Source organism: Paenibacillus amylolyticus (genome assembly GCF_036894225.1).
GTDB classification, from domain to species: Bacteria; Bacillota; Bacilli; order Paenibacillales; family Paenibacillaceae; genus Paenibacillus; species Paenibacillus amylolyticus.
Window position 1 is genome coordinate 57672 of record NZ_CP145893.1, and the last position, 57671, is coordinate 115342.

Here is a 57671-nt window from a genome sequence, read left to right on the forward strand (position 1 = left end):
CGTGTTGTCTGAGGATACTTCTCTGTTTGCTGCAGAATCTAAAAATGACCAAATAATAAAGAAAATATCTATAGGGAACAATCATCTTCTTATGCTAGATGAGGAAGGTTCGATTTGGTCAGCTGGTAGTGGCATGTTTGGCGAGTTCTCTCCAATGATGAATAAAGTAGTAGAGAATAATCCATTAGCAACAAATATAATGGCGATTTCTGCAGGAGAAGTCCATAGTCTAGCGTTAACATCAGAAGGATCAATTTTAGAGTGGGGTTACGATTCTAGACCAACTCAAATAATATCCAATTTGAAGAAAGTAGTGGATATAGCAGCAGGATATGAGATGAATTTAGCATTGGCTGAAAATGGAGATCTTTGGAGTTGGGGGACCTTTAGTAATATAGAACCTCTTGGCCAACTGGCATCTGTAAAACTTGCTGACGTGGTTGACATAGCAGTAAACACAGATGCTGCTTATGCTGTAAGGAAAGATGGAACTTTGTGGGCATGGGGCGATGATAACAGTTCTTATCAACTGGGTTCAAGAGATATAGATCCTTATACAAGTAATATCCCTCGTAAAATTAGTATCCCGAAAGGAATTACTAAAGTCTTTGCAGGTAAGGGCTACGCTATGGCTATAGATATCGATCAAAATGTATGGGCATGGGGAAGGAATGATTTCGGGCAACTGGGCGATGGTACGCTCATTGACCAGTACATTCCTCAAAAAGTAAAAAGTCTAAATTCGATAACACAACTTGCACTCGGAGATACTTACGTTCTCGCTTTAGAAGATAGTGGTACTGTATTATCTTGGGGAGATAATACGTATGGCACTTTAGGCGATGGTACGACTACTGATCAGTTAAAGCCCACAATACTTTCAGGGCTGTCCAATATTAAATATATTGAAGCAGGAAATAGTACTAGCATGGCAGTTAGTAACTCAAATCAAGCTTATATTTGGGGTAATAACCTACTGGAACGGTTTCCTAAAGCTCTGGAAAAACCGAAACTTATAGAGGTTACTGTACTTAAAGGGAAAGAGGAATCAATAGAAGCACCTACTGGATTGAATTTAAAAGCTTTATCCAGCTCCTCTGTAAGACTTATGTGGAATAAACCTAAAACACCTAGTACTGGTTTAGGTGGATTCATTGTTTATCAGAACGGGTTGAAAATAGCTGAGACTAACGATGAGACCTTTATTATTAAAGGGTTAAATCCTAATGAAGAATATAAATTTATAGTTAAAGCTACTAACAGTAACAAGAAGAAATTTTCGAAAAATAGTGAAACTGTGACTAAGAAGCCTGTAAAAAAAGAAAAGTCTAGTTATGTTTATAATTCTTCCGGCCAATTAAAAAGTATCATGTATGAATCAGGGAAGATAGTAAACTATGAATATGATAAAAACGGAAATCTTAAGAAAACAACGGTTGTGAATCCTTAACCCTATTAGACTTCTTAAATAACTTATTACTTCATAAATTAAGACTATTATTTTACCTGCACCCTTGCGAATAAAGTGTTATTCGTAAGGGTGCTTTTTATTAATCTGCTAATTCAAATTTCGTGAGTCTTCTATTCATAGTTCTTTGTATAGGTAACAGCGAGATAAGTGAAGCTAGTTTTTGGTAGCGCAAAAGATTGCTTATTATACATATATAAACTTTAACAAAAGTACACTGGTAATAAATCGACAAAAATATCTATAATTCGACAAAAAAAGCCTATTTCTTAAAATTGCCAAATAAACGATAATAGGAAAGCTGTTTTTGAAAACCGACAAAACTAAATGTTAAAGAGAGGGTGGAAAGTACAGAATGATCAAGATTTAGTTGATATACAAGATGGATTTCCAATTATCGCACAGGCAAAAATGTACACGAAGGGGAAACATGCATATGAAGTTACGGGGAATATCGATTATTGTGCTAATTCTAATACTTAGTATTGGGATTTTCACAAATGAAAAAGTGGATGCAGCTGAGAAAAAGAAGCTAAACGAAATAAATAAAGTCTCAGTTGGGACCCAACATCTCTTTTTACTAGGTAGAGATGGTTCAATATGGTCAGCCGGTATGAACCTTCCTGGTTTGCTGGGGCGTTCGGGAAATGCATTTGATGGCATCGGAGTGATCTCATCTGCCTCGAACGTTGTTGATATTTCTGCCGGAGGTTTTCGAAGTTTAGCTTTGACCTCTGATGGAACGTTACTTTCTTGGCCAGGAACTACAGATGTTGAGATCCCAGATCTGATTACCTCAGTGAAAAACATAAAGGCAATAGCAACAGGTTCAAACTTTAGTGTATTACTCACTAACGATGGTGGGGTTTGGACATGGGGCTCAAATTCTTCAGGCGAACTGGGGTTGGGTGATACTCAATCACGTACCGTACCAACTCAGATACCAAATTTTAAAAGTGTTGTTGAAATAGCCGCAAGCTATTCGACAACGTACGCTTTGAAGAGTGACGGCTCGGTATGGGGTTGGGGCACAAATGCCACTGATCAACTTGGAAATGAGACAATGGATTATTCCCTCAATCCGATAGAGATTAAATTTGCTACCAAAGTAAAGCATATCTATCAAAAGGCAGGGTATGGGGCAGCAATTGATATAAATGGCGATGTGTGGTCATGGGGTACTAATTCTTTTGGGCAACTGGGAGATGGAACACAAACAAAAAAAATAACACCGTCCAAGATTGAAGGATTACAGGGAATAAAGGAACTAGCTTTAGGTACCAGTCATGTACTTGCTTTGAAGGAAGATGGCACTGTAATCTCGTGGGGGGCTAATACCAGAGGTAAATTAGGTGATGGGACAACGACTAATAGCCTGGTGCCGGTTAATGTGAAGGGTTTAACGAACATTGTCTCCATCTCTGCTGGCGCAAATACCAGCGCAGCCATCAGTAATTCCTCTAAAATTTACTTGTGGGGAATGGATGTAACGAGCAATGGAACAACGACATCTATGCCCAGACGCATATTGGTCGATGATTATTCATTGGAAGTCCCCAAGGGATTGAAATTAAAACTCACCAATCCCTCTTCTGTGCATTTAAAATGGGCATCCCTCACTGCAGATGATGATAGCCTAGATGGTTTTAATATTTATCACAATGGTGTCTTAATTGGGAACACGCATGAGAGAGAATATGTCATAAATAACCTCAATCCAGATCAAGAGCATCGTTTTTATATTACGACTAGAGGATTGTTAGGTAATGAGTCTGAACAAAGTAGCGTTGTAGTTAAGAAGAAGAAACAAAAATACAGTTTTACTTACAATTCGGCAGGTCAATTGATAAGCATTATATATGATTCCGGGAAGAAGATAGTTTATGAGTACGACAAAAATGGAAATTTAAAAAAATTAAATATCATTAATCCACTCACTCCCTAACAGATTAACGTTCAACTGATTGACAGAGTCTGTTCTTCTCACTAGTAACTGTTGAAGATACTCTTACAAATTCCATAATGACGTTTGACAATTAGTCATCTCAGAGAGTAGCTATTAACTCTCAAATGGACAGAAGGATGCATGAGTACGCCTAACTATTCATTCCAAGCTTGCTACTTTTATGTTTACACGTTCAACCAACATATAGCTATTATTTAATTTGAAACGGAGAGAAACAACTTTTGAATTATTTTATGAAGAAAACAATATCCATCATTTTAATCGTAGCCGTGCTGTCAGGATTGATGGGAAACGCCTTACCTACGAAATCATATGCTCAAGATGAAGCTCCTTCACCCGAAACGATCCAAATCCTCATTGATGAATTCGGTACCACGGATTCATTCATCCAGCGTTATTTGGATCAAGGATACAATTTGAATGAAATAATAGCTGCATTTTACAAAGCCAGAGAAAGCGCAATGTCCTTCGATGAGGCGCTTCGGGCAATTCACCCTGAGGAGGTCAACGAATCAGCTACCGTAACCAGTGATGTATATGCTGACCCTACTATTGAAAATGAGGCTTCAATTATCAGTGTCGAAGCTGAACAATCTGGAATTATGAAGCGTTATGAAACTTATGCGGTGACTGAGGAGGTCTACTCTAATTTACCGACAGATCCAATCACGGAGACCGATGACGAGGAAGAGTCGAACGTGAAAAAGGAAGAGCCCTCGGAACAAACACCTGATGAGTCCGTGCCTGTCCAGGAAGAGAAAGAACTTGAAGACGAACAAGTTGATGCAAATGACAAAGACAACCAAGAGTTAGAAACAACTCCTGATTCGGTTTCTACGGAAAACAAAGAGGAGGCAACAACGGAAGAAAGCGATTCAAAAGAATTGAAATCCATTCAGCCGCTTGCTGCCTCAACAAGTGTCCCTGACCCAGGGAAGCATGTGTCAGAGAAAGCACCCGTATTTGATCGAAAATCGTTTAATGAAGCGCCATATAGTGTGGGTGAAAATGGCGAAACCATCTCTACACTCAGTGGGGGACTTATTCTCGAACATGCCGATGCCACTTTACCTGGACGAGGAGGCATGTCGTTTACCCTCGAACGGCAGTATAACTCAACCTCAGCACAATTCTATGATATGGACGTAGGCTATAATACGTACGAATATCCAATATATCAATACTTTGTAACGTATAATGCAGTGAAGAAAAAGAAAATTCCTAAATATCACGTTAAGTATACGGAAAATATGTCGATTCAGTGGGATAACAATGGGGATGGAGTAGTCGATTCCGAAACGGCAATCATTGAAACGAAAACGATGAAGAAGGGAACCTACACAACTGAATCCGAAGCCAAAGAAGTGGCTAGTCATCGAATCGTGTACTTTACCGAGCCTGAACCACTTTTTGTACAGAAGACTCAATACAACAATCAAGATAACTTTCCTACCACTATGGCCTATAACGAGGGTGGATTCATTGGAACATTAAACAAATCTGGAAGCGCAAAAGTTATCTCTGGACAATACACACCAGCTCAGACAATCACAGCACCGCAACAGACATGTATCAATGAAATTTCGGGAAAATATGACTCTAAAGGAAATTGGGTACAAACTGGAGCTGGGAGTCCATGTCCAGATACCAAAACAGCGACGGTACAGGGTAAAACCATAACATTGACCCGTACTTCCGTGACAAATACAAAGGCCTGTCTTTCACCCAATAAAGCGGGGGCTAATTATCCGTGTACCAAGTCTTGGACAGCCTATTACAATGGATCTGTGACAATTCCGGCTTCGGATACACGTAGTTATTCGCAATCTTATGCAGGCACAGTAGAAAAACCTGGATCCTACTCCTCACGGAAATATGATTCCTGGGTAAGTCTGGGGAACGGTGCGAAACAACGTAAAGTATACAACGTGAGTGAAAAACCTTGGGTGGAAACTGAAATCACGGAGGGAAGCGCAGTCGCAACCACGCTAGCTACAGATGCCACTGAATTATGGTCTGAAGCTAATACTTGGAAAGAAACATTTAATGCAAATCCCGGATATCCTATACCCTATCCGTTTGACGATGGTTATAACTACTATATCGCTGCACAACCTGCTGGGGAAACTCGCGCATATCAAGTAGGAAGCAACATGGATGTAACCTACTTTAACAAAACGGTGCCTGCAGCAGCGGACAAGCGTACGCCGCTAGGAAAAGGTTGGTCTTGGAAACTACCATATATTGAAAAGGATAACGAGAAATCATTTGTGGTAATGGCCGATGGTGGCCGATATGAAATTGTTGGCAGCAAGCTTAAGGGTGCGGATTGGGAAGGTACCAGCGTAACCCAGGACACGTCGGTAACTGTCAATGGAGAAACATCGCAACAAGTTATCATTTCGGCCGATGGACTCTCAAAACAATACTTCACCGCCGACGGACGCTTACTTCAACTTTCCGATTCCCGGCAGAACGACATTCAATTCATTTATGAACAAAATGCAACCTATCAGAGTAAATTACTAACTCAGGTCAAGGATGCCATTGGAAATACGATCCGGATTGATTACTCACCTTCGGCCGTGACGATTCGGCAAGGAGATCGTACCGTTACGTATCAAAAGAAAACCCAGAATGGGATTGAATTACTGGATTCAGTCATCGACCCGCTAGGTCGAAAAACGACCTATTCCTATAAACTAGCAGATGCGAAGTTTAACTTGCTTGGCTTTAGCCCAGAACGCGCGGTATCCAATCCATACGCTTTGCTGACCTCCGTTCAGCATCAAACTGGAGCAAAGACCTTCTATGAATACGAGAACTCTGCAGTGAAACGCTATATCGGAGCTGACTCACTGAACGAAGCATACCGCGTACTAACACGTAAGGATCAGTTAACCTATGAAAATGGCACAACTGAAGATTACAACCGCCAAACAGTAAGCTATACTTCAGACCTGGGAGCAAGTTATGGGCAGAAGGCTACATTTGGGGCTACCATCCGTGATGGACTGAGAGAGACGAAATATAATTTCCGTAAAGAGGTCATTAACGCAGATACGCCAACTTCTTTCTATCTCGACCAGATGGTCGTTAGCGCCGAAGGGCAGAACCTTACAACAGCTTATACGTATGGAAAAGTATTGAAAGGCCGGAGCATTCCAGCAACCGAACCGACTACAGTGGCTGTAACGGATAATCAGACAAAGGACACCTTGACTACAACCATACAGTATGACGATTATGGCAACGTAACTTCTCAAACAGATGCTAGTGGAAAAACCGTTACCAGCACATATGATGAAACTCGGCACTGGCTAACCAGCATAACCGAAGCAGTAGATGCCGCCAATAAACAGGTTGCTGTTCTCACACGCAACACAAATGGAGATATCACTCAAATTGTCATCCGTAAAAATAGTGCCAGTGGTGACCTTATCAGTCAGGCTGATTACACGTATGACACATTTAGCAACCTGCTTACACAGCGATTGAAGAACGGCGCTCAGGAACAAGTAACGACATTGGAGTTTAACGCACTCTATCAACAAGCTTTTCCGATGAAAACGAGTACATCAGTAACAGATGTTGACGGAAAAAAAAGCACCGTGGTGACTTCTAGAACCTACCAACCTTCTAATGGGACCTTAATGAGTTCAACGGATGCATCCCAGCGGACGACATCATACGGATATGATGCGCTTGGACGAACTATTCGGGTTACTCAGACGGATGGCAGTGTCCTGAGTGCTTCTTATGATGATGTGGGAAACCGAATTACAGTAACCGATGAAAACGGACAGAAACGGATAACAAAGTGGAATTCGCTCGGCCAGGAAATTGAATCCGGTTATTACCAGGGTGGAATCTATGTGGTCGTTTCACGTACGGGATATGATCCGTACGGACGTGCTATTTGGAGTGAAAATGGTCTGGGCAATCGGACACATTTGGAATATGATGCATGGAATCGAGTTGTATCAACAACAGGCGCGGATGGTTCAATAACAACAGTGAAATTCAATGATTCAGCCCGAACAGCGACAACGACTGACGCTGAAGGATATACACAAGTTCAAACCTCCGATCGGTGGAGACAAATAATTCAAGTCGCAGAGAAGGCACAACAAGAAAATGAACTTCGAGTGCTTAAAAAGATGACGCATGATCCGATAAACGGTAATTTGCTGGAAGAAACGGATGGCAAAGGCCAGGTTACGGAGTACAGTTATGACGTCCAGGGACAGTTAACTGTGGTTAAAAGTGCGAACGGTGAACAAACACGCTACGCTTATGACATGCTGGGCAATCTCGTGCAAACGACTGATGCAGCTGGGAATGTAAAACAAAGTCGTTATGATGAGCTGGGGCGTCGAATTCAAACAACCGACAAGCAGGGGAATACCACAAAAAGTTATTATAATCCAGACGGTTCCTTAAGCAAATTCATTGATCGAAACGGCAATGCTTTTCTTTTCAATTATGATGTACGGGGCAATTTGCTTGCTAAGAGTAGCCCTGAAGAAACGATCCAATTCACTTTCGATCGAGTGGGTAATCGTACCAGCATGATCGATCAAACGGGAACTACGTCATATGAATATGACACTGCAACAGAACAGTTAAAGCAAATGACCTATCCAGATGGTAAGCAAACGACGTTTGAATATGATAGCTTTGGTAACCGCACATCCATGACCGGTCCGTTTGGAACGAAAGTGTACTATGGATATGATACGATGAACCGTCTTGTTTCAGTAGGTACGTCACAGGATACTCCGGATAAGCAGTACAGTTACTACATGAACGGTTTAAGCCGCGAAGCTAGCGCAAAGAACGGGGTTCAGGATCTTAAAACGTATCAGGGCTTGGATCTGATTGGCTCGAATCAGGTAAAGGATCAAGTTCTACTGAACAGCTATTCCTATGAATACGATAACAATAAAAATATTGTGAATCGGATACATGGTGATTCAATCGATACATTCTCATATGACAAGCTCGACAGAATTTTGACATCTAATGTAAATCAAGAAGAGTATACCTATGATCAACAGGGGAATCGTTTAACATTATCTAGTGATGCGGAAATCGATGTTAAAGACAGTACCTATACGTATGATATGAGAGACCGCCTGATTTCCGTGAATAAGAAGGGTACTCAGGTAAACTACAAGTACAATGGTGACAACTTGCTGGTGGAACGTACGGAGAATGGTATCATCACTCGTTATTATTATGATGATAACGCACAGATCATTGCCGAAGCTGAAGTTCAAGACGGTACGTCAACGCTAAAAGCGAACTATATCAGGGGAGCTCAGTTGGAAGCTATCCAGTATCCAGATGGTAGCAAAGCCTATGTACAGTCTAATGCACATGGGGATACCACCGGACTACGAGATGAGCAAGGGGAAATTTTGAACCAATATGAGTATGATATTTGGGGTAACATCCTGACCAAGGAAGAAACGGTTCACAATCCATTCCGATATGCTGGTGAGTTGTGGGATGATACAACAGAACTTCAATATTTGCGAGCACGCTGGTACGATCCGGCAATGGGACGATTCATTAACGAAGATTCTTTCGAGGGTGAATTAAGTGACCCGCTGAGTCAAAACTTATATGCTTACGTGAGCAACAATCCCTTAAAATATGTTGATCCGAGTGGGCATATAAAAAATTCAACGTACTACGAGATTGATCTTATGTTAAGAGACTCTATGTCGTTTAAAAGTAAGTCAGATGCTTACTGGAGTAATCGTAGTCAACTTGGGGTAATCTTCCAAAAGGTTTATGGCGATCGTGATAATATGACGTTCAAATTTCGATATGGAGTTTTAACTCAAACCAGTCCTTACTCTCAATTTAATACAAAAGGAGGAGCAGATTGGGCACGAAAAGCCCTATTGGCAGATCTGGATGCTTTTACTGATCGTACTTGGACTACGGCGAAGTCTGTTGAAGCTATACTTGATAGCGCCGTTGGCCTAACAGGAGCGGCAATAACTAAAGGGAAAGGCTCATCTATTACGTCGAAAGGGTGTAATTGTTTCACAGCTGGTACTAAGGTACAGACTGACAAAGGTGAGAAAAATATTGAAGACATTGAGGTCGGAGATAAGGTTCTTTCTAAAAATGAGAATAATCCTACTGGAAATACAGCATACAAGGAAGTAACAGGCTTATTCCGTAACCAGCGTGATGATATTATTAAACTGTATGTTGGTGAACAGGTTATTGAAACGACAGACAATCATCCGTTCTGGGTTGAAGGTAAAGGGTGGCTGTTCGCTGACGAACTGTTATCGGGTGATAAACTTCAAAAGGCTGATGGAAGCAATCTAAAAATTGATAGGGTTGAGTATACTAAACTTGATGAACCAGTTACGGTTTACAACTTTACTGTTGCTGATTATCACACATATTATGTAACGGATTTGGGTATATGGGTGCATAATACAGGTTGTGAGTTTGTGGATGTTAGTAAATACAAGAAATGGACAAGTGTAGGGAATCAAAAGAAATGGTTAAAAGGGAATAATTTCAAAGAAGGTACTCAATATACAACCGATATAATGAAGACTGATGTGACAAGCAACGGTAAAAAAATTGGAGAGATTCATTACTTCCAAAGGGATGTTATTAATCCAGACAAATATGTTCCAACACATTTTCAATTTATTGACCCTAAGACTGGAAAAACTAAATCGGATCATTTTTATTTCGAATGAATAGGATGATGAACTTGGAAATAAATCTTAAACAGACGTATGGTATGATTAAGCATAAATTGTCGTCAGAGGAAATTGCAGACTTACTGAGTTTTTTTGTTATAGGAGATTCGATGATATTATTTTCCTTTTACGAAAGGAATATAAATCTATTTGATTTGAGCACACAGAAGTTTATTTTAGAGAGAAGTATTTTTGTGAATTCGGAATGGGTATTACCCTGGGGGGAATCTATACCTCATTGGGATGGACCAAATCAGACACCACCGGCAATCATATGGTTCTCCGCATCAACAAAAGAGGATATGATTAAAGCGATTGAAATTGATAATTTATTTAGATGTGTTGTTATTAAGCGAAGCGAAAGTTTCGGAGAATATTCAAACGTACTATTTCATCAGGAATATTATTCGTCCATTGATGAAGAAGAAGACTACGATTATTATTTAGGTTTCACAAATAAGGATTTATTTTTTGAGGATACTCTGGATAAGATTAAGAAGGTATTTAAGGCATCATTAATAGAATAACAAATTTAAAGGCCTTGGAGATATTATGTCTTCAAGGTCTTTAGTATTGTGTTCATTGTATAAATGAACACAAAGGAGGATTTATTGTCTAAAGTCCGGTTATCTGAAATACTAGTGTCCTTCTCGCAAATCGTAAGAAAAGAATATGCTGTGAATGTGAATGTAAAATTACTAAATGTCTAAACAATTCTAACGTTCTTTTTTATGAGATAATTACTTCTCTTGAGGATGGGAATACGACTGACTTTTTTGTAAATGGGCATTTAAAGACAAACTATATAATGCTTGGGATAATAATATGGAGTGGCCAGATAGAAGAGATAACCAGGATATTGTTTTTGGTTTTGGAGATAATTTCGAAATTCCAAACACAGCATTTTATATTACAAAAAATGATGATTAGATTGAGAGTGCTAACCATATAAACCGAAAATATTTTGGTATGATTCTTGACTGAAGATAAAAGAGTTGTACGTAGTATAAACCAAAAGAGCAGATGTTAAGCCGTTGGTGGCTTAGATGTACCAGGATAATTAATGGTCAACGAATACAACAATTATCTTCTTATTTTTTTCATAACTACAGAAGATGATGAAAACCTCCTGAATTAGATGGAGATGATTCTTATCAGATGTTTTATACTTAGATGAAGAGATACGAGTAGTGTTTGGAACTCTTTATCAAATTGTGCTGTTTAGCCATGGAAGATTCTTCTGATTTTCATGACAAATGCTTTTGCTTATAAGAGAAAAGTAGGTTTGCATTATCTATTTGTTACAACATATAAAGGCTGGTAAACTTAATAACACCGAGTATGTAGAAAGGCTTTTGGATCTGGCCTATAGAATTGGTTCAGATTGTTGAATAGGATAAAGTGTTATGTGGCGGGTGCGAACCTCAAGCTCACATGATTTCCCTGGGAGATTCGCACCTCGAGTTTGTCGAAAGTATCTTTTTCGTGACCTTTTGGCAACGATAATTTAGAATGGATGCTGATTTTCTTAATTGAATGTTGATCTTATTGAGAAAGAAAGCGGAAATACGTAGTAATGGTCTAGAAATGAAGTCTTGATACGTCTTTTTTCGCTGTCGTACTCTGTATGGAGTGCGTGGATTGAAATTTGAAGATTCCGATGAGTTAGACAGTATGTAACCCGTCGTACTCTGTATGGAGTGCGTGGATTGAAATATAGACAACCCCGTTATATGGGGGAATTACCATCGTCGCACTCCGTATGGAGTATAACAATAAGAAAGATGGCACCTCCATAAGTGCCTCAGAAAACACTTTAAAGAAAAGAACTGATTATGAGTCTGCCCAGGTTGAACGCGATAAAGAAAATGGGGAAATAACAGTAACTGTCACAAGACTATCCTACATACCTATTGCAGTTTAGAAAGCGTATGTCAAAATGGCCTTAACTCTAATGGATAAAGAAGATTTTAAACATTTTTCTAAAACAGTAGATTGGATAAAACAAAGTGATCACACAATAAATACGTGGTTCACAAGTCTATGCGTCTTAACTAAAACCGTACCTGGGCTACATGTGTTTCCTTACTCCCAAATAGACATATTGTTTAGACTTCCAGATGCGCCTACTGATATGCCCTATGCTTTATTAATTCTTTGCACAGGGAACCAAGTGATCCAGCTTATAGTTCCTCACAGTGATATGGAAGAAGGATTTAAAAGATATGTAACAGAAGTTAAACGACAGTTCCTTATACCTCATCCAAAACTGTTAGATAAAATAAAAGCTTATTAATTGGTCTGGTCATGAAATTGTTCGTGATGAAACGTTTCAGCAAACTATAGCGTCCGACCAAATTAAAGATGAAGTGTTAATAGAGGGATTTAATGAAGTAACAGGAGAATGGGATGTTGTATTTAAATATGATCCATGAATTCAATAGAGTTTATATGTTGTATACCATTCTGAAGTCTACAGTGTTTGGAGGAACCTCATGTTTTATTTCGGATGGATGGCTATTGGCTTTATGGCCATAGCAGGACTCGCAACGGCAATACACTGGTACAATCGTGGTTGGTATGAAAGCAATTTGTTGAACATCCGTAAAACGTCCTATGCCATTATGGCACTTATTTATTTTGGGATGATTTTAGCCGGTCACATTCTATTAAATGATTGGGTGCAAGCCGTACAATTCGCCAGTATAGCTATCTTTATTGACCTGGCTATTTTAGAAACGCCAAGTATTCAAAAGATCGGAAATACTGAATTCAAAAAAAATGATCAAATTATCGAAAACACAATACGGGATAATGAACGGATCATTCTCTCTAGTTTTCAGAAAACAGCTCAGTTTACTGCAGTTGTTCAATACTCACAACATCATCTAACCGAGCTCACAGATGAGCAGAAGGATCAGTTGCCAGAGTGGGATGTGTACTCGTCTATGTTAAAAGAGTATCTTCGATATTACACGGATACCTTCGGCTTACAGATCTCTACTACATCGATTCAATTCGACAGCGACATAGAAATACGCATGACTAAAATAAGGAGTTCTCTCTCTCAGATTGAAAGAAGCAACAGTATCCTGATCCCTGAAGAGAACAAAGATGAGATGAGTAAAGAATTAGCAGAAGCAGCAGTTTACGTAGTAGAGGAAGGAAATACGATTTGTGTACCTTTCTTCGGATCTACCAATAGTTTCATTATCACTATTCAAGCAGAGGAATCTGGAGCCATATTGAATGGGATTGATGCTAATAATATTGTTAATCTAGTCCAGATATTTGATTGGTTCATAGATGGGTAGTGTGGTATATTAAGTATATGAGGTGATATTTATGACACTTTTTAAACAGTCTAAAAAAGTTGATGTAACCCCGGATAAGGTTGTTGTTCGTCGGCCTAAGACCACGATTGAGAAGAATATGGGCCTAGAAAAAATCTTGAAAGCAAACGATAACGTGCTGAATATCCTTAAAAATAGATAATTACTATTTATGTGCTCCAAGATGCTCTATGAAATTTCATAGAGCATTTTTTTTATTTCTTCTTCTGATAGTTTAAAAGTCTACAATAATGCCAACCCTTGTTAACAAAACGATAGGGGAGCTGGCTTATTGTGAGAAAAAAAACACTTATAAAACCTGCAGGTAATCATAAACCTAACACCACAGTGCCCAACTGGGGAATTAAAAAAATATTAGACCAAAATAAAAAAGTATTGGATCTTCTCAAGAAACGAAAATGAGAAACTTGTAGGACGGGGGGATAGTTCATCCTTGATCCATTGGTAGTAATGAATTGCGAAAGGCCATGAAGTCAGCTGAAGGAGGTGCGAACCCGAAGCTCACATGAATTCCCAGGGAGATTCGCACCTCGAAATTTGTCGAAACCTTCAGTTTTATGACCTTTTGGCAACAAGGATATTGAGTTTATGTGCTGTTGTGGGATATAGTGGAGCTAATATGTGGAATAAGTACGTGTATTTCCGCTGTCGCACTCCGTATGGAGTGCGTGGATTGAAATATTTATCCGAGTTTTCATGAACAGAAAGCAAGAGGTCGCACTCCGTATGGAGTGCGTGGATTGAAATCCTTCTCCTTCCTGACCCACCGGATCATACTCGTCGTCGCACTCCGTATGGAGTGCGTGGATTGAAATTGTAAGATGGCTCAAGACAATGGCTTTGAGCTTTTGTCGCACTCCGTATGGAGTGCGTGGATTGAAATCTCTTGTAGTACGCGCTCTCTCGTCCGGTCGTCGTCGCACTCCGTATGGAGTGCGTGGATTGAAATACCGTAGCGACCGAGAATGCAACGGGGATGGGCGTCGCACTCCGTATGCGTGGATTGAAATAGACCATACCCTAAATCACAACAAGTAAAGAGTGTCGCACTCCGTATGGAGTGTGTGGATTGAAATAGCCTTGGGCTTCCTTATGCTCTCGCGGCAAGTCCGTCGCACTCCGATGGAGTGCGTGAATTGAAACTAGTCTTCAATGTTCGCATATGTAATGGGCACCTTGTCGCACTCTATATGAGTGCGTGGATTGAAATTAAGTCCAGTATAGCCAATAGAGCTGCCTTACAAAGTTGCAATCTATATGGAGCATGAATTGAAATTCTTCGCTTTATGCCGTTCTTTCCGATAGTAGCGTGTCGCACTCGGTATGAAGTGCGTGGATCGAAATTCGTCCTGGTTATATCGAGTATTGAGTTACGATATCGCACTCTGTATGGAGTGCAAGGATCAAAACTGTACATTGATAGTATCTCTAGTAAAATTTTTGACGCACTCCATATGTAGCGCCTCGGGTTAATTCAGTAGTAGATATGGAACTTTCACATTGATAAATCAAATGATAGAGCGTTGTTACTGATGCTTGGAAGTGATATTATCGAAGTAAGAGAAGTCTATATTTCATGGTTTTCTGTTTAATTCTTTGAAGAGAACTTCTAAAAAAAGGAGGTAACACTCCATGACAGAATTCATAAAACCACAGAAGGTTGAATTACATTCACAGCGTGAGATACTTACCTCAAACCGAAAAAAAAGAGAAAATATGGTCAAAATATTTCAATATATAAGAAGAACGAACAAAATGATTGATGACTTCACGTTAGTGAGTACACATTTTAGAAAAGGTAACTCTAAAGAAACTCGGTGATTATACCGAGTTTTTTGATTTCAAATTTTTTGGGTTTAAAAGAAAAATAGAAAAGAAATGATGTTACTTGAAACTCGATATGTGGAGGCTAGTATCTAATGAAAACAAATAAAATTTTTACCTGAAGAAATTTTAGAAAGAGCCTCATAATGATCAAGAGCAAATCTTTAGAGAGAACTAAGCAAAAAGAGAAAAAATGTTAAAGCAATTTGATCATAGGAAAAAATTAATATTAAAGATAAGTATAGCTGCCTACTGAATGATGATTGCCAAGCTGTTACTAATGGTGGTGATTCAGTGTCTTTCACTCAAATACTCCTCATATTTAGAAACCGAGATAAACGCATGTAGTATGCCTTACGAGGTTCTTTTTTCTAAGCATACAGGTAATGTTATCATGGTTATAGAACAGATGAAGCGGTGAGAGCCTTAATACCAGCGGCTAGATCTTAAAGCAGCGCAATATTGTACTGTAACTTGTAGTTGAGAACAAAAAAACTTGTATCCGTTTTCCGAAATAGAAAAGAACATGTGCGTATATCCGTTTAGATAAATATCTAAGTATAGGTAGGGAATCTCTTTTGAGCGACCAACAGGCTAAAGCATGGATTATGAACAAGAGAGCAGATCCAACGCTCGGAAGGAAGCCCACTGGAACAGTAATCCCTTCTCAAATGGATAAAACGAGCTCGTTAATAACCACTTAGGGAGAATTGAATGTGCTTTTGTATCAAGGTGTGAAAACATATGCGAGGTCGTACTCTGTGCTGATTTGACATTGTTATGGACAAGAACTTAATCCCATTATCGTACCGGATAACAATATGCTTCTATTAATGATAGGCGATTAACTAATCGTTATTTGGCTAATTCATTAAGCTACACAAGCTAATCGCTTGTCATTGAACTCAAGCACTGACCCATAGGGAACTGATCCATACTGGGAAATCACTGAGAATTATTTTGGAGAACAAGGATAAAAAATGGAGTATGAGGCAGCGGAACAGTTGGAATAGAGTCCTAAGCTCTCAAAGTACACGAAAAATGGTATGCATTCATCTGTCCGTTTTTTATCGTAAGTATCAATTGGAATTAAAATCTATAATTAACATTAAGTTTACACAATAAATACAATTATGCATATTTAATGTTATAAAATAGAAAATATAGTCATTTAGAGAGTGTTTATCAACTAAACACTTGAAAGTCGAAGGGAGATTCTATCTGTGAAAAAATTAATTACAGCTGCATTATCCATCGCACTGTGCCTTGAAGTTGTTGTTCCTACGGTGATGCTTGCAGCTCCAAATGCATTAGAAGCTAGCGTTAGTCAACTTTCACAAGAAAAACAAGACTTTATTTTCTTAGAAGGAAAGCCGGGAGACGCATATCTTGTATATACGTACGAAAGTAATGGAGATACGTATAAAGTTGAAGAAAGAGCTAATAAGGATTTTACTGAGGTTAATAGTACAATATATGTGAAGAACGCTGAAGGGGAATTTGTTGAGCATGCAATTCAAACTGCTATTATCGATACCCAAAATTCTCTTTTCCAAGTTACTACTAATGAGAATGGAGTAATTGAAACAGAAACACAAAATTTTGGTGTCGATACAACTGACCTCTCAACTATCCCAAATATTCCTGTGCGTCCTGATAGAGGTGATTTGATTACCCCTTTTGATAGCTATATGGGAGGTGCAGTATCTGCGTGGTACTATGGTTCCTGGACGAATGGTAGCAGCAAAATAGAAAGATATACTGTCACTGCCGTGACGGCATTACTTATTGGGCTAGCAACCGCTGCAAACCCTTCCGCTGCAGTGGCGACATCAGTTATAGGTACTATGGCTCTTACCATTGTTCAAGATCAATATCCACTTGTATATTATAAACGGCGGTATGCAGAAAAAAAATCCTTGGTCGCTACAACTGTCATTGTCGGATCTAAATGGGATACTATTTTTTATAGTGATTCATCCCGTACGAATGAATTAAATCGTACAACCGCAACAAAATTTTTGAACGGGTATGTGGCGGATTAAAATGAATTTAAAAATTTTCCTTCAAAACTTCTTAGGATTCTTCATACTCTGCAGCTTAGTATTTATTGGATTCAATATGTTAATACGACATAAATCGTGGGATGAAATCGATCATATGTTAAACTTATTCAGCGCAATTATCATTAGCTTAGTAGTAGGTCTTTCAAAGGCAAGGAAGTAATTTTCTCTACGTAATCTCTCTAAATGACTATAAAACTCGTGACTTCACTCATTTATTATGCGCCTTCGGCGCTTTTTTATTTTATATGTGGGCTGTATGTATGGATACTTCAGTACTCGTATGCCACCTCTACTAGTGATATGTTAAAATGGAAGGACATGCAATACCAAAGAAATTCCACAATGAACATATCCTCACTCTAAGTGGCTTATTTTATAAACCAAGGATAAACAAATTATTTAATCGCTTGCAGACATAACTTGAAGTCATTAGATGGTTCCGTAAACAGCGAATAGATTAATGAACACTTTTGATAAAAATACTGCTGCATTTATGTCCTTTAAAGAATACAAAATGATAATCAATCGATATGTGTGGAATAAGGAAATAAATGGTAATTGGAGTAGGCCTTCCTTTATCTATTGGGGCTTCCCGGGATTTCAAGTGGCTAAAAACAACTTCCGTAATTAGCTGCTCCTATTCAGCCATTATTATTTGCCAGATATATACGCGGGGGACATCGATGAGTATGTGGAAGTAGGTGCAATGATTGCTTATTTTGATTAAGTACGATGTAAACACGATAGATAGTGAGGGCAGAAGACGGCTATCTAAAGTGGCAAAGAAGTGTGTAGATCACGGACAACGTGTACAGAATTCCGTATTTGAATGTATATGGACGTTACCCAGTTTAGACGATTAAGATTTGAACTGGAAGAATTGATTGATAAGGATTCAGATAGTCTTCGATTCTATAACTTAGGTGATAAGTACAAAAGTAAAGTCCAACGGGTTGGAGCCAAAGATTCTTATGATATCGATGATCTATTAATACTCTAGCAGGTGCGAATGCCAAGCTCACATGGTTTCCCTGGGGGATTCGCACCACGAAATATGTCGAAAAGGTCTTTTTTGTGACCTTTTGGCAATGATTTTATGTCATAAGAGTTTTAAAGTAGTAGAAATATCGAAAATACGTTAATAGCTATCCTTGAAAACTAGTTTTTACGTCACTTTTCGCTGTCGCACTCTGTATGGAGTGCGTGGATTGAAATGAATTTGTTTGATGGTGAAGATTTAACAGAATTTAGTCGCACTCTGTATGGAGTGCGTGGATTGAAATCTCCAACTTGTTTTTCTTTAGGAGCGGCGCGAGTACGTCGCACTCTGTATGGAGTGCGTGGATAGAAATATCCGCAATTCGGTAACATATGCGCCCTTTTTAGTCGCACTCTGTATGGAGTGCGTGGATTGAAATACATCCCACGTCTTGCCCTGTGGGTTGCGTATGAAGTCGCACTCTGTATGGAGTGCGTGGATTGAAATTCTTAGCGCGCAGTTCCCGCAGGTCTGGGTTTTTGGTCGCACTCTGTATGGAGTGCGTGGATTGAAATAATCTGATTGGGTTGTGCAGTTTGATTACTCTACGTCGCACTCTGTATGGAGTGCGTGGATTGAAATTCTCGTAAAGACCGCAAGCCGGAGACCGTACCAGAGTCGCACTCTGTATGGAGTGCGTGGATTGAAATTCCGAAGTGACGGGCAATGAATGCTGAAGCTATGGGTCGCACTCTGTATGGAGTGCTTGGATTGAAATTATACATGGCAAATGCCCCCAACATCGCTCCAGCGTCGCACTCTGTATGGAGTGCGTGGATTGAAATCCTTACGCCTTTGCTCAAGCAGCACTCTTCGAGGTGTCGCACTCTGTATGGAGTGCGTGGATTGAAATCTTTAGCATATTGTAGACCTTCCGGGCAAGCCTGTCGCACTCTGTATGGAGTGCGTGGATTGAAATTTCCTGCGAGAGTCGGTCACCCGTCTCACCTACTCGTCGCACTCTGTATGGAGTGCGTGGATTGAAATCAGTACATGACGCCGCCACTCAAGACGCTAAACGGGTCGCACTCCGTATGGATTACGTGGGTTGAAATCGTGATGGTGCTAAATTGTCGCGTCTACGAATAGTCGCATTCTGTATGGGGTGCGTGGATTGAAATCTCGCTGTAGTACTCACGAGTCTTCTGAGCACCGTCGCACTCCGTATGGAGTGTGTGGATTGAAATATTGTCCATAATGACCAGTATAATAGGAAATAACTCACATTGAAGAAGTACATTGGAACGGTGAATACCTACTTGTGAGTGAGAAAGTTATAGGACACATGAACATGTAAAACAGCTCTGGGCTTACATGCTGACGCTGAAATCACTAAGCATTAGAAATGCAATTTCAAATAACTTTACTTGGAATGTATATTACCTGATATGAAAAGTAATACTTGAATATTAAAGTAATACATTATAACATAGGTAATAAAGTAGGAGGTAGTAGTGTATGAGTGTGTATGAATCAGGTAAGGTAACTTCAAAAGGACAGGTTACAATTCCAGTTGAGGTAAGGAAACAACTGGGTATAGCTACAGGCGACAAAATCATTGTGATTATCCAAAATGGGGAAGCAAAATTAGAAGTTAGGAAACAGAAAAAGTTAACTGATCTTGTAGGGATCTTAAAGACGGGTCAAGAACATGATCTTCAGGAAGCTAGGAAGTCAGTGATAGACATGGTGGGAGTCAGTTACAAAAAAGGGGAATAGCAATGGATTTTTTGGCTGATACAAACATATTAGTAAGATTGTTCACTCAAGACGATAAGGAGCAGATTGAAAAAGTTTCTGAAATGCTAGATAGCGGAGATATTCAGATGATGGTTTCATCACCAGTAATTATCGAAACATGTTGGGTACTGAAATCACATTACAAGCATCCTAATGTTGATGTAGGAAATGCCCTGCTTAATCTATCGCAAATTGATAACATTATCTTTGAGGAAGTTTACATGAAAGATGCGTTAAGGCTGTTTGTGGAAAAGGGTAACGTTGACATTGTGGACTGTTATCTTAGCGCAAAGTCAAAAACAATTAACATGCCAGTCGTAACATGGGACGGTGATTTTAAGAAGCTTGGGTGCGAGTATTACAAGCCAGATCAATTTTAAATGTTTGGGGTTATATGCGGGGACCTAAGGTAAGTGGAACCAGCAGAAGCATTAATATTACAGGTAAAGAATGATGGTACAAGTATTCTAAGTTGCACTTTATGGAGGGCGTGGATTGGAACTGTTTAGCAAGTTTCCAATACCAGAATGCGTTTTGGTCGAAATCTGTAAGGAGTGCTACCAAATAATTTCAGCAGCAATAAAAAACGTTATTTACAACTACCACTCGCCAAAAGTTTGGTGCCTGAAGTACATGGAATCGTTTGATCAACTGCTTCCCGAATTATTTCTAACCTAACGATGTCTATGTTTTACTGTGTCACTATCTATAAAGCTTTATAAGGGACGATAAGAAGAAAGCGAACGAATTGTTTGCAATCTCGTCTGATTCACCCTCTACAGTTACTCCTTTTCCCTAATTATTCCCATGGCTGCAAGAGCAATTGTCTTCTTCCTGCTATAAAAATTATACTTTCTCTATTCACATTCTGTATAGCGATATTCTCCGTTTGCTTACTGATTGATTGCATTAGTAGAGTGATGCTCTCTATATACATATGCCTGCATGACTGCTGCCTTTCGCCGAATGAAACCGATCTGTCGGTATAACCGAAAAGTCTCAATATATTCCTCCAAAGCGTGTAGAGCATGCTCCATTGTTTGAATTACCTTACCCATGTGAGTCCCCGATATTGATCTTCGATAAGCTATGACTTGCCACGCGGAACAAAATTACTAGGCTCTACTTGGAATGCCGTAACCCGTCTGGACCGATCCTTGTTTCACTAATTCCTTAGCTGCAGCAAATACCATAATGATCTGATGGATGCGGCAGCCGGTCCGGATCAACGGTGCAAGCTTCTGATCGATCAGTTGAATTACCTTCTGTGAGATGGCCATTTCATCAGCTCCTTTATTTTCAGCTGTCGGCGATAAGACAGTCGACGTAAGATATGCCTCGTCTGAGCATCAAATATTGAATCTTCTAATCTCATTAGACGTAATAGATATTGAGGTGAAAAAATGAAAATAAAAACAGTGTGGAAATGGACAAAGATTAGTTGGGGATTACTGTACATATGCTTTGTTGTAATGTTTGTCATAGTCCTAGGTTTTTTTATGGCTGGAATGCTTCAAGATCAAAAAGCATTAATTGATACCGCCGCAATGAGTACAATCACTTTGTTACTTGCTCTGATTTCACTACCAAATTTATTAGTCCAGCTGTTATCCCTTCTCGATTTAAATCAAAAAAAACATATACTGCAACAAAGAAATGTCCCAATTGCAAACATACTATTGACCTGAAGATGACTGAAGATTATTAGATTCAGTACATACGTTTTGTTCGATGAATCTAGCAGGTCCCCCCAACCAACGTTCGACTGGGGAATGCTTCTATTTGGAGGTTTAAGCTACCCCCGCTACCTGCCATGGATGAAATGACAGCAGCGGTAAGCTACAGAAAGAGCTGGATCTGGTAACACTCCCTATGAGTGCGTGGATTGAAATCACCTACCCAAACAGCAGCTCCACAATATGCAATTTAAGGGGCGGGACAAGGAATCCCTTGATTATTAGTTGCACTCTGTATAGAGTGTGTGGGTTGAGATATTTAGAGAAAGTGTGGTGAGGTAATGGCAGATGGTCTTACTCCGTATGGAGTACGTGGATTGAAATATCAACATCATCACTAAGGGTTTTGTAAACGATGGGTCGCACTCTGTATGAAGTTACCATTACCGCAGCCGATGTGGAGTTAACCGAGGAGAATAGAAATGAGAAAGTATTTATTATCTATACTAGTAGTGTTGTTTTCGTTATTCATCGTTTTTCCGTCCAGCACAGCTTCAGCAGCCAATGGTAAAGTCACCTTGAAATCTTACAGTTATAAGGGACAACCATATGTACAAGTTGTAAACCACCCAAACAAGAATGCTGCATCTAAGATGAACAAAGCATTAAAAGCTCATGCTGTTAATGCTGCTTCTGTAGCTAATAGTAGTGATATCAAGCAAAACCAAGATTACTATTACAAGACGAGTGTCCAAACCGCTTACAACAAACAAGGTGCCTTGTCTGTTGTTTATTATTCTTACGTCTATACCGGAGGTATACATGACATGCAATGGGTAGAATCTTTCAACTTCAATTCCAGCAATGGTAATAGAATATACATGAAAGACTTCTTAGACAGCAGAACAAAAATAGTAAGAGCGAATGTGTACCTCCAATCAATTCTTGAAAAAAGAAGTCAAGCTAACCCTGGATCAATTTTGTACACAGATACGATTATAGACATCCAAAAGGGGACGTTTTTCTATAATGACAAAGGATTCACATTAAGATTCAATCCGTATGAGGTGGCTCCATTTTCAGAGGGTTTTGTAGATGTATACATCCCTTATGATATTATCGTAAACGGACAAAACACAGCACCAGTAAAACCGCAAAAGCCACAGATTACTCAGGTTTCCGGAGTGTTAGCATCTGATATACACGTATACTCAAACGACCTCAAAACTTTCTTAGGAACCTTATCAACCAACACTTATGACAGAGAATCTATCTTCAATGAATACGGAACCTACGGAAGCCAGTACAACAGATTAAGCATATGGAACAGTTACGGAAATTACGGGAGTTCATATTCATCAGAGAGCGCGTTTAACGAGTACACTTCTACTCCGCCAGTGCTCGTTTATAAAGGAGAAGTTTTTGGATATGTAACATCAAATACGTATCTCACTAATGGGATTTTACCTTCAAAACTTTTAACGTTTGCTGAATCGTTATAAATCGTAGGCACCCTTCTGGGTGCTTTTTTCATCCGTTAAGAATTCAATTCCAGTAAACAGCATAACCGTATAGCCCTGGCGGTCGCACAAGTTTCCGCGTTTTCTAAGTTGCAGGGAGAGGTAACCTAACCACTGCTCCGATTACGCTCGGTTGGGCTGTTTGATTGAAATCCTTCAGGGGCTGTATTGCACTTTGTATGTATGTGTAAGATGAAATACACTGGCCATTTTTGCAAGGAGATAGAAAGACTTCTATTTTTCGAATCGAATAAGGATAACATTTATAAAAGTTGGGGGGGCATTGTATTTGTAATCCGGGCGGCTGGGGAAAATAAAAGACACTCGCCGGAGTATCTGTATGTGGGTACAATTTATATTTTTGTCCGATTTTTGGTGAGTGATGTCATCTGCTGAAAGGAGGTGATCGCTTGAACTTCATTTCCGCACAAGTTGTTTCATTTTATTAAAAACTATTGCCCAATTGGGGGGATTTAATACTAGAGGAAGATTGAATCTTAAATAGAATTAAGAGAGGTTCTTTTATCAATAATTATTCAAAAAGCAATTATAGGAACTCTTGCAACATGAACATAAAATTATTTTATTGGAAAGTAGAACCGGTTTGTGTTTGTAAATCTCGTAGATCAATGTGAAATGTAGGAAAGTTAATCTCTATAAAGTAAATCCCCCCAAAAAAACACCTTTTTTCAGATTCACTAAAAAAGTATAGTCTCGCATCGTATAGCTTTGAGATATCCTCTTTATCTACTCCTCTATAAATTCAACGACCTCTTCTATTCGGCATTGAAGCTCTTCGCAAATTCGTGCGATTACACTTAACGCAACGAACTCTCCATTAGACATTTTGGCTAGTGTAGAAGGAGAAATACCTAGTTGAGTACGCAGATAAGTTTTAGTTTTGTCCTTTTTGATCAGAGTTATTTCCATTGGTTTATAGCTAGGTTTTAATGCCATCATTAACCTCCAAGAAAGCATGTATATACGTGTATTTTATTGAATATGGACTATAAATACAAGAAGGCGAACTTTTTGTACGAATAATTATTGAACAAAAGTTTGATTTGTTGTACTATATGTATAATAAATCGAACTTTTTATTTTATAAAACGTATTAAATGTTTTTGGTATGGAGGCGATACCTCAGATGAAGAGTTACTATGCATGAAATATGATTTTAGTTTAAGTATCAATGAAGATTGTGAGGTTGCAAGGAAAAGCATGTAATTGTACATCTCTGATAAGTTAAAAGAGATAAGAGAGTTTATGACGATTTAATGAAAAGAGGTGTTCCTGAGTATGTCAAACCTTATTGAATTAGCTTCTATAGTGGTAGGTCCTTTAGATGACGGCCAGGATTTTGATATTTATCAAGGCTATGTTATGAATGAAAGTTATATCTTTTTCCTTGACGAAGGATCGCTATGGCTACGCCATGTGCATAAAGTTGCGCATGTAGAACACTTATATATTAATGGAGATAGCGGAGGGATAGTTCTCGCCGAACACACACAAGGAAATATAAAAGAACTGATAGAGTCAATCATGAATAGATTGTGTGGCATGGATGCTTTGACTTTTCTCACGGAAGTCTTATTGTGGACCCCAGAACGCGTTGATATGAATTTGAGGCTTGATCGATTTCAAAAAAATTAGATACGATGGTCATATTAGTACCATATAGAATGAGATCAAATAAATTGGATATTTTTTAAAATGTTATTTTATGAAAATGAAAGCTCTAAATCAACAAAGATTAGACCTATAAAAAGCGCTACTTTAATGGTATGAACGTAAAGCTCACATAAAAAATCTCTAGGAGATCCGCACATCGAAAAATTTCGATTAAGCTTGTAGCGCTCCTTTGGCAACATATTTCTTGAGTTAAATAGATTATCTGTATTAATATGAATTTATTATCATTTAATAAAAGACTAAATAATGTTAAAAATATCTTTTGAGAAACGTCTATACTACACTTTCTGCTGTCACATCCTAAATGAAGTGCCAGGAGACGATTAATGCATTCACATGTAAATGCAAAAATTCCTTGGGGTCTTGAACCACATACCCAAGCTTTATTGTTGGAAAGACAATTCGTGTGAATAAGGATAATATACTTCGATGCTCTGGAAGTAGGTGTAATGATTGCTTATTTCGGTATGTTGTAAGCATGAGAGACATTGGGCTATCAAACTGGTAAAAAGAGTGTAGATTACAGATAGCGAGTACAAAAATTGGTGTTTGAATGTTTACTGGAAGCTGCCAGTTTGGACGACTCAGATTCGAACTGGAATGGGTGATCCATTAATACTTTAACTGGTGCGAATGCCAAGCTCACATGATTTTCCTAGGAGATTCGCACCTCGAAAATTGTCGAAAACGTCTGGTTTGTGACCTTTTGGTAACGATTTCATGTTAAAGTGATTTGAGTAATGGTTATAAAGAAGTTGTAATAGCGAAAAGACGTATATATCTTCTCATTAAATAGGGGGATTACGTTGTTTTTCGCTGTCGCACTCTGTATGGAGTGCGTGGATTGAAATCTGTAGTGCTGTAACCAGATGTTGAAGGCTGTGTCGTCGCACTCTGTATGGAGTGCGTGGATTGAAATCGCCTCGCGCCACAATAACATCTCCTTTGATAAGTCGCACTCTGTATGGAGTGCGTGGATTGAAATCATGGGTTACCTCCTAGAATTGACCTGGATTCCAGTCGCACTCTGTATGGAGTGCGTGGATTGAAATTTAAGGATCGGCATGAAACGGGCTTTGATCGCCGCGTCGCACTCTGTATGGAGTGCGTGGATTGAAATTCCAAGTTGTAGTACATATCATCCACAAGCACATCACGTCGCACTCTGTATGGAGTGCGTGGATTGAAATCTCAACCAATTTTTGTTTTGCAAACCAAAGCATTTGTCGCACTCTGTATGGAGTGCGTGGATTGAAATTCATAGCGATCATTATAGTTCTTGAATGCGCCATCGTCGCACTCTGTATGGAGTGCGTGGATTGAAATACTTCATTTGCCAAGTCGTTACACGGTTAAACAAAGTCGCACTCTGTATGGAGTGCGTGGATTGAAATTATCGGGGTTCATGCATGTCGCCCTCCTTCATAGTCGCACTCTGTATGGAGTGCGTGGATTGAAATATACGCCCAGTATCCTTGAACTTCCCCGGTGTATGGTCGCACTCTGTATGGAGTGCGTGGATTGAAATTGTGTAACACGGCACATTAAATACTGGTCTACCTCGTCGCACTCTGTATGGAGTGCGTGGATTGAAATCCTCGAAGTCATTCGCAGTCAGCGACTTTACGCCAAGTCGCACTCTGTATGGAGTGCGCGGATTGAAATTCGAACTTAATCTTGTTTAGTTCAGCCATGGCTTCGTCGCACTCTGTATGGAGTGCGTGGATTGAAATATTCTGAGATAGTCCACGTCGAAAATGGCCTTATGTCGCACTCTGTATGGAGTGTGTGGATTGAAATAATTCCAATAATTCTACTATACTCGGCTGCTTGAGGTCGCACTCTGTGTGAGTGCAATAGATAAAATAGAGTAAAGGGAGTTATCCATTTGCGAATAAGATGGAACATTATGAAATAGAAGTGAGGGAGTATGCATATGCATGCGGTAGTGACAATATTATTCGGTTAGTAGGTATAGGTATCAAGACGATTACTATTTCGAAGACACAACAATCTTGACCAGAATAAACTATCCTACTTACAAATAAACCTACCTAGTGAACGTAACTTATATAGTACCTAGAGCAATCCAACAAAAATTTTCCGAAGCATCTGATGAAGTAAGTAACTTGTATCAGAAGTTCATGGATTATGCTTTAGAGCTTTATAAAGAAGAGATGTTTCATTATGGATACGGAGACGTAACGTAATCAGATGAAGAGTTATGAAAAGAACTCTTAACTTATAAAGAGCCTTTGTACAGGACTTTTATTCACTTTTGATGTAACCAACAGTGTTGGGAAAAATTGTGCTCTGACTTTAGGTCACCTTAACTATAGTTTTCAATTTCCTAAGCTACTGTGAGTAAATCAGATCCAATAAATTGAACTTTATAACTTCAGGGATGAGAAAGTGAGTTTTGCCTTATCTACTACTGAGAAATTACATTTCAAACAGAGACGAAGGCCTTTACTGATCTTCGTCTCTGTTTGTTTTTGGAGAGTTTTTTTCAATGGCTGCAATTAAATCCTCTATTTTTGGACGATATACAGAGAAAATGTTCTTTTTTTTCGGTCCAATAAAGTGAATTTTTTCATTGTCAAGAATTGAGATGTCTTCAATAATAATAAATCCTTTATCAAGTTTGTCATTAGGGGATGCTATAGATGAGAGTAGCAATCTGTTATTAAAAGTAACTTTATATATTAGTAAAGGGGTATACTGGTATTTCTCGAGATAAATCCAGTGGTATATTATTTCTTTTTTTTCTGCCCAATTGATAGTAATAGGCATAACTACTAAATAGATCACAAAGTAGAGCACTAGATCAGAAATTTTAAATATAATATCATCTCTATTTAATATTGAAGCTATCAGTAAGATGCAGCCTGAGGCCAAGGTTGCTCCAAGACTAGATAAAATTAAAATTTTAATTATTTTCCGATAAAGAGTCTTTCGTGGAGTTAACAATTTTCGTTCATGCTTATTAGCTAACAATAGGAGTATACCTGAAATAATGACTAAAGGTGAAAGAGTGGAAACCGAGAAAGTGAACCAATTTTCTTTTAAGCTTTCAAACATGTACACACCGCCCTCTGATTTGTAATATCTATATCGGAACTTATGATTATTAATTTTATATTTATGAAATTCAAAAGAATTGTGTAATGTCATAATTAGTGAGAATTGTAATTTATGCAATGTTATTCAACTCTATTGAATCAAGAACAATCAGTTTTATAATATTATGTCGCCTCTGGGCTTGATCAATGTTGTATTGGACGAAATGAGAAAAACGTACGATAAGAAGTTTAAGAAAAAGACAGTTGACCTCTATCTCAAAAGGGGTTGGATATAAGAGTTGAGCGCGTGAAATGGGGATTGACGATGCCTTGGTTCACCGAGCAGCAAAAAGTTTGAAGTGATTAAGGAATTGCTTCATAAGAATTACAACCTTAGTCTACTATGCAACCTGGTTAGAGTATCTAGAAGTGATTAAACCGACGAACGAACATATCGCCGAAGCAACTCAAAGGCGAGGGATGAGACTTAAAATCGTCGAATGCTACGAGAGGTTCAAAGGTATATATGGATACCGCAGAGTGAAAATCTGGCTGAAGCGCACCTACGCCATCCATATGAGCCACAAGTGTGTACAGCGAATCATGGACGAATATTAGGACTTCAGACAGTTCTTCGGAGGAAAAGAACTTACTACGGCAAGAAAGAGGCTTACGTCATTTCGGATAACCATCTAAATAGAAATTAACAAACCAGCCGAACCATTGAAGGACAGGAAAATTTAAAACTTATGGATACGGGCTCTATAATATTATGCTTCAGAACGGTTTAGCTGCTCAGCTAACAAAGGAAGTACAATTTGCATGATGAATAAAAAAATTCTCTTTTAACAATGAAATATTCATAATTGTTTGTTGTGAACAGTGATAGTAACCGTCTTCAAAACATGTTAAATCATAGTATTCAAATGAAAAAAAATGTTGTAAAGTTTACTCTAGTAGTTATAAAGAACTAGAATATTTCCAACAAAATCATAAGGAAGTGAATATAGATGGTATACGGATTTGTTTCTGTAGTTTTACTTTCGGTTGCATTAGCATATGTCCTTTACATACGTAAATCTAGGTCTCGGATTAAAATTAATCACACGTATACGTCGAAAGCAGGTGTATTTCGAATGGAAGGCCTGACGAAGCGATTTGTCATTTGTAAGGATGAGCGATTCGAGTTTTTAGTTGAAGACGGTATCATTACAGCATGTAAGGATCGTAAGATACATACCGATTTTGTGTATTACAATACGGAGGATAAAGACAATGATTAATAAAATGAAACAGTTTGCTAGTAATGTACTTGATCGTTCAGCAGACCTAGTTCAAGGCATGACGGGAGAAAAAGAGCGGAGAGAACAAGTTGATCGATTAAAACGATTATACGATATATATAGAAGCGATATCAGTCTCTTGATTGAAAAAATAAATAGAACAGTCAATCGATTCAATAATCGCATTGAAGAACTCAACAAGGTTCGGGAAACTAAGATCAAACGAAATGTTGCTTATTTAGGTATGTTTCTTTCCCAATTTGGTAATATCAATTCGGTCAAAGATTTTACAGCAGAGGAACAGCAAAATCAGATTGAACTACCTCATAAGAAATTTGAAGCGATCGATGATTATATTGAGAAGATTGATTGGAGCAAGGGTGATGTTTTCGCAAAGACATTCTTCAAAACTATGTTGGGTGTAACTGTTGAAACAAGAAATAAGAATAAAAAGACGGCTCAACGAATCGAGGAATTCACAATTGAGGGTAATCAGATGTTGGAAAATAGTAAATTGAAATTGCGATTTGTAGAAGAAGATATTCAAATAATAGATATGTATCAAAAAAGTGTTGAGTCCATTAGTGACACGATTGAGTCAAAAGTCATGCCAGAACTGGAGCTGATTCAGGCCTTCTTACAATGTGAGACTTTAAAAAATCAACTGATTGCCAATCAAGAACTGTCTGTAACCACAGTAACTGATCCAGGATTATTAGCTACTAGCCGGTACCAGAAACACTATAAATTTGTGAAGAATGCTTTATTTTTCTTCGTTATATCTTCTAGAATTTATAATACTCCTGTACTAACAAATTTGCTGACTAATGAAAAGCATGAAAAAGAACGAGAAGCTGTTTCTAATTACAGACGTATCGTAACGAAACAACGTGAGAAAATTGAACAATATCGTATAGGCTGAGGGGAAAGGACTGTATATGAATATTCGACAAGTAGTACATAGTAGAGCAATACTTCTGGAACAGGAACAGAGACTTTACGAATCAGCAATCACAAATATTAACCTAGAAATGAAAAAACTACTCAACAATGATTTCGGATCACAGTTAATTAGAAATTCTGGTAGAGACCTGGCAGGTGAACTCGTTCGGAATTTCTTTGATACTTCGGATTATCATATTACTGTTGATCAAATGATGCGAAGAATATTGGAGTTCAATTACGATGATGAATATGATCCACTTGCTGCAGGACAAGACGTACAAAAACTAGTCTTCAACTACAATGATCCCGATAATGCTGAAACTATGAAAACGATAATGAACGATTTGGAAAATTCGAAACAAAAATTGTTTGAAAAGAGTGAGAGTGCTCATCCGCGTTATAAAGACTCTGGAATGATTCAAAAGGGGAAGAAACAATACCGAGAGCGTCGTCATTCAGAGGGTTCAATGCAGGATGATTACACAGAAGGTATAGAAGCCTCAAGGTTAAACTCTCAAGGCAAACGAGTGAGTCAGTTACATGTGGAGCACACGCAGGCATTAAGCTCAGCATATGTCTACAACCGTTATTTGAAGGACAAAGCAGAAGATAGGATTAAAGAATTTTATAATTCTTCGGATAATTTCACAATGATGTTTGAAACTGCCAACCAATCCAAAGGCGATGTTAGAGTAGAGGTAAGCGTGAAGGTAAAAAATGAAGATGGTGTGAGCTACGAAAAAGTAGATATAACTCATCGAGCAACTCCACATGAGATGGCAAACGCGGTTGCCAGTCGCTGGGAACACCTTCAAGGCGAACCGAAGAAAAAACTTCAGGATAGTGGATATCTTGACGGGAATGGGAAAGTCTCAAAACAAGTGAAATCCGAACTAGTTAAAAATTATCGCAAGTCACAAAATGAAGAAAGTAAAGTCATATTGCAGGAGACAGACTATAAGAAGGTCGTCAATGATGCTGGTAAACATACCACAAAGTCTTTGAGCAAAATCGTTGCCGGACAAGTCGTCTATTATGCAGTACCTGCCCTTATTTATGAGATTCGGGTCATCTTAAAGAATAGGAAACTCAAATTAAAAGAAGTATTAAGGAAACTCGAGAAAGCAGGAGAACGAGTGGTTCGGTACGTGTATTCCAAAATAGGATCTATATTTAAAAATATAATGAATCAAGGGCTGAAAAAGTTTTTGAAGTCCTTCTTTGATATCCTGATTAATCTTGTGAAAGCTACTGTAAAGCGGATGCTTAAACTTGCTAAGAGTCTTGTACTGTCCCTCGTCGATGCAGCAAGAATTATTGGCGATAAAAATGCCACTCCAAGTCAAAAGGCAGATGCCGTCTTTAATTTAATATCCGTGACGGTAACATCTTTTGTACTAGAGATGTTATTTGAATATGTAGAACGACAGTTTGCTATCCCAGAACCATTATTATTACCATTACAAATAATTGCTACAGTCCTCTGTTCTAATCTAGTTATGCTTGTTTTGGAGAAAGCTGATCTTTTTAGTGTTCGTCATGGTCTTCTCATGGCAAATATTCAAAAGGTATTTCAACGTGAAAATGAACTGTACTTGCAAGAGCTAGAGGGACTGACTTCTTCACAACAGAGGGGGACAGAACTAAGGCTCAAGGAGATTGCTTTCGAGATCGAAGAGACCAAGCAACGTTTACAGGAGATTGATCCACATAAAGATTCTGTTATTCATGAGCTTGAAAAGATAAATCGACTGTTCGATATGAATATCGACTTCGAAAAAGAATGGAAAAGCTATTTGGGGGTTGCATACTAATATGCTCTATATCATTGGGATAATTTTAATTATTATTGTGATCTCTGTTTGCTGTTCAATGTTAAATAGTCGATAACAGGAGATTTGGAAATTGATTAATATGGAGTTAAGAAAAAGGTTTAAGACCTTATATGATGACGTTGGGATAGTACCGTTATGTAATCGAAAACGAGACAGGGCTCCTCACATAGGACAATTCTGTTTCCCGCTATGTTGGAGATGCTCGAGCGTTGCTTTAGGACTGACAGTTTGTTACGCGCTTCATAGTATTATTCCAGATGGGAAAATCGATTGGAGTATGAGTGTGTTAGCAACTACATCAATCGTCTTAATTTTCCCCATGATATGGGATGGTTGGAGACAATATGTTAAGGGAAAAGAAAGTACAAATTGGCGACGAATACTTACTGGAACGTTGTGTGGAGTGGGTCTCTGGTACACTACAAAATGGTTAGTTGCTCTTATGTGCTAGAACTGTTTACGGTTAAGAAACAAGATATTCAGATTAAGATTTGATGGTTAACTAAACATCTCATCACTTTTTGCACTAACAGTGAGAACGCCCAAATAAGAATGAATTTACACTGACTATATAGACTTAATCAAAATAAATTCAGGTAGTGTCCCAAAGATGACGATGATCTGACATTAAGCGTTGTACTAAATAGCCTGAGATAATTCTCGATAACAAATATTTAGCTAGTTTAACTTTGAGGGTTTTAATTAGATAATATCACTTCGTTTTCCTTCTATATTTTTCTTGAAAAACAATATGTAAAAGTTATTGTATATCTTACATTCTTAATTGTCATTAGTGTATACACATGAGTCATACTAGAGAAGCGGTAGCATATTGCTCGCTTGCAACAAAATCAAAACACTTAACGCAGGAGTAGCAAGTTTGGGGCGCACCCCTTATGGAGTGCGTGGATTGAAATACCTGACGCTCTAGTAGCGTGTACTGGCGCTTTATGTCGCACTCTGTATGGAGTGCGTGGATTGAAATTCAACTAAAGTTTGAATTAGAGGATAAAATGAACCGTCGCACTCCGTATGGAGTGCGTGGATTGAAACATTGGTCGATACGTCAAGTCATAGACCTTGTTATTACGTCGCACTCCGTATGGAGTCCGTGGATTGAAATAGACCACGAGTTTTATAGAGGGCTGCCTCTTCAGGTCGCACTCCGTATGTGGATTAAAATGAATCATAGACCGAACAGCAAGCGAAGACCTTGGTTTGTCGTACTCCGTATGGAGTGCGTGGATTGAAATTTCTCTGCCTGGTACTTGGCCTTAAGTGCATCTTGGTCCCACACCGTATGGAAGTGCGTGGATTGAAATATAATAAGCTTGGATTGATGCACACGTCTTACTTCGTCGCACTCTGTATAGAGTGCACGGATTGAGATGTACTGATGTAAAGAACAACTGCAATCAAAACATTGTCCATGCATTTTTAACTCGTGGATTTCAATTAATCAAAGTAAGGTTGAGCAGGTGAAAGTAAAATAAAAAAATGGATATTACGAAAAAGCCTTACATGAGCACGTGTAAGGCTTTTTGTGATATCCATTATTAAAAATCTCACATTGCTCCTTAACAATATATTACATAATATTCTATAAATATAAGAGGGATTGAAGGTATATGTTCTTTTGTGTCGAATTTGAATGTGAGTCTTATTGCCTGATTAGATGGGTTAATAGTCCTTGGATAATGGATGTGGTGCTCCTTAGATCCACATCGTTTAATTACTCTTAATTCTTAGGTTAATTTCATGTGCAAGTAAGTAACATGTTACATCTCATTTTTAATTAAGATCTAATTTGTTCTTAGATGCGACTACTAGCCTGATAGAGTCTCACTAAACCATAGAGAAGATATAGTAAACCTAAGAAATGATATTCTTCTTTTAAAGCAAGAGTAATGCTTATTATAGAGTTACATATACACCATCGGAGGTAAACAATATGGCGATTTTTGAAGAGAGTTGTAACGAACATACGACGAAAGAACCTAATGTTCTAGAACTGATTGAAAAAAATTATAGACAGTTGAATCAAATGATGGTTGAAGAGATTGAAATTGCCTCAGCCCATGGTGGCATTACAGGCAGCGGCCGAGAAATGATGTGGATGAAATTCTTCAGAAATATCATTCCACTTAAGTATTCGCTGGCTCAAGGAGTGATCATTATCGATTCTCACAATAATCGTTCACGGGAAGTGGACATCGCAGTTTATGATGAGCAATACACTCCTTATGTGTTCCAGCATAATACGTTGAAGTTTATTCCAATTGAAGCAGTGGTGATTGCCATTGAATGCAAAAGTGATAAATGGAAAGATGACGGACTTATTAAATGGGCCGAAAGTATACGGGAGTTAAAGGCGACTGCTTCCGGGGTTGCCCGAATGGCAACAGGTTATATAAGCGGTCTTACGAATTTAACACAGCAACAAACTAGACCAATCCTTATTCTTGCAAGCAATTTCAAACGTGTGAACGAAGATACCATTCATGCTAATATAGATAAAATTAAAAACAGCTTCGACTTCATATTACTCAAGCAATCAGTAAGTAGGAGTAACGGCGCAACAAGCCAGTTTAAGCTTGTTGTGCCCAGTGAAAATGAAAAACTTGGCTGGTGGGGAAGCCGGTTAAACGGATCACAGGAAGAAGACAATTTAAAGATTGTTGTTACCCAGGATCACAGAATACGCCTAAAAGAAGCTAAAGAGAGTGGGAAATATAGTGAGCTTAAGATATCTGAAGAATATGATTCTTTAGAGAATACTCTTTTAGATTTGCGAATCCCAGATAATGAGCTCTTAACACTTAACTTTCAACTTAATCAGCTCCTCATGTTACTTAATAACCCGATGATGTTTCCGCATTTTGCATATGCAAAGGCTTTTAAGAAGATTGGTGAAAATAAAAAGTTGTGAAGGAGAAATCTATGGGAAGAAATTTGGAGAGTCCTCGAACACGCTTGATTACCGACGATCTAGCAGAAATAAGCTATACGGTTAATAGAGCTAACACGTATACCATTGCTCTTGTAACTCCGATGTTTGGGGGAGGACATGAGACTGGCCAGGTTGATGCAAATCGACTAATTCGTGAAAGTACAATTCGTGGTCAATTGCGGTTTTGGTGGAGAGCAACGCGAGGAGCCAGATTCAAGAACACCTATGAATTACGGCAAAGAGAAGCTGAGATATTTGGAGATACAGTAACTCCAAGTAGTGTGAGAGTTACTGTGAATCAGAGGATAGAGACCAAGATAGAAAGTTATACGGTGGGTAGCAAGAATAAGCCCTTCCCAGACTATATATTTCAGGAAACTGATCAGGATCGAAAAACAGGAAAAAAGATAAATTATGCATCCGGATGTCAATTTGATCTTGAAGTACAGTGGTCTCAACAAGCCATTGAACTGAAAACAAACGATCCGATAAGGTTCCAAGAATTAGTAAAGGATATCAATGCCGCTTTATGGGGCTGGATTAATTTTGGAGGAATCGGCTCCAGGACACGTAGAGGTTGTGGTAGCTTATATTGTATGGAATTTTCGCCTAATGAAAAGGAGTGTACCAAGAGCAATTTCCCGAAGTGGTTGGATAGTCGAATTAAAGATTACGAATTGGTATTACCCACTGCAAGCGAGCATAGAGAATGGCCCACGCTTAACCCAAGAATGTTAATCGATTTTATTCAACAAGGGAACAACTCTACATGGAGAAATGTTATAAGAGTTTATAAAGATTTTCGTAGAAGAGCAAAACAAAATGAGGTTTTCGATGAGAGGAAACAGCAAATGGTTAAAAGGCCGGGAAGAAGCTACTGGCCAGAAGCAGATTCAATACGTAAAACACTTGATATGGCTCATATTAAGCATGATAAGCCTACACACTACTATCTATCAGGAACAAAGGAGGAAGTGACCGCGTTTCCTCGAGCGGAACTAGGTATGCCAATCATTTTTCAGTTTAAATCTATCCGTGAATCTACAGAAAAGTATAAAGGGCGTATTCAAACAAAGAAGATCCCAGTAGAACCATATAAGACACAGCTTACTCCTAAAGACAAAGACCGCTTAGCTTCACCGATTATCTTAAAACCACTCGCTTTCAATTGTACTCGTAGTGTTGGTCTCATCGCAGTGCTTAACCATCCACCAGTAGAGCAACTAGATTTGACTGTACTAGAAAAGGAAAAAGATAAAGGGTATAGCGTAAATAAAAGCTCCAAACCATTACACTATAAAAACAGTCCGATGATCGATGACTATGATGATCAGAAAGTATATTCATCTGCTGTCGATGCTTTTGTACACAGTAGGGAGGTCAAGAGATTTTGGAAAATAACCAGCTCCATAAGACACTAATACTCATATCCATTGGTCCTGTACAAGAATTTATAGCCCAGGCTCGCAGAACACGCGACCTATGGTTTGGCTCCTTTTTGCTTTCGGAACTGAGCAAAGCAGGAGGCGAAAAATTTATAGAACTTGGTGGGACCCTTGTGTATCCGGTACTTAATGTGCAGGATTCAGCAAGCTTCTCCTATGCAAGTGCGCCCAACAAAATATTGGGAGAGATTACAACGGATAATCCGAAGGAGGTGGCTCAGAAGGTCCGTAGCGCAATCATTATGAAGTGGAAAGAATATACCAAAAGAGCTCAAAAAATAGTAGATTTTAGCATCAATATTGGTACATGGAAACGCCAAGTTAACGATGTTGTAGAATTCTATGCTTCTTGGATTAGCCTGGATCGAGTGAAGGAGGCAGACGCGTACCGTAGCTCTGGAAAAAGCGTATATAACTATGCACTCGAACAAGCTGAGTCGCTCTTAGCAGCTCGAAAGCAGTTAAGGGATTTCAAGCCAAACGAACCCGGTGTCATGTATGGAGAGAAAAAATCAACACTTGATGGTGGCCGTGAATCAGTATGGCGTGAACACGAACAATATAAGTCCAGATTGACGAGATATGGAATTAAAGAGCATGAGACACTTGATGCAATATCCGTTGTTAAACGCTTGTCGCTGAAATTGATTCCTGAACAACAACAGTTTCCGTCAGTCTGTGAGGTGGCTTATTTGCCTTATCGGGATCTGATTCGCCAAGATGCTGTCTTAGGTAAGGCTGTTATGAAATATTTAGAGGATGTGGATCAGTTGGTGAATCGTAATAAACGATCTCACCTTGCTGCAGAACAGATCCAAGAATCAGCGTGTATTACATATGATGAAGCCCGATTATTTTATGACCGCCGAATTGAAGATTATCTCGAAGAAGTCATACAATTGGAGGCTTCTCAGAGAGAACCATTACTCAAGCAAATAATGGGATTGCTAGAAAGACTTTATCAAGGAGACTATGGGGATGGCGGGAGTTTGAAGCGTCCGAGCCCATATTATGCCTTTCTGATTGCAGACGGAGATCATATGGGCAAGCAGTTACGCAGCATCACGGACATTCACAGTCATATCCGGTTTTCTGAGGCCTTATCTGACTTTTCATCTAAAGCGGCAACCCTGATGAAGAAGCATCAAGGGCAACTTGTATATGGTGGTGGAGACGATGTAATGGCTTATTTGCCTGTACATCAATGTTTGGATGCCGCACAGGAGCTACGCGATTGTTTCATAGAAACAATGAAATCTGTCATCTCTCCAGATTCAGAGATTCCACCAACTCTTTCTATCGGGATTGTCATTGCACACATGCTTGAGCCACTGGAGGAAGTAAGACTGATGGCTCATCAAGCCGAAAAGCTGGCTAAAGAGACACGAGATGCATTTGCCATTCATTTTCATAAACGAGGTGGTGGTGACGTCATGAAGGTTTCATTTCCGTTTAAGGAAGAGCCAATCCTTAAAATGAGAAGCATTCGCGAATGGAGGGCCCAGTCGTATTTTTCGGTCAAATTTGCCTATGAACTGCGAGAGATATACACGACGTATATGAAAATGTCGCGAGAGTCGAGCTGGGTTAAGGATAATGAAAACTTCGGACAGCTTATTCAAATGGAGATCGAACGTCTTGCTCTGAAGAAGAAACCTGAGGGCATTTCTCATGAGAAATTGCACAAATGGATTGAAGAAGAATTGAAACCGATATATCAACCAGGGAACCGACCACTGGAACAATTGAGAAGGATGGCGGAGCAGTTTATTGTAGCCATTCAACTAGAAGAGGTGGGGCAACGACATGAATAAATGGCTAAAAGCACAACCCATTGACCCTATTATGATTCGAGATGGGAGACCTTTTAATGCTATTCCGGGAATTCGAGCCCACACCTTAAGCGACGTCACCCCAAGTGTAATGGCAGGAACCATTCGCACAATGCTAGCCAAACAGCGACAGGCGCAGCATGGGAAATCATCGCCTCTGGACTATTATGCAAAGTTACCAGTGCGTGGGCCATTATACCATTGGCAGGCAAGTCTTTATTTTCCGATGCCGCGGGATGCCGAAGTATATGAAGATAATGGATTAATCGGATTACATAAAGTGATGCCGTGTGATCCGGATAGCGATACATTAAAAGAAGAAGGGCAAGGCTTCTTCGGCGTAGGGACAGAAGGCAGACTGCACAATCAGCTTTGGCCACCGCTGGGAGCAGGGTTGCATAAAGAGATGAAAAAAGCACCTGCTTATGTTTCTGCGCATTGGATGAAAGATTGGCTGACTGATGAAGTCCCTTCAAAAGAAATTGCTAAGGATATTGCTGTCTGGCAGAGGGAAGTTGAAATTAGGAAGAACGAACCTTCTCTGTATAATGCAGATGGAGATCCTGCTTCACAGAAGGCACCTTCCTTTTTACAAGCGTTCGAGCGGCAAGAGCGAACGCATATCTCTATAGATGAGGAACGCCAAGTAGCTAAGGATCAGCACCTGTATTCAACGGAGTCACTTGTTTTTCCAGATGGTTTGTCATTGCATTCCTCAGTTACGCTACCTGCAAATGAACCAGGTTGGACAGGAGATCTATCGGAATTGCATACAATGGGCGGCGAGCGAAGATTAGTACATTTCAGCGAAGTACCGGCGGCAGAATCCTTATGGCAGTGTCCAGAAGAAATCACGGATGCCCTCCAAGGTGCTAAATATATTCGAATGGTTTTAGCAACACCGGCATTTTTCCGCAAGGGCTGGCAACCTGGTTGGTTAAATGAGCATCTAGAATCAAAGGACCTTTATGACACAGGTGTCAAACTCAGACTTCTGTGGGCATGTGTTCCGAGATGGCAGCCAGTATCCGGTTGGAGTTATGCGCATGGACGAAAGGGAACGAATGAAAAGGCTGTGCGACGACTTGTGCCTGCGGGCAGTGTATATTTCTTTAAGGTGATCGAGGGAAGTGCAGCTACGCTTGCAGAAAAAATGTGGCTGCAGTCTGTATCAGATGCAAACCGGCGTAAGGGAGCATTTGACCAAGAGGATGGATTTGGTCTTGCTTTATGGGGAAAATGGACTCCAGACACAGAACAAGATATCGACAAAAGAAGGAGTGAATAATATGGAGCTCACGAGTAGATTTTTCTGGCTACACTGTTTATCTCCGTTACATATAGGTTCTGGTGAGGGGATAGGTGTTATTGATATGCCTATCCAACGTGAGAAAGTGACAGAATGGCCCATGATTCCTGGTAGTAGCCTCAAAGGGGTTCACCGGGATTATTACAGGCTGAATGGCAAAAATGAAGCTTGGATTAATAAGGCATTTGGCCAAGCAGGAGATCAAGATGGTGCAGCTGGTGCACTTGTAATGACGGACGGACGCATATTGGCATTTCCTGTTGCAAGCCGATATGGCACATTTGCGTATGTAACTTGCCCTTTGGTCTTAAAACGCTTGAGACGTGACGCACAAGCAGCAGGTCTAGCGATGGATATTCCCGATTTAGAAGTTTTCGAAAGTGAGACTGCTGGAGCAGACGAAGTCTGGGTGAGTGAATCTTCAGTGATTCGCTCAGGAGAGAAAGAGAAATTGAATATCTTCTTGGATGAGTTTGAGGGTAAGGCGAGTGTATCAACCTCTTTTACTAAATGGGCAATTACGATCAGCAATTATCTATTTGAGGATGCTCCATCCAGAGAACTTTGGACAGAGCGCCTGGCTCTCGTTAGCGATGAAGTCTTTCAATATTTTACGACAATGTGTTGTGAAGTAACTCCGCGGATTCGTATCAATGAAGACACCAAGACAACCGTCAAGGGAGCACTTTGGTATGAAGAATATGTTCCTACAGAAGCCGTTTTTTATGGACTGATTTGGTGTGATCGTGTAGGAGGAAGTTTCGAACTCCAAGCGCGCAATCAACTTCTGGAAGAATTGGAAGATAGTACTTTGATTCTGCAATTAGGTGGAAATACGACAATTGGGAAAGGTCGCACGCGCTTTCTCATATCAGGAGGCTGTGTCTGATGATATCATCCCAACAAAAGTATGCTCAGGTTGCATATGAGAGCGTTATGATGGTGAAAAGAGAATCGGACGATAAAAGAAATGCTACTTTTGCCCAACAGTATGGTCAACTCTGTCATCGATTTCCTTCACTTGTGATAACCAATGGGTTGCGCCTTGCGACAGCATTTTTTGAAGCTAAAAGTGGATCGGATAATAGCGGGAGAGTGTACCAAGTGTATTTACAAGATATGAAAAGCGCAGTTGGTCAGGAACTGGGTGGTATTGGGGAACGGAATATTGAATATCTTCATTTGTCCCGTAAAGTATTACAAGCTTCGGTTTGGTTTAAGAGGTACACAGAGGCTATCTTAAAAGTTGAACAGGGAGCGGAACTGATAGAGTTACTCGATGAAGATCTGGATGGCACTGTGGCGGGGGACAACACATGAATGTACATCTTGCATTAACGAAGAGCCACTGGGCTATATCAAATGATGGATGCAGTATAGAACATATAATTAAGAAGAGACAAGATAAGCAGCAACTTTATCATAATGTTATTGATAAGTATAGAACGGAATGGAAGAACGGTAGAAATGATTGGTACAAAGCATGCTATGAGAGATATTACAGTGATAACAATTTTGATAGTTGCCCAACACTTCAATTTCTTGTCGAATCCAAAACACCGCTTGTTATAGGGCATGGTGGGACATCTGTGTTAGAGACAAGCTTGACCTTGCATCGGATATATGGTGTTCCATATTTGCCTGCAACGTCGCTGAAAGGCCTTGCTGCGCATTATGCACATAACATCCTTGGTGAAACCCATTCAGCGCTTAGGCGTGAAGGTGAGGACTACAAAGTATTGTTCGGGACGCAGCAATCAGCAGGATTTATTCAGTTTCATGATGCACTGGTAACGCCGGATACGGCCCAAGAGGCACTGAAACTCGATGTGTTTACGCCACATCACCAGGATTATAACGGTATTGTTATCGCAGAAGTACAGTTTAATAAAACGTATCCTGCTCCACGCGATGACGATTCGCCTGTTCCTATTCCGTTCTTGACGGCAAATGGTCAATTTCAAATCGCACTTGCATGTGAGGGGGAAACAGAACTAGCCAATGAATGGTTGTCTCTGGCCAAAGATATACTGTCTAAAGCACTTGCAAATGAAGGGATTGGAGCTAAAACAAATGTGGGTTATGGAAGGATGGTATAGTAGGATTACGAAATCTGAAAACCTAAGTGATGTTATTATACGAAGCAATATCAATTAAAATATAACTTTTGAATTTAATTCAGGATCCAAACGAAACTGTGTAAACATAGTAATTCAACTTTTTCGGTGTATTAATTTGAGCAATATCTATTCCTATATATGACGCTTAATGATTGCTTATTTTGATTACGTATGATGTAAGCAAGATAGGCAGTGAAGACCCAAGAAGGCTGTTAAATTGGGAGAAAGTATGTGAATTAGGGACAGCGTACCAAGCTCATTGTTTGAACGATACTGGGTGCTGCTTGTTTAGTGATAAGATTCGAACTGGAAGAATTAATTGATAAGGATACTGATAGTCTTCGATTTTATAACTTAGGTGATAATTACAAAAGTAAAGTCCAACATGTAGGAGCGAAAGATTCCTATGATATGGGGGATTGTAGCAGGTGCGAATGCCAAGCTCACATGATTTCCCTGGGGGATTCGCACCTCGAAAATTGTCGAAAAGGTCATTTTTGTGACCTTTTGGCAATGATTTATAGTCAAAAATTTGTAATAACCGTTTTAAAGTAGTAGAAATATCGAAAATGCGTTAATAGTTATTCTTGCAACATGTTTATTACGTCACTTTTCGCTGTCGCACTCTGTATGGAGTGCGTGGATTGAAATCGCCTGTAAATCACGCGTACTTACCGTTGATAAGTGTCGCACTCTGTATGGAGTGCGTGGATTGAAATTCCCTGACGCGTATTAGTGTACACTCCGCGTTGCGTCGCACTCTGTATGGAGTGCGTGGATTGAAATAAGAATCACCAAAGCCTGCACATAACTTTCCCTAGTCGCACTCTGTATGGAGTGCGTGGATTGAAATTTTATCGATCAAATGCCAGTTTCGAATCTGGATCGTCGCACTCTGTATGGAGTGCGTGGATTGAAATAGGGTTCGTGGATTGCAGGGACTTAGCAAAGTCAGGTCGCACTCTGTATGGAGTGCGTGGATTGAAATTGCCGCAAATGCCACAGCTACTGCTGGGGAGATTGTCGCACTCTGTATGGAGTGCGTGGATTGAAATCTTTTAGTTCGTATACTACTAGTGTCATAATGGGTCGCACTCTGTATGGAGTGCGTGGATTGAAATTTCGTACCAGCATCCGTGAAGTTCATGCGGATCACGTCGCACTCTGTATGGAGTGCGTGGATTGAAATCAACACGGAAACCTGCAATGCATTGGTAAGCTAACGTCGCACTCTGTATGGAGTGCGTGGATTGAAATCTACCGCTACGGTTTTTGTTCCAGCTGGGGTCACTGTCGCACTCTGTATGGAGTGCGTGGATTGAAATCTCTCCCCAAACATCAAACTCGTATGCATAAAGTGGTCGCACTCTGTATGGAGTGCGTGGATTGAAATACAACCATGGTCATCGGATATCCTGAAGCCGATTGTCGCACTCTGTATGGAGTGTGTGGATTGAAATCGCAAAAACAGTGTATTCCCGCACAGGTGGCGGCGTGTCGCACTCCGTATGAGTGCGTCGATTGAAATAGATCAAGGATCACACATAATAGCTAGGGTATGGTTATTAGCACCCTGTTTAAAAATGAGAAATTGAAGCAAGGCCAGTAATTTGATACGGGAGGCTTTTTCTCGGTATTTGTCCTTGGAATCGCGGAGTATATCCTTTTCCTAAGAGTGTTCCTAACTGCCCGGTTATAGAATCTTAGATCCCTCTAATAAAAGTAAACCTTACGTCAAGTTTTGGCCTGGGGAATTTTTTTCACCTAATCTGCTACAATATTTTACAATTTCACGTAAAGGAAAACGAATCTTTTTGTCGAAATGTAAAATACAAGTCGATTTTCCTGAATACCGAAGTAAGATTGTGTAGTTTCAAATCAAATGAGGAGGACACTTGTGACCTACATTGCGCATATACGAGACAAGGATTGGGCCATACAGACGGTGATAGTGCATTTGCTGGAGGTTAGCAGAGCCAGTGGACGAGCCGGGGCCAAAATGGACGTGAAACATCTGGCAGAACTGGCAGGACTATTACATGATATGGGCAAGTTCACCGATGAATTCAAAAACTATATCCAGCTTGCTGTCGCCCAATCGGATCAGGCACCTCGTAGGGGATCGGTGGATCATTCGACAGCAGGCGGAAGACTGTTGCATCAACGGTATGGTGGACCTGACCAGAAGGTACCAAGTCGGATGACAGCAGAATGGCTGGCGAATTGCATCGTCTCACACCATCAGGGACTGCGGGATTATGTATCACCGGATCGGGAGTCTCCTTATCTGAAACGTGTCCAGAATAATGATCTGCCTCATTATGAGCAAGCCAAGCAACAATTTCATCAGCATGTAACAACGGAAGAACTTGACCACCTATTTGCCAAAGCCATCGAAGAATGGAAAAATTTTTATCGTAAAGCCAAACATCATGGATTGCCGCTGATCACGGGTTCACTCATGACGAAATACATATTTAGTTGTCTGATCGATGCAGACCGAAGTAACACCCGAGAGTTTGAAGAGAACGAGCCTCCGGCTGAGGTGCCGGATTACAAGCCTTTTTTTCAAAAAAGTTACGATGCCCTTATGAATCACCTTCATCAGATAAGCTTGAATTCAGACTCGACTAATCCGATTCAGGCGTTGCGTCAGGAGATGTCCGATCATTGCGAACAGTTTGCATTTCGTGAGTCGGGCATTTACTCCTTGTCTATTCCCACAGGTGGAGGCAAGACGCTTGCGAGTATGCGCTATGCGCTAAGACACGCGCTGGAACATGGCAAGCAACGCATTATTTACGTTGTACCGTACACCACCATAATAGAACAGAATGCTGCGGAGATCCGCCGCATTTTGCTGGGGGAAGATGATGAGGAAGGTATGATTCTGGAACACCATTCCAATGTGGTAGATAACCAGGATGATGAACGACAAGACGATGAAGATGGCGAACGTTATGATATGAAACGCAAACAATTGAAGCTGGCGCGGGATCATTGGGATCGCCCGATTATTTTCACAACGATGGTACAGTTCTTGAATACGTTTTATGCCAAAGGAACTCGCAATGTGCGCAGATTACATCAGCTATCCAACGCAGTCATTGTCTTTGATGAGGTACAGTCAGTGCCTGTGTATTGTATTTCCCTCTTTAACGAAGCGCTGAATTTTCTGCATATTTTCGGTAAGTCCAGTCTGCTGCTATGCACGGCTACCCAGCCTGCGTTACATGAGGTACCACAGAAACTACAACTGTCGAATGATGGGGAGATCGTAAGTGATCTACGCAATGTGGGCGATGCCTTTAGGCGGGTGGACATTCATGATTTGACTTCTCAAGCCCCGGCGGGGTGGGTGGCAGAGGAGCTGGCTGCTTTTGTACAAGAACAGATGGACAAAGTGGACAGCGTGCTAGTCATCTTGAACACAAAGTCGGCTGTGTGTAAATTGTATCGGGAGTTGAATGAATCGGCATGGGTGGAGGCGGAGAACATTCGACTTGTGCATCTGAGTACCAATATGTGTGCGGCACATCGGAAAGAGATGCTCGCTGGGCTTATTGCCGGACTGAAAGATGGAGAGCGCGTCATTTGCGTCAGTACCCAACTTATTGAGGCAGGAGTGGATATCAGCTTCCAGTGTGTGATACGCTCGCTCGCCGGACTGGACTCCATAGCGCAGGCAGCGGGGAGGTGCAACCGCCACCGGGAAGTGCCGCTGAGGGATGTATATATTATTCGGTCGGCTGATGAAAATTTGAAGCATTTGCGGGAAATTAAGCTTGGTGCAGAGATGACGGAACGGGTGTTGAGAGAGTTCGGAGATGATCCAGAAGCGTTTGGCGGTAGTTTGTTATCGGCAGAGGCGATGACCTGTTACTTCAGGTATTACTATCATGGCATTGGGGAGAAAGTACATTATCCAGTGCCTAAATTGGAGCAAAATCTGTTCGATCTGATGAATCGTAATGCATACAACATCGACGGGTATAAACTGAAACATGGTCATGTACCCGAGCTAGTAAACAAGTCTGCCATTGCAACGGTTGAGAAGTATTTTGAGGTTATCACGTTGAAAGCAACACCGGTCATCGTTCCTTATGATGAGATAGGTCGTGGACTAATTGCAGACCTAAACGGTCAATTAGGCCCGGGCGATCTCAGCGATCTATTGCGCCAAGCACAGCAATATACGGTGAATGTGTACGAGCATGAAATGAAGATACTTAGCCAAAATGATGAGATTATTTCATTGCTGAACGGACAAGCCTTTGCTTTAAGGGATACGGCATACTCGAAAAAGTTCGGTATGCATCTGGAGGGCAATGGAGAGTGGGAGAGCTTGGTTTTTTAGAATGCAGGACTCGTTAAAGAGAGAAAACTCGCCACAGGCGAGTCTCCAATCATCAAACCACACTTTTCAATCCGCGCTTGGTAGCGACAATTAGAGTCTGACACAGTAGCAACCGCTTAGAGTGTAACATAAATAGACGGAGAGATAAATTTCATATTCAATCTTTAAAAACACACGAAGTAATTAAATTGTGTGTTCGAACATAGGATGAGTTATATACAATGGGAGGTGAGTAAAATAATTTTTACCAAAAGCACCGGTCGTGGGAAAATTTGCTTTAGAACGGAATGTAACACAGGAAGCGAGTATCTTGAATCATCAAAAATTTCTAACAGCCATGTAACAAGCGAAAAGATGATTCCTGAACTACTCAAGGCTATATGTGCGGTGCCTGGTAACACAAAAATTGAGGTTAAAATCAACTGGAGTTCTAAACGTTAAAGAAGATTGATACACTGCTTTGGGCAACGGGGAGTATCATGACATGCTGCTCCCCGAAGCTTCACCAACTTCTATCCAGAAAGGAGGATTATGCAATGCGGAACCAGATTGAATTCAAAGTATATGGCAACTATGCGTTGTTTACCGATCCGCTGACGAAGCTGGGAGGCGAGAAATTTAGCTACCAGGTACCGACATACCAAGCGTTAAAAGGGATCGTAGAATCTATATACTGGAAACCGACTGTTATCTGGATCGTGGATGAGGTGCGAATTATGAAGCCAATCCAAACCGAATCCAAAGGGATGCGTCCTATCGAATACAATGGTGGAAATACGCTGGCCTATTATACATATTTGAAAGACGTATGTTATCAGGTCAAAGCCCATTTCAGATTTAATCCCCATCGGGAAGACTTGGCCTATGACCGAAAGGAGCACAAACACCATAATATCGCCAAGCGAGCGGTGAACATCGGTGGGCGTAGAGATATTTTTCTCGGAACCCGTGAATGCCAGGCATATGTGGAGCCTTGTCTATTCGGCGAAGGAGAAGGCGCGTACGACAAGGTGCCAGAGATTGATTTTGGAACGATGGTGCATGGTATAAACTACCCGGATGAGACAGGACGCAATGAGCGGGAAGTGCGGTTGTGGCGGGCCAAGATGAATAACGGCATTATTCGTTTCGATCGTCCCGAGGAGTGCACGTTGGTGCGTAGAATAGGGGAAGGCACATCCAAAGCATTTCAATCAGACAACATGCAATCTGTGGATGAGTTGTATGACGAATGGTTTGAGGGGCGTGATACGGTATGAGCTGGCTGGCGAACCTGACGCAAACCTACAATAACAACATATTGTCAGTAGGACGATTCGAAACGAAAAAGAATGGGCGCGAATACGCTCTGATCCCGGTTGCTCATACGACGCAGACTGCACATATCGAAGTGCATCTGGATGGAAAAGGAAACTTCGTCACCGCCTACGTTCGAGACAAGGTAGAGGGCAGCACGATCATTCCGTGTACCGAAGCTGCGGCCAGCAGAACAAGCGCTCCGGTGCCATATCCGCTTTTTGACAAGTTGGTGTATGTGGCTGGGGATTTTAATCAGTTCTGCGGTGATGTGAAGGGCACGCCTTATGATGATTATCTGGCTCAATTGAAGGCTTGGTGCGATTCGCCCTACTCCCATGAAAAAGTGCAGAGCGTGTATGACTATACCCGCAAAGGAACACTGATTGCTGATCTCATTGCCGAAGGTATCCTGCATGTTGACGAACAGGGGAAGTTGCGGGATAAGTGGGCTCCGGCCCCAAGTCAGGAATCGATTGAGAAACCGCCGATCTTCAATGTGCTGGCATCTGATCAGAGCAGCGCGTTTGTGCGGTTCGCTGTCAACATTCCTGGTGAACCGGAGGCGAGACTGTGGCGGGATATTGAGGTACAACAGTTATTTGTTCAGTTTTATGAGAATAGTTTGGTGGATATGGATATCTGTTATGTAACTGGGGAGAAGTTGCCTGTTGCGGACAAACATACCTCTCGCATTAGACATTCTGGTGACAAATCCAAGCTGATCTCGGCGAATGATTCTGCCGGCTTTACGTTTCGTGGACGATTTCGGACAAGCCGTGAGGCAGCATCTGTCAGTTACATGGCATCACAAAAGGGACATAATGCCCTCAAATGGCTGATTGACAGACAGGGCATTACGATTGACGGTAAAGTGTTTGTCGTCTGGGGAAACCAGCGGCTGGAGTTGCCGGAACCGCATCAGGATGCATTGGAACTGAGGGAAGCTGCCCAAGAGTTGCAGGGGTTTGATGAAGACTCGGAGTTCGAAGAGGATTTCGATCTGGGTGCCAATGACGATAAATCGTCCAACTCGGGACATGTTGCACCAGCAGGCGATACAACGTCCAAAGCTTTTGCACGAGAGATTAAGAAGGCTATCGGCGGTTACCGTTATGATGGTGAGCATTATGCCCATGTCACGATTATGGTGCTGGACGCGGCGACGCCAGGTCGAATGTCGATCACGTATTATCAAGATTTGAATCATGAAGATTATCTTGACCGATTGCAAGCGTGGCATACCAGTTGTTACTGGCAACATCGATATCGGAAGGACAAGGACAGCCAATGGACGACCTTTACTGGAGCACCTGCCACGAGAGATATTGCGTTTGCCGCTTATGGACCTAGAGCGAGCGACAAACTGGTCAAAGGTCTGATGGAGCGAATCTTGCCATGTATTATAGAAGTAGGGTGTGAGTTGCCGCGTGATATCGTGCGAAGTGCTGTACAGCGTGCATCGAACCCGGTTGGGATGGAACCATGGGAATGGGAGAAGACGCTGAGCATCGCTTGTGCCTTGGTGAATAAGGAGAATGAAAAGGAGGGCTTCGATGTGGGCTTGAACACTGAAACGACGGATCGCAGTTATTTGTTTGGGCGGATGCTGGCGATTGCCGATGTGCTGGAACGAAGAGCGCTGGGACGAGAAGAGAAACGGGCCAGCAACGCGGTTCGTTACATGAATGCTTTTGCCCAACGTCCGGGACGTACCTGGAGTATTATTCAGTCGAACTTACAACCTTATCAAGCTAAAATGGGTACGGATGCAAGATACTACAACAGTTTGCTAGATGAGGTAGGTGCGATGCTCAGCCTGGAAGATTACACAGACAAACCGCTAACTGGATTGTATTTGCTTGGCTTCTACAGCCAGCGTAACGATCTGTACACAAGTAAAAAAGCGACGGAAGCGACAGGTACATCAGACACACAACAAGGTGAAGATAACGATACACAGGAGGAGAATTGAATGAGCGTATTGGATCGTAAAATTGATTTTGCTGTCGTAGTCTCTGTCCGCAATGCCAATCCGAATGGTGACCCGCTGAACGGGAACCGTCCACGTCAGAATTATGATGGTTATGGAGAGATTTCCGACGTTTGCATCAAGCGCAAGCTGCGTAACCGTCTGCAAGATATGGGCGAGTTGATACTGGTGCAGTCTGATGATCGTAGGGATGATGGACACCGTTCGATCAAGGATCGAGTCGATGCTAATGAAGCCGTACAGGAACACGCTAAGGGTAAAAAAGCCAATAAGGAATTATATGCAGATGCGGCATGCCAGTCTTGGATAGATGTACGCAGCTTCGGGCAGGTTTTTGCTTTTAGCGGAACAGATGTGTCGGTAGGTATTCGTGGTCCGGTATCTATTCATACTGCAGTAAGTAAGGATCGGATCGATATTAGCAGCATGCAAATTACGAAAAGCGTCAACTCTGTTACCTCTCCCAAAGATCCAGACAAACGTGGCTCGGACACCATGGGCATGAAACACCGTGTCGATTTTGGCGTGTACGTGATCTATGGCAGCATCAACACACAGCTTGCAGAGAAGACTGGATTTACATATGAGGATGCGGAAAAGTTGAGGGAGGCGCTTCGCACATTGTTCGCCAATGATACATCTTCTGCTCGTCCTGACGGAAGCATGGAGGTATACAAGCTGTATTGGTGGGAGCACAAATCTAAGCTGGGACAATACTCTTCTGCAAAGGTACATCGTTCATTGATCATAGAAGAGAATCCGGAAGTCAACGAGGCTGAGAAAAACACTTATGCACGTTATACCTATGACATTCAGCCGCTCGACGGGTTGGAAGTACAGGAATATGAAGGACTATAACGAAGAGGATTATCTGTTGCTTTCGGGGATTCAGCATTTTAATTTTTGTAGAAGGCAGTGGGCATTAATTCATATCGAACAACAGTGGGAAGACAATGTGCGTACCATAGAGGGAGATCATTTGCATCGAAAGGCAGATCAGCCAGCGCTTCGTGAAAAACGGGGGGATAAACTGGTGGTTCGTGCGCTTCCGGTGCAATCGAGGGAACTTGGGATCACAGGCATCTGTGATGTGGTTGAATTCATTCGTGATCCATCTGGAGTTCCACTTGCGGGAGAGGAAGGGTTATACCTTCCTTATCCTGTTGAATACAAACGTGGGAAGCCCAAACGAAATGATTCCGATCACTCTCAATTGGTAGCACAAGTCATATGTCTCGAAGAAATGCTCGTATGTGATATTCCCAAGGCCTATTTTTATTATGACGAGATCAAACATAGGATTGAAGTCATCATTACTGCGGCAGATCGGGAACGTGTGAAGGCAAGTATTCAAGAGATGAGACATTATTTTGATCGGAACCATACACCCAAAGCCAAAGCCGGGCCACACTGCCTAAGTTGTTCTTTGAACAACATATGTGTACCTGATATTTTGAATAAACGCTCGGTTTCAAGTTACATCGAAAGCAGGTTGAATGAATGAAAAAACTGCTGAACACCTTGTTTGTGACATTACCCGATACATACCTTGCACTAGATGGCGAAAATATCGTAGTGAAGCAGGAGGAAGAAATTCTTGCTCGCTATCCGATGCATAATTTGGAGGCTGTATGCACCTTTGGCTATGCTGGAGTAAGTCCAGCATTGATGGGGGCTTGTGCGTCACGAAATGTTAGTTTGACGTTTATGACACGAACGGGGCGATTCCTCGCACGTGTCATTGGTGAGGATCGAGGAAATGTGGTCCTTCGTAAAGAACAGTACCGCATATCTGACAATGAGGAGCGCAGTGCGCGGGTTGCTCGTAATATGATTACAGGAAAGTTGTACAACAACAAGTGGATTCTGGAACGAGCCACACGGGATTATGCACTACGCATCGACACGGAACGAATCAAGAAGGTCACGGAGTCGCTAGGCGAAACGATGAAGCTGTTGCGCGAGGTGGAGCAATTGGATATATTGCGCGGATTGGAAGGATCGGCTGCCGTGCAATATAACTCTGTGTTCGATGATCTGATTCTACAGCAAAAAGAATCGTTTTATTTTTATGGACGTAGCAGACGTCCTCCGCTGGATAAGGTGAATGCACTATTATCCTTTGCTTATACCTTGCTCGCTAATGATATGAAGTCTGCGCTTGAATCTGTCGGACTTGATGCATACGTTGGTTTTTTGCATCGGGATCGTCCTGGCAGAGCTTCACTTGCATTGGATATGATGGAGGAACTTCGAGGAGTGTACGCAGACCGGTTTGTACTTTCTCTCATTAATAAAAAGGTAGTTAACGATAAAGGTTTTTATGTGAAAGAAAATCTCGCAGTGATTATGGATGATGAGACGAGAAAGAAAGTGTTGAAAGCATGGCAGGAGCGCAAACAGGAAAAGATTATGCATCCGTATTTAAATGAAAAAATACCTTGGGGTCTTGTACCATACACTCAAGCTTTACTACTGGCAAGATATATACGTGGGGATCTGGATGAGTATCCCCCGTTTTTGTGGAAGTAGGTGTGACGATTGCTTATTTTGATTACGTATGATGTAAGCACGATAGATAGTGAAGGGCGTAGAAGACTATCTAAAGTGGCGAAAAAGTGTGTGGATCACGGTCAGCGAGTGCAGAACTCAGTGTTTGAATGTATACTGGATGCTGCCCAATTTAGACGATTAAGATTCGAACTGGAAGAATTAATTGATAAGGATACTGATAGTCTTCGATTTTATAACTTAGGTGATAATTACAAAAGTAAAGTTCAACATGTAGGTGCCAAAGATTCCTATGATATGGGCGATCCGTTAATACTCTAGCAGGTGCGAATGCCAAGCTCACATGATTTCCCTGGGGGATTCGCACCTCGGAATTTGTCGAAAAGGTCTTTATTGTGACCTTTTGGCAATGATTTATGGTCGAAAGTTTGTGATAACCGGTTTAAAGTAGTATAAATATCGAAAATACGTTAATAGTTATTCTTCAAGCATAGTTATTACGTCACTTTTCGCTGTCGCACTCTGTATGGAGTGCGTGGATTGAAATGTTATACTCCGTGATCCATTCGGGCGGTATCGGGTCGCACTCTGTATGGAGTGCGTGGATTGAAATAGTGAATTCATAGCGTCGAGCGAGTCCCATACGCAGTCGCACTCTGTATGGAGTGCGTGGATTGAAATATCGCATTGACGAAAGTGTTATAGGTAAGTGCCTGTCGCACTCTGTATGGAGTGCGTGGATTGAAATATCACGTTAACATTAGATGCCTGTATGAATACATCGTCGCACTCTGTATGGAGTGCGTGGATTGAAATCGTCCACAACAATGTTTGTGATAATTAGTCCAGTAGTCGCACTCTGTATGGAGTGCGTGGATTGAAATAACTGGTTTTTGAATTGGACGTATTTAGCTTTGAAAGGTCGCACTCTGTATGGAGTGCGTGGATTGAAATAGTAGGTGTTGGCATTGTGAACCTCCTAGTATATTGTCGCACTCTGTATGGAGTGCGTGGATTGAAATAAGTTTGAATACGCTACCAACATAATTCCTTGTGCGTCGCACTCTGTATGGAGTGCGTGGATTGAAATCTGGTACTACGATTGTATGTCTTCGCAAATGATGGTCGCACTCTGTATGGAGTGCGTGGATTGAAATACTTCATCCGCGATGATCTTCAAAAACCGTCTGGTCGCACTCTGTATGGAGTGCGTGGATTGAAATATAGGCAATAACTTCCTCATCTGCTGGTGGATAGTCGCACTCTGTATGGAGTGCGTGGATTGAAATTCCCAACGCACGTACACCAGCTCCGCAAGCTTGCTGTCGCACTCTGTATGGGTTGCGTGGATTGAAATGTTGAAATCGGCGTAGATCCTGAGCCTATGACACAGTCGCACTCTGTATGGAGTGCGTGGATTGAAATATTTGTCAGGACTCCTTTTATAATATTCTCATACGTCGCACTCTGTATGAGTGCGTGGATTGAAATCTTTATTGTGGGTGCCGGCATACCGCTGTATACACTGTCGCACTCTGTATGGAGTGCGTGGATTGAATTGGTACAGGATAAACAGTGGCATCCTCTAAGGCAAGTCTCACTCCGTATTTTATAGATAAGTGGCCAATTCGAAAAAAAGTTGTCTAACAAATTCATTCTTTTGGTGACTTATAGAAAAAGAAAGTGATTTGAATACGTTCATGATTGAGCTAATAACCCGGAAATGCCATTCTAATAATCCGGTCACTGGAGACATTTTGAGTAACATGCATCATGTTAAATCTGAATAGTTCCTCTGTCCATCGTTTGAAACAATAAGCCCTAGTAGCACACCTACCACGTCCTGGCTTTCATATGATTCGTAATATGACTTAGCTAGAGAAACCTTAGAGTTGAGAATGTCTGTTGTATGTTTAATATATTGATAGTGGATGAAGCATGAATCCAGATGGACCGAAATAATTGAATTAGATGAACAAACCAAGCACTTGCGGATAATGCGTGGCACATGCTACGTAATTGGACCACGGTTCCAGGTACACATAAAGAAGGGACGTTTAATGGTTTATCTTTGTTCACTTGGCTTCAAATTGATAAGAAATTTGTTTAGAATCAGGGCATGTGGAGGAAGTAAGGTCAGATTACGTGATTTATATTTGATACTGACCATAATATGTACCACCCAATTAAACTAACGGTTAAGAAATCAGGAACAGTCTGCCATCTTGGCAACTGTTCTTTTTAATCCATTAAGTTATTGATAGTTCTTTTTACTTAATGTATTGTGGTTGAATCGACCCGGTACACCTTCCCGTCCGAGAAAGTTTACAACGATAATTGTCAAGCTGATCGAGTAAAGGAAAGTTAAAATACTGAAAAGACGTCAATATCATTTGTGTAATAGAGATGACACGTCTTTTTTGATGTCGCACTCTGTATGAGTGCGTGGATTGAAATATCTCAGGTAGTTCCTCAGATCCAATAGAAATTGGGACGCACTCCGTATGGAGTGCCTAAATTGAAATATCTGTTATGTCTAAGAATTTAATGAGCGGGTTATGTCGTACTCCGTTTGGTTAATTGAATGTGTAGGTGAAACAAGGCAAGCCAATGAATGGCTGTCTGTGGCCATGAAAACTAAGGGTTTAATTACGATTTTAATTAATACGAATTACACGATTATAAAAAATGATATTTAACAACGCCTACCACAAGGGATTGGCTTACCTTTTTCGCTTATTTCAGTTGCTTTCTTTAAGGAGTCAACACTCCGATATGATTTCCTAAGTTATGTAATGGTCTTTGAGATAGTAGTTCCTTAATTTATTCCGGCATAACCATTCTTTCTAACATTTAAGATTGGTAGGCACCCTTAGTTATCAAGAATGGATATTGGTTTTCCAGAATTTTACTCGAACCTGCTTCTCATTAACGATTCCTATGTCGAACGTAAAAAAGCGTCGGGGAAAATCTCCGGCGCTTTTAGCGTTGGTACGGACCTTGGTTTTAACCTAAAGGAAATAATATTAGTTCAAAAGGGTGTGTTCAATGCACCATTTTGAGAACAAAATTCCTGAATTTTTAAACACGCACATTTACCATCTATAATAATTTCATCTCTTTAAGGAAACGGGAAGGTTGTCTATACCTAGCACCCATTTTTAATGAACTTGACTTGATATAAGATAGATACAAAAGTTTTTTAGCACGACTTATGGCTACATATAATACTCGTCTGTCTTCTTCTACTGTAAGTTCGTTCATCGGGAAGACTCCTTCATTTATTCCGAGTACATGCACGACATCAAACTCTAAACCTTGTGAAGAGTGCGCAGTCAGTAACCTAACACCACCGGAACCGGTTGTTCTTGATAAGGAGGTGAATTTGTTCTTAAACGAAATCAAACTGTATTCATTGGTATCCCGAATATACGTATTCCAATTATCTCGCCACATTTTTAGATCACTCATAAACACGTTTGTTTCCTCTACACTTGCAACAGGTTTTTCAGACATGAAGTACTTTTCTAAAACGAGTATTGCATCTGAAAAATTCATATCAGGTCCCCATAAATATGACCATGCATCTAATAATGCTTTATAGTTCTTTTTCCATTCCTTGCCGACTAATGAATCGAAATGTTTAAGTAAAGCAATTCCGTTTTCAGTGCTGTTGTAATTGATCGTATTTTTATTTTCCACCCCAATTAAACTTTGAAAGAGGTCAAGATAATACCTATCATTGTGATTAATCAAGAGTCTAAAACCAGATTCAAATACTTGCATAATAGTTGATTCGCTCTCTAATATACCAAATGTTTTGTTGATAAAGGGTATATTATCTTCTGAGAATTGCTTTTCGATTCTTCGAAGAGATGAACGGTTTCTTGCAATTACAGCAATTTTGTCCCAATGTATCTTCTCATTTATTTCAGAAGGTTCTTGTCTCACCAATTTTGAAATATTATCTGCAATCCATATTGCTTCTTTCTCCTCATTTTCTAGTTCTTTAATAATCACCGAGCCATTTTTTAAAGTGCTGGATGAAAAACTTGATTTTGAAATTAACTTATCTGCAAGAGATGCAATCTCGGATGAGGAACGGAAATTATTTTTTAGTATAACAACAGTCGGGTCATAATAGGTTTCGAATTGTTCCATAAAAGAGGTACTAGCACCTGTAAAAGAATATATGGCTTGGTTTTTATCACCAACGAGCATAATATTACTGTTATGTTTAGGATATAATGTTTGCAAAAATTGGTAAGATGCATAAGTTAAGTCCTGTGCTTCAAATATATAAGCAAATTTAAAAATTCTTTGGTAAATCTGATTTATAGAAGGCTTTTCATTAATGATTCTATATGCAAGTAAAATGAGATCATCAAAGTCCATTAACGACCGAGCCTTTAAATACAGATCATATTCATAATAAATAGAGTCGTAAAATCTTGTATCATCATCAATGTGTTCATCATAGGGGAGAGGAAGTTTCAGCTCTCTTTTTTGACGACTGATATAATATAAGATCTCTCTTACCACATTTACGCTATTTGTTTGACTTAAATTTTGAGAAGGTGAATTTGTATTTGAACGGGTGACGAGTATTTCTTTAAGAATATTCTCTGATTCTGAACTATCTATCAAAACGATTTCTTTAGTTTTAAGACCTAAAATATCCCCGCGAGTTTCAACAATATCTCTTGCAAATTGATGTATAGTTCCGACAAAAAATCTTTCTAAAATATCTTTATCATCACTTTGAAATTCTTTTAATATTCTCTCTTTGAACTGTTTAGCCAATAAACGATTGTAAGTTAAAATAAGAATTTTGTAATTTCCTTTAACATTCTTAAGTATATGTTCGAGCCTCTTTATTGAGGTTGTTTGTATTCCGGTTTGAGGTCCTGCATTAACTAATATGGGACCATGAATATGTTCTATTACCTTTTGATGATCCCCAGAGATCATATAATCCAAAATGAATCACCTACCATTTTATAATTATGTTTTGATTTGTAGAAATAATTGTCTGATTTTCTCTGGAATTTTTAGCTCTGAGTCTGCTCTCGTGACAATTGTTTCAGCAAGTACAGAAGCATATTTAGTTTTTCCACTTTGTAGTTTTGTCAAAACATCTTCATCAGAGTATTCCTTTTCTTGCAATACTGCCTTATGCTGCTCATTTACTGCGTCGTACTCAATAATAGCACTAATCGCTTCTTCACGATAATGAGCTAATATATATTGTTCATAGTTTTGATGATTCGCAAAATAAATGACTCTAGGATCTTGAAGGTTAGTATCAACGAGTAAGAGAGCCTCATTAAGTTGATCTAAAACGTCTTTTTCACCATCAGAGAAGATAAGCCAATCAATATTTAATCCTTGTGCAACATGGAGAAAAGGAAGGTACTTCCTTCCTTTTCCTCCCACCCCAATAATATTAATTCCAAGTTCAAATGGGTTACAACCGAAATGAGCCTCAAAAAAAATAGGTAATGCTTGTTCTTCTGTTTCTCCTTCACAAAGAATAATACATTTTGAGAAGAGTAATTCACCGCGACTGTTCATTACTTCTCTATTTATTTTTCGAATATCATCCCTACGCATAGAAGTCATATTAATTTCAGAAACCGCTGT

Annotated in this window: 38 protein-coding genes, 2 pseudogenes and 5 CRISPR repeat arrays (2 of these 45 cut by a window edge); of the genes and pseudogenes, 35 read left to right on the top strand and 5 right to left on the bottom strand. The window is 40.2% G+C overall.

Annotated features, from left to right (window positions below):
• The 12 genes and pseudogenes from V6668_RS30580 to V6668_RS30635 all read left to right on the top strand — a co-directional run.
• Nucleotides 1-1450, top strand: the 3' portion of a protein-coding gene (locus V6668_RS30580) for a fibronectin type III domain-containing protein (RefSeq protein ID WP_165789982.1). 62 nt of this gene lie to the left of the window's left edge; 1450 of the gene's 1512 nt are visible here — the last part of the coding sequence; the start codon falls outside the window, past its left edge; it ends in the stop codon at nucleotides 1448-1450.
• 454 nt (nucleotides 1451-1904) lie between these two features.
• Nucleotides 1905-3413: a hypothetical protein gene (locus V6668_RS30585; protein WP_165789981.1), complete on the top strand. Its 1509-nt coding sequence runs from the start codon at nucleotides 1905-1907 to the stop codon at nucleotides 3411-3413.
• A 242-nt stretch (nucleotides 3414-3655) separates the two neighbouring features.
• On the top strand, nucleotides 3656-10174 hold the full coding sequence (locus V6668_RS30590; protein ID WP_100528637.1) for a polymorphic toxin-type HINT domain-containing protein: 6519 nt from the start codon (nucleotides 3656-3658) through the stop codon (nucleotides 10172-10174).
• A gap of 44 nt (nucleotides 10175-10218) precedes the next feature.
• A complete protein-coding gene (locus V6668_RS30595; protein ID WP_243391409.1) occupies nucleotides 10219-10704 on the top strand; it encodes a hypothetical protein in 486 nt (161 codons plus the stop codon).
• Between the two features lie 1427 nt (nucleotides 10705-12131).
• Nucleotides 12132-12473 carry a hypothetical protein gene (locus tag V6668_RS30600; RefSeq protein ID WP_165789979.1) on the top strand — a complete coding sequence of 114 codons (342 nt, stop codon included), beginning with the start codon at nucleotides 12132-12134 and terminating at the stop codon, nucleotides 12471-12473.
• Nucleotides 12474-12672: 199 nt separating this feature from the next.
• A complete protein-coding gene (locus V6668_RS30605) occupies nucleotides 12673-13491 on the top strand; it encodes a type II toxin-antitoxin system SpoIISA family toxin (protein WP_100528635.1) in 819 nt (272 codons plus the stop codon).
• 31 nt (nucleotides 13492-13522) lie between these two features.
• Nucleotides 13523-13672 (top strand): hypothetical protein, encoded by a 150-nt coding sequence (locus V6668_RS30610; RefSeq protein WP_165789978.1) that lies wholly within the window; start codon nucleotides 13523-13525, stop codon nucleotides 13670-13672.
• A 131-nt stretch (nucleotides 13673-13803) separates the two neighbouring features.
• Complete coding sequence (locus tag V6668_RS30615; RefSeq protein WP_338709141.1) at nucleotides 13804-13932, top strand: hypothetical protein; 129 nt, start codon at nucleotides 13804-13806, stop codon at nucleotides 13930-13932.
• Between the two features lie 245 nt (nucleotides 13933-14177).
• A CRISPR array of direct repeats spans nucleotides 14178-14479; the repeat unit is 33 nt; unit sequence GTCGCACTCCGTATGGAGTGCGTGGATTGAAAT.
• Nucleotides 14480-16577: 2098 nt separating this feature from the next.
• On the top strand, nucleotides 16578-17399 hold the full coding sequence (locus V6668_RS30620) for a hypothetical protein (RefSeq protein WP_101314306.1): 822 nt from the start codon (nucleotides 16578-16580) through the stop codon (nucleotides 17397-17399).
• Nucleotides 17400-18130: 731 nt separating this feature from the next.
• Nucleotides 18131-18420 (top strand): annotated as a pseudogene (gene cas2 / locus V6668_RS30625) (CRISPR-associated endonuclease Cas2).
• 182 nt (nucleotides 18421-18602) lie between these two features.
• Nucleotides 18603-19646: a CRISPR direct-repeat array (repeat unit 33 nt; unit sequence GTCGCACTCTGTATGGAGTGCGTGGATTGAAAT).
• Between the two features lie 271 nt (nucleotides 19647-19917).
• Nucleotides 19918-20178, top strand: a complete 261-nt coding sequence (locus V6668_RS30630) for an AbrB/MazE/SpoVT family DNA-binding domain-containing protein (RefSeq protein ID WP_091036854.1) — start codon at nucleotides 19918-19920, stop codon at nucleotides 20176-20178.
• A 2-nt stretch (nucleotides 20179-20180) separates the two neighbouring features.
• On the top strand, nucleotides 20181-20579 hold the full coding sequence (locus V6668_RS30635) for a PIN domain-containing protein (protein ID WP_149847030.1): 399 nt from the start codon (nucleotides 20181-20183) through the stop codon (nucleotides 20577-20579).
• A gap of 735 nt (nucleotides 20580-21314) precedes the next feature.
• Here the strand turns inward: V6668_RS30635 and V6668_RS30640 are convergent.
• Nucleotides 21315-21479: a hypothetical protein gene (locus V6668_RS30640; RefSeq protein ID WP_338709142.1), complete on the bottom strand. Its 165-nt coding sequence runs from the start codon at nucleotides 21477-21479 to the stop codon at nucleotides 21315-21317.
• A 219-nt stretch (nucleotides 21480-21698) separates the two neighbouring features.
• On the opposite strand from V6668_RS30640, the gene V6668_RS30645 reads away from it, so the two are divergent.
• A complete protein-coding gene (locus tag V6668_RS30645; RefSeq protein WP_338709143.1) occupies nucleotides 21699-21887 on the top strand; it encodes a hypothetical protein in 189 nt (62 codons plus the stop codon).
• 470 nt (nucleotides 21888-22357) lie between these two features.
• The gene (locus V6668_RS30650; RefSeq protein ID WP_338709144.1) at nucleotides 22358-23377 is read left to right on the top strand and encodes a DUF3298 and DUF4163 domain-containing protein; all 1020 of its coding nucleotides are present in this window, start codon (nucleotides 22358-22360) and stop codon (nucleotides 23375-23377) included.
• A gap of 765 nt (nucleotides 23378-24142) precedes the next feature.
• On the opposite strand, the gene V6668_RS30655 is transcribed toward V6668_RS30650, so the two are convergent.
• Nucleotides 24143-24352, bottom strand: coding sequence for a helix-turn-helix domain-containing protein (locus V6668_RS30655; RefSeq protein WP_091036871.1), 210 nt, complete (start codon nucleotides 24350-24352; stop codon nucleotides 24143-24145).
• Between the two features lie 342 nt (nucleotides 24353-24694).
• Between V6668_RS30655 and V6668_RS30660 the strand changes: the two genes are divergently transcribed.
• Nucleotides 24695-25051 (top strand): hypothetical protein, encoded by a 357-nt coding sequence (locus tag V6668_RS30660; RefSeq protein WP_101314303.1) that lies wholly within the window; start codon nucleotides 24695-24697, stop codon nucleotides 25049-25051.
• Nucleotides 25052-25908: 857 nt separating this feature from the next.
• A CRISPR array of direct repeats spans nucleotides 25909-26890; the repeat unit is 33 nt; unit sequence GTCGCACTCTGTATGGAGTGCGTGGATTGAAAT.
• Between the two features lie 669 nt (nucleotides 26891-27559).
• Here the strand turns inward: V6668_RS30660 and V6668_RS30665 are convergent.
• Nucleotides 27560-28171 carry a hypothetical protein gene (locus V6668_RS30665; RefSeq protein WP_338709145.1) on the bottom strand — a complete coding sequence of 204 codons (612 nt, stop codon included), beginning with the start codon at nucleotides 28169-28171 and terminating at the stop codon, nucleotides 27560-27562.
• A 461-nt stretch (nucleotides 28172-28632) separates the two neighbouring features.
• Here V6668_RS30665 and V6668_RS32255 point away from each other — a divergent pair, with 461 nt between their 5' ends.
• The 20 genes and pseudogenes from V6668_RS32255 (at nucleotide 28633) to cas2 (V6668_RS30750) (ending at nucleotide 52349) form a co-directional block, all read left to right on the top strand.
• Nucleotides 28633-28770, top strand: coding sequence for a transposase (locus V6668_RS32255; protein WP_422395300.1), 138 nt, complete (start codon nucleotides 28633-28635; stop codon nucleotides 28768-28770).
• Nucleotides 28771-29288: 518 nt separating this feature from the next.
• Nucleotides 29289-29435: a hypothetical protein gene (locus V6668_RS30670; protein ID WP_176872963.1), complete on the top strand. Its 147-nt coding sequence runs from the start codon at nucleotides 29289-29291 to the stop codon at nucleotides 29433-29435.
• The gene (locus tag V6668_RS30675; protein WP_338709146.1) at nucleotides 29428-30357 is read left to right on the top strand and encodes a hypothetical protein; all 930 of its coding nucleotides are present in this window, start codon (nucleotides 29428-29430) and stop codon (nucleotides 30355-30357) included. The genes V6668_RS30670 and V6668_RS30675 overlap by 8 nt, the downstream gene beginning before the upstream one ends.
• A gap of 16 nt (nucleotides 30358-30373) precedes the next feature.
• On the top strand, nucleotides 30374-32194 hold the full coding sequence (locus V6668_RS30680) for a hypothetical protein (protein ID WP_338709147.1): 1821 nt from the start codon (nucleotides 30374-30376) through the stop codon (nucleotides 32192-32194).
• Between the two features lie 100 nt (nucleotides 32195-32294).
• Nucleotides 32295-32666, top strand: coding sequence for a DUF2085 domain-containing protein (locus V6668_RS32260; RefSeq protein ID WP_422395301.1), 372 nt, complete (start codon nucleotides 32295-32297; stop codon nucleotides 32664-32666).
• A gap of 1500 nt (nucleotides 32667-34166) precedes the next feature.
• Entirely contained in the window at nucleotides 34167-35144 is a 978-nt protein-coding gene (locus V6668_RS30685) for a DUF6602 domain-containing protein (RefSeq protein ID WP_338709148.1), read from the top strand.
• Between the two features lie 11 nt (nucleotides 35145-35155).
• Nucleotides 35156-36586 carry a type III-B CRISPR module RAMP protein Cmr1 gene (gene cmr1 / locus V6668_RS30690; protein ID WP_338709149.1) on the top strand — a complete coding sequence of 477 codons (1431 nt, stop codon included), beginning with the start codon at nucleotides 35156-35158 and terminating at the stop codon, nucleotides 36584-36586.
• A complete protein-coding gene (cas10, locus tag V6668_RS30695) occupies nucleotides 36556-38424 on the top strand; it encodes a type III-B CRISPR-associated protein Cas10/Cmr2 (RefSeq protein ID WP_338709150.1) in 1869 nt (622 codons plus the stop codon). The genes cmr1 and cas10 overlap by 31 nt, the downstream gene beginning before the upstream one ends.
• Nucleotides 38417-39730 carry a type III-B CRISPR module-associated protein Cmr3 gene (gene cmr3, locus V6668_RS30700; protein WP_338709151.1) on the top strand — a complete coding sequence of 438 codons (1314 nt, stop codon included), beginning with the start codon at nucleotides 38417-38419 and terminating at the stop codon, nucleotides 39728-39730. Before cas10 ends, cmr3 begins: the two co-directional genes overlap by 8 nt.
• Nucleotide 39731: 1 nt before the next feature.
• The gene (gene cmr4 / locus V6668_RS30705) at nucleotides 39732-40640 is read left to right on the top strand and encodes a type III-B CRISPR module RAMP protein Cmr4 (RefSeq protein ID WP_338709152.1); all 909 of its coding nucleotides are present in this window, start codon (nucleotides 39732-39734) and stop codon (nucleotides 40638-40640) included.
• Nucleotides 40640-41071 carry a type III-B CRISPR module-associated protein Cmr5 gene (gene cmr5, locus V6668_RS30710; RefSeq protein ID WP_338709153.1) on the top strand — a complete coding sequence of 144 codons (432 nt, stop codon included), beginning with the start codon at nucleotides 40640-40642 and terminating at the stop codon, nucleotides 41069-41071. The genes cmr4 and cmr5 overlap by 1 nt, the downstream gene beginning before the upstream one ends.
• On the top strand, nucleotides 41068-41850 hold the full coding sequence (gene cmr6, locus V6668_RS30715) for a type III-B CRISPR module RAMP protein Cmr6 (protein WP_338709154.1): 783 nt from the start codon (nucleotides 41068-41070) through the stop codon (nucleotides 41848-41850). The genes cmr5 and cmr6 overlap by 4 nt, the downstream gene beginning before the upstream one ends.
• 321 nt (nucleotides 41851-42171) lie before the next feature.
• Nucleotides 42172-42285: pseudogene (locus V6668_RS32265) on the top strand (CRISPR-associated endonuclease Cas2); the annotation flags it as partial.
• A 204-nt stretch (nucleotides 42286-42489) separates the two neighbouring features.
• A CRISPR array of direct repeats spans nucleotides 42490-43331; the repeat unit is 33 nt; unit sequence GTCGCACTCTGTATGGAGTGCGTGGATTGAAAT.
• Between the two features lie 437 nt (nucleotides 43332-43768).
• Nucleotides 43769-46228, top strand: a complete 2460-nt coding sequence (cas3, locus tag V6668_RS30720; RefSeq protein WP_338709155.1) for a CRISPR-associated helicase Cas3' — start codon at nucleotides 43769-43771, stop codon at nucleotides 46226-46228.
• Between the two features lie 536 nt (nucleotides 46229-46764).
• A complete protein-coding gene (cas5c, locus tag V6668_RS30725) occupies nucleotides 46765-47487 on the top strand; it encodes a type I-C CRISPR-associated protein Cas5c (RefSeq protein ID WP_338709156.1) in 723 nt (240 codons plus the stop codon).
• Nucleotides 47484-49499, top strand: a complete 2016-nt coding sequence (cas8c, locus tag V6668_RS30730) for a type I-C CRISPR-associated protein Cas8c/Csd1 (RefSeq protein ID WP_338709157.1) — start codon at nucleotides 47484-47486, stop codon at nucleotides 49497-49499. Before cas5c ends, cas8c begins: the two co-directional genes overlap by 4 nt.
• A complete protein-coding gene (gene cas7c / locus V6668_RS30735; protein WP_338709158.1) occupies nucleotides 49500-50375 on the top strand; it encodes a type I-C CRISPR-associated protein Cas7/Csd2 in 876 nt (291 codons plus the stop codon).
• Nucleotides 50362-51021 (top strand): CRISPR-associated protein Cas4, encoded by a 660-nt coding sequence (cas4, locus tag V6668_RS30740; RefSeq protein ID WP_338709159.1) that lies wholly within the window; start codon nucleotides 50362-50364, stop codon nucleotides 51019-51021. Before cas7c ends, cas4 begins: the two co-directional genes overlap by 14 nt.
• Complete coding sequence (cas1c, locus tag V6668_RS30745; protein ID WP_338709160.1) at nucleotides 51018-52049, top strand: type I-C CRISPR-associated endonuclease Cas1c; 1032 nt, start codon at nucleotides 51018-51020, stop codon at nucleotides 52047-52049. Before cas4 ends, cas1c begins: the two co-directional genes overlap by 4 nt.
• Before the next feature lie 9 nt (nucleotides 52050-52058).
• Entirely contained in the window at nucleotides 52059-52349 is a 291-nt protein-coding gene (gene cas2, locus V6668_RS30750; RefSeq protein WP_026081267.1) for a CRISPR-associated endonuclease Cas2, read from the top strand.
• A 193-nt stretch (nucleotides 52350-52542) separates the two neighbouring features.
• Nucleotides 52543-53453: direct repeats of the CRISPR family, unit length 33 nt; unit sequence GTCGCACTCTGTATGGAGTGCGTGGATTGAAAT.
• Nucleotides 53454-55130: 1677 nt separating this feature from the next.
• Here cas2 (V6668_RS30750) and V6668_RS30755 read toward each other — a convergent pair.
• Both V6668_RS30755 and V6668_RS30760 read right to left on the bottom strand, forming a co-directional pair.
• Nucleotides 55131-56999 carry an ATP-dependent helicase gene (locus V6668_RS30755; protein ID WP_338709180.1) on the bottom strand — a complete coding sequence of 623 codons (1869 nt, stop codon included), beginning with the start codon at nucleotides 56997-56999 and terminating at the stop codon, nucleotides 55131-55133.
• Between the two features lie 33 nt (nucleotides 57000-57032).
• Nucleotides 57033-57671 carry the 3' portion of an ATP-dependent nuclease gene (locus tag V6668_RS30760; protein ID WP_338709161.1) on the bottom strand. Its footprint extends 1098 nt past the window's final position, so 639 of the gene's 1737 nt are visible here — the last part of the coding sequence; its start codon lies beyond the right edge, outside the window — the gene reads right to left on this strand; the stop codon is at nucleotides 57033-57035.

Excerpts from the sequence above, each read along its gene's own strand:
- cmr5 (WP_338709153.1), top strand. The coding sequence starts at position 40,640 with ATGATATCATCCCAACAAAAGTATGCTCAGGTTGCATATGAGAGCGTT.
- cas8c (WP_338709157.1), top strand. The coding sequence starts at position 47,484 with ATGAGCTGGCTGGCGAACCTGACGCAAACCTACAATAACAACATATTG.
- V6668_RS30640 (WP_338709142.1), bottom strand. The coding sequence starts at position 21,479 with ATGGCCATCTCACAGAAGGTAATTCAACTGATCGATCAGAAGCTTGCA.
- V6668_RS30600 (WP_165789979.1), top strand. The coding sequence starts at position 12,132 with ATGGATAAAGAAGATTTTAAACATTTTTCTAAAACAGTAGATTGGATA.
- V6668_RS30635 (WP_149847030.1), top strand. The coding sequence starts at position 20,181 with ATGGATTTTTTGGCTGATACAAACATATTAGTAAGATTGTTCACTCAA.
- cas5c (WP_338709156.1), top strand. The coding sequence starts at position 46,765 with ATGCGGAACCAGATTGAATTCAAAGTATATGGCAACTATGCGTTGTTT.
- V6668_RS30655 (WP_091036871.1), bottom strand. The coding sequence starts at position 24,352 with ATGGCATTAAAACCTAGCTATAAACCAATGGAAATAACTCTGATCAAA.
- V6668_RS30585 (WP_165789981.1), top strand. The coding sequence starts at position 1,905 with ATGAAGTTACGGGGAATATCGATTATTGTGCTAATTCTAATACTTAGT.
- V6668_RS30685 (WP_338709148.1), top strand. The coding sequence starts at position 34,167 with ATGGCGATTTTTGAAGAGAGTTGTAACGAACATACGACGAAAGAACCT.
- cas1c (WP_338709160.1), top strand. The coding sequence starts at position 51,018 with ATGAAAAAACTGCTGAACACCTTGTTTGTGACATTACCCGATACATAC.
- V6668_RS30660 (WP_101314303.1), top strand. The coding sequence starts at position 24,695 with ATGTCAAACCTTATTGAATTAGCTTCTATAGTGGTAGGTCCTTTAGAT.
- V6668_RS30675 (WP_338709146.1), top strand. The coding sequence starts at position 29,428 with ATGATTAATAAAATGAAACAGTTTGCTAGTAATGTACTTGATCGTTCA.
- V6668_RS30650 (WP_338709144.1), top strand. The coding sequence starts at position 22,358 with ATGAGAAAGTATTTATTATCTATACTAGTAGTGTTGTTTTCGTTATTC.
- cas7c (WP_338709158.1), top strand. The coding sequence starts at position 49,500 with ATGAGCGTATTGGATCGTAAAATTGATTTTGCTGTCGTAGTCTCTGTC.
- V6668_RS30755 (WP_338709180.1), bottom strand. The coding sequence starts at position 56,999 with ATGATCTCTGGGGATCATCAAAAGGTAATAGAACATATTCATGGTCCC.
- V6668_RS30605 (WP_100528635.1), top strand. The coding sequence starts at position 12,673 with ATGTTTTATTTCGGATGGATGGCTATTGGCTTTATGGCCATAGCAGGA.
- V6668_RS30630 (WP_091036854.1), top strand. The coding sequence starts at position 19,918 with ATGAGTGTGTATGAATCAGGTAAGGTAACTTCAAAAGGACAGGTTACA.
- V6668_RS32260 (WP_422395301.1), top strand. The coding sequence starts at position 32,295 with ATGGAGTTAAGAAAAAGGTTTAAGACCTTATATGATGACGTTGGGATA.
- cmr4 (WP_338709152.1), top strand. The coding sequence starts at position 39,732 with ATGGAGCTCACGAGTAGATTTTTCTGGCTACACTGTTTATCTCCGTTA.
- cas4 (WP_338709159.1), top strand. The coding sequence starts at position 50,362 with ATGAAGGACTATAACGAAGAGGATTATCTGTTGCTTTCGGGGATTCAG.
- V6668_RS30670 (WP_176872963.1), top strand. The coding sequence starts at position 29,289 with ATGGAAGGCCTGACGAAGCGATTTGTCATTTGTAAGGATGAGCGATTC.
- cmr3 (WP_338709151.1), top strand. The coding sequence starts at position 38,417 with ATGAATAAATGGCTAAAAGCACAACCCATTGACCCTATTATGATTCGA.
- cmr1 (WP_338709149.1), top strand. The coding sequence starts at position 35,156 with ATGGGAAGAAATTTGGAGAGTCCTCGAACACGCTTGATTACCGACGAT.
- V6668_RS32255 (WP_422395300.1), top strand. The coding sequence starts at position 28,633 with ATGAGACTTAAAATCGTCGAATGCTACGAGAGGTTCAAAGGTATATAT.
- V6668_RS30610 (WP_165789978.1), top strand. The coding sequence starts at position 13,523 with ATGACACTTTTTAAACAGTCTAAAAAAGTTGATGTAACCCCGGATAAG.
- V6668_RS30665 (WP_338709145.1), bottom strand. The coding sequence starts at position 28,171 with ATGTTTGAAAGCTTAAAAGAAAATTGGTTCACTTTCTCGGTTTCCACT.
- V6668_RS30680 (WP_338709147.1), top strand. The coding sequence starts at position 30,374 with ATGAATATTCGACAAGTAGTACATAGTAGAGCAATACTTCTGGAACAG.
- V6668_RS30595 (WP_243391409.1), top strand. The coding sequence starts at position 10,219 with ATGATTAAGCATAAATTGTCGTCAGAGGAAATTGCAGACTTACTGAGT.
- cmr6 (WP_338709154.1), top strand. The coding sequence starts at position 41,068 with ATGAATGTACATCTTGCATTAACGAAGAGCCACTGGGCTATATCAAAT.
- V6668_RS30645 (WP_338709143.1), top strand. The coding sequence starts at position 21,699 with ATGGCTGGAATGCTTCAAGATCAAAAAGCATTAATTGATACCGCCGCA.